This is a genomic window from Asticcacaulis aquaticus (genome assembly GCF_028550415.1).
Taxonomy (GTDB): domain Bacteria; phylum Pseudomonadota; class Alphaproteobacteria; order Caulobacterales; family Caulobacteraceae; genus Asticcacaulis; species Asticcacaulis aquaticus.
Genome location: NZ_JAQQKX010000015.1, coordinates 1 through 57,007 on the forward strand (window position 1 = coordinate 1; position 57,007 = coordinate 57,007).

53 protein-coding genes, 1 other RNA gene and 1 pseudogene are annotated in these 57,007 nt (G+C 62.0%); 22 read left to right on the top strand and 33 right to left on the bottom strand.

What is annotated here, in order from left to right:
- Positions 1-159 precede the first annotated feature (159 nt).
- Both PQU92_RS15655 and PQU92_RS15660 read left to right on the top strand, forming a co-directional pair.
- The gene (locus tag PQU92_RS15655) at positions 160-1,182 is read left to right on the top strand and encodes a class I SAM-dependent methyltransferase (protein WP_272749192.1); all 1,023 of its coding nucleotides are present in this window, start codon (positions 160-162) and stop codon (positions 1,180-1,182) included.
- Between the two features lie 192 nt (positions 1,183-1,374).
- Complete coding sequence (locus PQU92_RS15660) at positions 1,375-2,079, top strand: pseudouridine synthase (RefSeq protein ID WP_272749193.1); 705 nt, start codon at positions 1,375-1,377, stop codon at positions 2,077-2,079.
- Here PQU92_RS15660 and PQU92_RS15665 read toward each other — a convergent pair.
- Positions 2,072-2,512, bottom strand: a complete 441-nt coding sequence (locus PQU92_RS15665) for an EF-hand domain-containing protein (RefSeq protein ID WP_272749194.1) — start codon at positions 2,510-2,512, stop codon at positions 2,072-2,074. The genes PQU92_RS15660 and PQU92_RS15665 overlap by 8 nt on opposite strands.
- Before the next feature lie 210 nt (positions 2,513-2,722).
- Between PQU92_RS15665 and PQU92_RS15670 the strand changes: the two genes are divergently transcribed.
- The 8 genes from PQU92_RS15670 (at position 2,723) to PQU92_RS15705 (ending at position 11,346) form a co-directional block, all read left to right on the top strand.
- Positions 2,723-3,472 carry a response regulator gene (locus tag PQU92_RS15670; protein WP_272749195.1) on the top strand — a complete coding sequence of 250 codons (750 nt, stop codon included), beginning with the start codon at positions 2,723-2,725 and terminating at the stop codon, positions 3,470-3,472.
- 8 nt (positions 3,473-3,480) lie between these two features.
- Positions 3,481-5,193, top strand: a complete 1,713-nt coding sequence (locus PQU92_RS15675) for a sensor histidine kinase (RefSeq protein WP_272749196.1) — start codon at positions 3,481-3,483, stop codon at positions 5,191-5,193.
- A 120-nt stretch (positions 5,194-5,313) separates the two neighbouring features.
- Positions 5,314-6,612 (top strand): PQQ-dependent sugar dehydrogenase, encoded by a 1,299-nt coding sequence (locus tag PQU92_RS15680; RefSeq protein ID WP_272749197.1) that lies wholly within the window; start codon positions 5,314-5,316, stop codon positions 6,610-6,612.
- Between the two features lie 150 nt (positions 6,613-6,762).
- The gene (gene gap, locus PQU92_RS15685) at positions 6,763-7,785 is read left to right on the top strand and encodes a type I glyceraldehyde-3-phosphate dehydrogenase (protein WP_272749198.1); all 1,023 of its coding nucleotides are present in this window, start codon (positions 6,763-6,765) and stop codon (positions 7,783-7,785) included.
- A 93-nt stretch (positions 7,786-7,878) separates the two neighbouring features.
- Positions 7,879-8,238, top strand: coding sequence for a hypothetical protein (locus PQU92_RS15690; protein ID WP_272749199.1), 360 nt, complete (start codon positions 7,879-7,881; stop codon positions 8,236-8,238).
- Between the two features lie 18 nt (positions 8,239-8,256).
- Positions 8,257-9,450 (top strand): phosphoglycerate kinase, encoded by a 1,194-nt coding sequence (locus tag PQU92_RS15695; RefSeq protein ID WP_272749200.1) that lies wholly within the window; start codon positions 8,257-8,259, stop codon positions 9,448-9,450.
- Positions 9,451-9,557: 107 nt separating this feature from the next.
- The gene (gene fba, locus PQU92_RS15700) at positions 9,558-10,598 is read left to right on the top strand and encodes a class II fructose-bisphosphate aldolase (protein WP_272749201.1); all 1,041 of its coding nucleotides are present in this window, start codon (positions 9,558-9,560) and stop codon (positions 10,596-10,598) included.
- Between the two features lie 256 nt (positions 10,599-10,854).
- The gene (locus PQU92_RS15705) at positions 10,855-11,346 is read left to right on the top strand and encodes an Hsp20 family protein (RefSeq protein WP_272749202.1); all 492 of its coding nucleotides are present in this window, start codon (positions 10,855-10,857) and stop codon (positions 11,344-11,346) included.
- 266 nt (positions 11,347-11,612) lie between these two features.
- Here the strand turns inward: PQU92_RS15705 and PQU92_RS15710 are convergent, their stop codons facing one another.
- The 9 genes and pseudogenes from PQU92_RS15710 to PQU92_RS15745 all read right to left on the bottom strand — a co-directional run bounded on the left by PQU92_RS15710 (position 11,613) and on the right by PQU92_RS15745 (position 18,636).
- Entirely contained in the window at positions 11,613-11,948 is a 336-nt protein-coding gene (locus PQU92_RS15710; RefSeq protein WP_272749203.1) for a VOC family protein, read from the bottom strand.
- Between the two features lie 30 nt (positions 11,949-11,978).
- Positions 11,979-12,749, bottom strand: a complete 771-nt coding sequence (locus PQU92_RS15715) for a helix-turn-helix transcriptional regulator (protein WP_272749204.1) — start codon at positions 12,747-12,749, stop codon at positions 11,979-11,981.
- Between the two features lie 145 nt (positions 12,750-12,894).
- Positions 12,895-14,148, bottom strand: a complete 1,254-nt coding sequence (locus tag PQU92_RS15720) for a pentapeptide repeat-containing protein (RefSeq protein WP_272749205.1) — start codon at positions 14,146-14,148, stop codon at positions 12,895-12,897.
- A 55-nt stretch (positions 14,149-14,203) separates the two neighbouring features.
- Positions 14,204-14,659, bottom strand: a complete 456-nt coding sequence (locus PQU92_RS18945; RefSeq protein WP_272749206.1) for a bifunctional diaminohydroxyphosphoribosylaminopyrimidine deaminase/5-amino-6-(5-phosphoribosylamino)uracil reductase RibD — start codon at positions 14,657-14,659, stop codon at positions 14,204-14,206.
- Positions 14,660-14,845: 186 nt separating this feature from the next.
- Positions 14,846-15,166: pseudogene (locus PQU92_RS18950) on the bottom strand (endonuclease domain-containing protein); the annotation flags it as partial.
- 59 nt (positions 15,167-15,225) lie between these two features.
- Positions 15,226-15,963, bottom strand: a complete 738-nt coding sequence (gene gpmA / locus PQU92_RS15730) for a 2,3-diphosphoglycerate-dependent phosphoglycerate mutase (RefSeq protein WP_272749207.1) — start codon at positions 15,961-15,963, stop codon at positions 15,226-15,228.
- A 45-nt stretch (positions 15,964-16,008) separates the two neighbouring features.
- Positions 16,009-16,803, bottom strand: a complete 795-nt coding sequence (locus PQU92_RS15735; RefSeq protein WP_272749208.1) for an MOSC domain-containing protein — start codon at positions 16,801-16,803, stop codon at positions 16,009-16,011.
- 60 nt (positions 16,804-16,863) lie between these two features.
- A complete protein-coding gene (gene prfA / locus PQU92_RS15740) occupies positions 16,864-17,937 on the bottom strand; it encodes a peptide chain release factor 1 (protein WP_272749292.1) in 1,074 nt (357 codons plus the stop codon).
- A gap of 96 nt (positions 17,938-18,033) precedes the next feature.
- The gene (locus tag PQU92_RS15745; protein WP_272749209.1) at positions 18,034-18,636 is read right to left on the bottom strand and encodes a glutathione S-transferase family protein; all 603 of its coding nucleotides are present in this window, start codon (positions 18,634-18,636) and stop codon (positions 18,034-18,036) included.
- 226 nt (positions 18,637-18,862) lie between these two features.
- Here PQU92_RS15745 and PQU92_RS15750 point away from each other — a divergent pair, with 226 nt between their 5' ends.
- The 4 genes from PQU92_RS15750 (at position 18,863) to PQU92_RS15765 (ending at position 22,146) form a co-directional block, all read left to right on the top strand.
- Positions 18,863-21,052 carry a putative bifunctional diguanylate cyclase/phosphodiesterase gene (locus PQU92_RS15750; RefSeq protein ID WP_272749210.1) on the top strand — a complete coding sequence of 730 codons (2,190 nt, stop codon included), beginning with the start codon at positions 18,863-18,865 and terminating at the stop codon, positions 21,050-21,052.
- Positions 21,053-21,178: 126 nt separating this feature from the next.
- Positions 21,179-21,562, top strand: coding sequence for a hypothetical protein (locus PQU92_RS15755; protein ID WP_272749211.1), 384 nt, complete (start codon positions 21,179-21,181; stop codon positions 21,560-21,562).
- Between the two features lie 51 nt (positions 21,563-21,613).
- Positions 21,614-21,856 (top strand): type II toxin-antitoxin system ParD family antitoxin, encoded by a 243-nt coding sequence (locus PQU92_RS15760; protein ID WP_272749212.1) that lies wholly within the window; start codon positions 21,614-21,616, stop codon positions 21,854-21,856.
- A complete protein-coding gene (locus PQU92_RS15765; protein ID WP_272749213.1) occupies positions 21,853-22,146 on the top strand; it encodes a type II toxin-antitoxin system RelE/ParE family toxin in 294 nt (97 codons plus the stop codon). Before PQU92_RS15760 ends, PQU92_RS15765 begins: the two co-directional genes overlap by 4 nt.
- Here PQU92_RS15765 and ispG read toward each other — a convergent pair.
- Positions 22,143-23,258, bottom strand: coding sequence for a flavodoxin-dependent (E)-4-hydroxy-3-methylbut-2-enyl-diphosphate synthase (gene ispG, locus PQU92_RS15770; protein ID WP_272749214.1), 1,116 nt, complete (start codon positions 23,256-23,258; stop codon positions 22,143-22,145). The two genes, PQU92_RS15765 and ispG, sit on opposite strands and share 4 nt — an antisense overlap.
- Before the next feature lie 73 nt (positions 23,259-23,331).
- Complete coding sequence (locus PQU92_RS15775) at positions 23,332-24,621, bottom strand: helix-turn-helix domain-containing protein (RefSeq protein ID WP_272749215.1); 1,290 nt, start codon at positions 24,619-24,621, stop codon at positions 23,332-23,334.
- A 163-nt stretch (positions 24,622-24,784) separates the two neighbouring features.
- On the opposite strand from PQU92_RS15775, the gene PQU92_RS15780 reads away from it, so the two are divergent.
- The gene (locus PQU92_RS15780) at positions 24,785-25,201 is read left to right on the top strand and encodes an acyl dehydratase (RefSeq protein WP_272749216.1); all 417 of its coding nucleotides are present in this window, start codon (positions 24,785-24,787) and stop codon (positions 25,199-25,201) included.
- Between the two features lie 79 nt (positions 25,202-25,280).
- Here the strand turns inward: PQU92_RS15780 and PQU92_RS15785 are convergent, their stop codons facing one another.
- Positions 25,281-26,075, bottom strand: a complete 795-nt coding sequence (locus tag PQU92_RS15785) for a SapC family protein (RefSeq protein ID WP_272749217.1) — start codon at positions 26,073-26,075, stop codon at positions 25,281-25,283.
- A 269-nt stretch (positions 26,076-26,344) separates the two neighbouring features.
- A complete protein-coding gene (locus PQU92_RS15790) occupies positions 26,345-28,363 on the bottom strand; it encodes a TonB-dependent receptor (protein WP_272749218.1) in 2,019 nt (672 codons plus the stop codon).
- A 146-nt stretch (positions 28,364-28,509) separates the two neighbouring features.
- Here PQU92_RS15790 and PQU92_RS15795 point away from each other — a divergent pair, with 146 nt between their 5' ends.
- Together PQU92_RS15795 and PQU92_RS15800 are read left to right on the top strand one after the other, a co-directional pair.
- Positions 28,510-29,004 carry a Fur family transcriptional regulator gene (locus PQU92_RS15795; RefSeq protein ID WP_272749219.1) on the top strand — a complete coding sequence of 165 codons (495 nt, stop codon included), beginning with the start codon at positions 28,510-28,512 and terminating at the stop codon, positions 29,002-29,004.
- A gap of 176 nt (positions 29,005-29,180) precedes the next feature.
- Entirely contained in the window at positions 29,181-30,377 is a 1,197-nt protein-coding gene (locus tag PQU92_RS15800; protein ID WP_272749220.1) for a pentapeptide repeat-containing protein, read from the top strand.
- Between the two features lie 6 nt (positions 30,378-30,383).
- On the opposite strand, the gene PQU92_RS15805 is transcribed toward PQU92_RS15800, so the two are convergent.
- From PQU92_RS15805 to PQU92_RS15840, 8 genes are all read right to left on the bottom strand, one after another.
- Positions 30,384-32,276, bottom strand: a complete 1,893-nt coding sequence (locus tag PQU92_RS15805; protein WP_272749221.1) for an NPCBM/NEW2 domain-containing protein — start codon at positions 32,274-32,276, stop codon at positions 30,384-30,386.
- A gap of 65 nt (positions 32,277-32,341) precedes the next feature.
- Positions 32,342-33,349 (bottom strand): magnesium transporter CorA family protein, encoded by a 1,008-nt coding sequence (locus PQU92_RS15810; protein ID WP_272749222.1) that lies wholly within the window; start codon positions 33,347-33,349, stop codon positions 32,342-32,344.
- A gap of 122 nt (positions 33,350-33,471) precedes the next feature.
- A complete protein-coding gene (locus PQU92_RS15815) occupies positions 33,472-34,461 on the bottom strand; it encodes a CHAP domain-containing protein (protein WP_272749223.1) in 990 nt (329 codons plus the stop codon).
- A 359-nt stretch (positions 34,462-34,820) separates the two neighbouring features.
- Positions 34,821-35,942 (bottom strand): acyltransferase family protein, encoded by a 1,122-nt coding sequence (locus PQU92_RS15820; protein WP_272749224.1) that lies wholly within the window; start codon positions 35,940-35,942, stop codon positions 34,821-34,823.
- Between the two features lie 384 nt (positions 35,943-36,326).
- On the bottom strand, positions 36,327-36,704 hold the full coding sequence (locus PQU92_RS15825; RefSeq protein ID WP_272749225.1) for a YdbL family probable chaperone protein: 378 nt from the start codon (positions 36,702-36,704) through the stop codon (positions 36,327-36,329).
- A gap of 12 nt (positions 36,705-36,716) precedes the next feature.
- Entirely contained in the window at positions 36,717-36,914 is a 198-nt protein-coding gene (locus PQU92_RS15830; RefSeq protein ID WP_272749226.1) for a YnbE family lipoprotein, read from the bottom strand.
- Between the two features lie 116 nt (positions 36,915-37,030).
- Entirely contained in the window at positions 37,031-37,222 is a 192-nt protein-coding gene (locus PQU92_RS15835; RefSeq protein WP_272749227.1) for a hypothetical protein, read from the bottom strand.
- Positions 37,223-37,332: 110 nt separating this feature from the next.
- Positions 37,333-40,833 carry an intermembrane phospholipid transport protein YdbH family protein gene (locus PQU92_RS15840; RefSeq protein ID WP_272749228.1) on the bottom strand — a complete coding sequence of 1,167 codons (3,501 nt, stop codon included), beginning with the start codon at positions 40,831-40,833 and terminating at the stop codon, positions 37,333-37,335.
- Positions 40,834-41,439: 606 nt separating this feature from the next.
- On the opposite strand from PQU92_RS15840, the gene PQU92_RS15845 reads away from it, so the two are divergent.
- The gene (locus PQU92_RS15845) at positions 41,440-42,897 is read left to right on the top strand and encodes a M23 family metallopeptidase (RefSeq protein WP_272749229.1); all 1,458 of its coding nucleotides are present in this window, start codon (positions 41,440-41,442) and stop codon (positions 42,895-42,897) included.
- Between the two features lie 67 nt (positions 42,898-42,964).
- On the opposite strand, the gene PQU92_RS15850 is transcribed toward PQU92_RS15845, so the two are convergent.
- Positions 42,965-43,234 (bottom strand): hypothetical protein, encoded by a 270-nt coding sequence (locus PQU92_RS15850; RefSeq protein ID WP_272749230.1) that lies wholly within the window; start codon positions 43,232-43,234, stop codon positions 42,965-42,967.
- 2 nt (positions 43,235-43,236) lie between these two features.
- Positions 43,237-44,514: an MFS transporter gene (locus tag PQU92_RS15855; protein WP_272749231.1), complete on the bottom strand. Its 1,278-nt coding sequence runs from the start codon at positions 44,512-44,514 to the stop codon at positions 43,237-43,239.
- A 97-nt stretch (positions 44,515-44,611) separates the two neighbouring features.
- On the opposite strand from PQU92_RS15855, the gene dapE reads away from it, so the two are divergent.
- Positions 44,612-45,775, top strand: a complete 1,164-nt coding sequence (dapE, locus tag PQU92_RS15860) for a succinyl-diaminopimelate desuccinylase (protein ID WP_272749232.1) — start codon at positions 44,612-44,614, stop codon at positions 45,773-45,775.
- Between the two features lie 226 nt (positions 45,776-46,001).
- On the opposite strand, the gene truA is transcribed toward dapE, so the two are convergent.
- The 3 genes from truA to def all read right to left on the bottom strand — a co-directional run bounded on the left by truA (position 46,002) and on the right by def (position 48,306).
- Positions 46,002-46,775, bottom strand: coding sequence for a tRNA pseudouridine(38-40) synthase TruA (truA, locus tag PQU92_RS15865; protein ID WP_272749233.1), 774 nt, complete (start codon positions 46,773-46,775; stop codon positions 46,002-46,004).
- Complete coding sequence (gene fmt / locus PQU92_RS15870; RefSeq protein ID WP_272749234.1) at positions 46,775-47,698, bottom strand: methionyl-tRNA formyltransferase; 924 nt, start codon at positions 47,696-47,698, stop codon at positions 46,775-46,777. The genes truA and fmt overlap by 1 nt, the downstream gene beginning before the upstream one ends.
- 71 nt (positions 47,699-47,769) lie before the next feature.
- Entirely contained in the window at positions 47,770-48,306 is a 537-nt protein-coding gene (gene def / locus PQU92_RS15875; RefSeq protein ID WP_272749235.1) for a peptide deformylase, read from the bottom strand.
- Positions 48,307-48,526: 220 nt separating this feature from the next.
- On the opposite strand from def, the gene PQU92_RS15880 reads away from it, so the two are divergent.
- Together PQU92_RS15880 and PQU92_RS15885 are read left to right on the top strand one after the other, a co-directional pair.
- Entirely contained in the window at positions 48,527-48,931 is a 405-nt protein-coding gene (locus PQU92_RS15880; protein ID WP_272749236.1) for a DUF2141 domain-containing protein, read from the top strand.
- A 12-nt stretch (positions 48,932-48,943) separates the two neighbouring features.
- Complete coding sequence (locus PQU92_RS15885; RefSeq protein WP_272749237.1) at positions 48,944-50,443, top strand: carotenoid oxygenase family protein; 1,500 nt, start codon at positions 48,944-48,946, stop codon at positions 50,441-50,443.
- 193 nt (positions 50,444-50,636) lie between these two features.
- Here the strand turns inward: PQU92_RS15885 and PQU92_RS15890 are convergent, their stop codons facing one another.
- Complete coding sequence (locus PQU92_RS15890) at positions 50,637-51,905, bottom strand: DNA recombination protein RmuC (protein ID WP_272749238.1); 1,269 nt, start codon at positions 51,903-51,905, stop codon at positions 50,637-50,639.
- A 109-nt stretch (positions 51,906-52,014) separates the two neighbouring features.
- Here PQU92_RS15890 and PQU92_RS15895 point away from each other — a divergent pair, with 109 nt between their 5' ends.
- Positions 52,015-52,581: a VUT family protein gene (locus PQU92_RS15895; RefSeq protein ID WP_272749239.1), complete on the top strand. Its 567-nt coding sequence runs from the start codon at positions 52,015-52,017 to the stop codon at positions 52,579-52,581.
- Between the two features lie 3 nt (positions 52,582-52,584).
- Here PQU92_RS15895 and recR read toward each other — a convergent pair whose 3' ends face one another.
- The 5 genes from recR to PQU92_RS15920 form a co-directional block, all read right to left on the bottom strand.
- Positions 52,585-53,187, bottom strand: coding sequence for a recombination mediator RecR (recR, locus tag PQU92_RS15900; RefSeq protein ID WP_272749240.1), 603 nt, complete (start codon positions 53,185-53,187; stop codon positions 52,585-52,587).
- Positions 53,188-53,384: 197 nt separating this feature from the next.
- On the bottom strand, positions 53,385-53,708 hold the full coding sequence (locus tag PQU92_RS15905) for a YbaB/EbfC family nucleoid-associated protein (protein ID WP_272749293.1): 324 nt from the start codon (positions 53,706-53,708) through the stop codon (positions 53,385-53,387).
- On the bottom strand, positions 53,705-55,528 hold the full coding sequence (locus PQU92_RS15910; protein ID WP_272749241.1) for a DNA polymerase III subunit gamma/tau: 1,824 nt from the start codon (positions 55,526-55,528) through the stop codon (positions 53,705-53,707). Before PQU92_RS15910 ends, PQU92_RS15905 begins: the two co-directional genes overlap by 4 nt.
- Positions 55,529-55,616: 88 nt before the next feature.
- An RNA gene (gene ffs, locus PQU92_RS15915) (signal recognition particle sRNA small type) lies at positions 55,617-55,712 on the bottom strand.
- 40 nt (positions 55,713-55,752) lie between these two features.
- A complete protein-coding gene (locus tag PQU92_RS15920) occupies positions 55,753-56,817 on the bottom strand; it encodes a carbohydrate porin (RefSeq protein ID WP_272749242.1) in 1,065 nt (354 codons plus the stop codon).
- Between the last annotated feature and the right edge of the window lie 190 nt (positions 56,818-57,007).

A 57,007-nucleotide genomic window follows, 5' to 3' on the forward strand; every position in this document is an offset into this window, starting at 1 on the left:
TCGTCGCCGTCATGCGTAAGCTTATTGAAGCCGCAAACATCGTGCTTAAGCGACAATCACTCTGGATACAGCGCGCTTAACTCACATGGTTGCTCCCCATCAGAGATGGGGAGGAATGAGATATAGCCATACCCGCCCCTTTGTGTCATAGGCTCGCCCATGATCGATCCTGTATTAGACACCCTGCTCCTGCCGTTCGATGACGGCCTTATCGACTGGCCGCAAAGCCCCGCCCTGTTTCTGCGCGCGCGCTATGGCCACGCCCTGCAAAGCCTCGACAAGACGAAGCTGATCGCCGATCAGAGCTTCCGGCCCGATTTCGAGACCCTGAAACGCGCAGGCTTCACCGTGCGCGACCACGACGACGGCGCAACCTATCCCCTCGTCCTCGTCCTGCCGCCGCGTCAGCGCGAGGAATACCGCGCGCTTCTGGCCCGCGCGATCAAGGCGACGCAACCGGGCGGCATCGTGCTGGCCTGCGTGTCCAATCTCGAAGGCGCCAAGACCGTTGAGAACGACCTGAAAGCCCTCACCGGCAATATCGCCAGCCTGTCGAAGAACAAGTGCCGCGCCTTCTGGGCGACGGTCGATGAGGGCCGCGACACCGACCTGATCGAGGCCTGGTCGCAACTTGATGCCCCCCGCCCCGTGGTGGACGGTCGCTTCATAAGCCGCCCCGGCCTGTTCGCCTGGGACCGGCTGGACGACGGTTCGCAGTTTCTGGTTAAAAACCTGCCGGTGTTGTCGGGGGTCGGGGCCGATCTCGGCGGCGGCTTCGGCTATCTGACCGACGAGATGCTGCGCGCCTCGCCCGACGTCACCCGCATCGACCTGTACGAGGCCGAGCGCCGGGCGCTGGATAGCGCGGCGGAGAACCTCAAAACCTTCGGCGACCGCGTCACCCTGCACTGGGCCGATGTCACGAAAGGCATTACCGGAGGCCTCGATTTCATCGTCGCCAATCCGCCGTTCCACACCGGGCGCGCCGACCGCAACGAACTGGGTCAGGCCTTTATTCGCTCGGCGGCTGCCGCGCTGAAACCCGGCGGGGCGTTCTATATGGTCGCCAATCGCCACCTGCCCTACGAAGAGACGCTGAAGGCGGCATTCCGGACCGCCGTGCTGCTGGCCGAAAACACCCATTACAAGGTGTATAAGGCGATCAAGGGCAGCGCGAAGTAAACTTATAATCATACCTCCCCAACTTGTTGGGGAGGGGGACCGCACGACGCGCGAAGCGCTAGATGCGGTGGTGGGGGTTCTTGCTTAAAACCGCCCTCACTGTTTGTAAGAAAGTAAGACACCCCACCACCCCGCCTTTCAGGCGCGGTCCCCCTCCCCAGCAAGCTGGGGAGGTATAAGGTTGAATATCCCATGCGCCTGATCAAACTCCTGTCAAACCTCGGCTACGGTTCGCGCAAAGAGGTGCAGAAGTATATCCGCATGGGCATCGTCACCGACGCCGAGGGCACCGTCCTGAAAGACGACGCCAGGACCGCGCATGAGGATATCCGTTTCAACGAGCGCAGGCTCGATCCGGCGCATGGCGTGGTGCTGATGCTCAACAAACCGACAGGTTATGTCTGCTCGCTCAAGGATACCGGCAAGCTGGTCTATGAGCTTTTGCCGTCGCGCTTTGCCGAGCGTAAACCCGTCCTGTCGACCGTCGGGCGGCTGGATGCCGCCACGTCGGGCCTTTTGCTATTTACCGACGACGGCGATTACCTGCACCGGATCATCTCACCCAAAAACCACGTGGCTAAGATCTACGAGGTCACACTGGCCCGCCCCCTCGAAGGCCACGAAGCGGCGATCTTCGCCTCGGGGGAGCTGATACTGGACTCGGAAAAGACACCGCTCAAGCCGGCGCAGATGGAACAGACCGGCGAAAAAACGGCCCGTCTGACGCTATATGAGGGCCGCTACCATCAGGTGCGCCGCATGTTCGCCGCCGTCGGCAACCATGTCGAGGCCCTCCACCGGGCGCAGATGGGTGATCTGACGCTCGGGGGGCTTGAGCCCGGCAAATGGCGGTTGCTGACGGCAGACGAACGCGACGGTCTTCTAAAGACTACTTAGGGCCACAGGCGCCGGGCGGGGGGCCGCGATGCTCACCACCCGAACCTTTACCACCGGGGCCTTTGCCGCCCTGACGGCCCCGCATACCTTCACCGCGCGCAGGCTTTTCATCGCCATCGATAAAGCCGTTCTTATTGGCGTCGATCTCGGCGAAATGGGCCTTGGCCGGTGCAAGGAACTCATCCAGCGACACCTTACCGTCGGCATTGGCGTCGATCTTTGGCGGGCCGCAGTGGGTGTCGGCAAAAGCCTTGAACTCGTCCGGCGTCAGCTTGCCGTCCTTGTTCGTATCGATGTCCTCGAAGGCGGGCGGATGCGGCAGCCGATCCGGCTTCGGCGGGGCCGGTTGCGCCACAGCGGGCAGGACGAAAACCGGCACGGCCAGCACCGGCACGGCGACCGCCGCGGCGGCCATAAACAGACGTTTCAACATTGGGAACTTCCTCCTAAAGCGCATGTTGAATCCATGCGCGACACCCGAAGATGGGAGCGTTCACATTAGGCGCGGCACATTGCCGGGGCATTTCACAAAACGCTGTAATTTGTTCGAAATATGGCGCATTATGTCGGTACAGACATTCAAAAGTCGTTGTCATGGGGCATAAAGGCCACATCTGTAACCGCATTATCCGAGTTCTTGTCCATGCCGCTCGACGCTGCTCAGGTCGCCTCCGACCCTGCCACCCTGCCCTCCTCCCGTATCCTCGTCGTCGATGACGATCTCGACCTGCGCGAACTGATCAGCGGCTTCCTCAGCCAGAACGGGTTCGAAGTCCACACCGCCGCCTCTGGCCGCGACATGGACAAGGTGCTGATGCGCGGCGATATCGGCCTGATCGTGCTCGACTACATGATGCCGGGCGAAGACGGTCTGTCGATCTGCAAGCGCCTCAACCAGAAGAGCGGCCCGCCGGTCATCATGCTGTCGGCCAAGGGCGAGGAAGTCGATCGCATCGTCGGCCTCGAACTGGGGGCCGATGACTATCTGGCCAAGCCGTTCCACCCGCGTGAGCTTCTGGCCCGTATCCGCGCCGTGCTGCGCCGGGGCGAAGGTCGCGGCAACGGGGACAAATCGCCGCTGACCTCGTTCTTCGGCTGGCAACTGGACAATATCAAGCGCACCCTGATCCGTCCGGACGGCGTGCAGGTCGCCCTGTCCAACGCCGAATTCGAACTGCTGCGCGTTTTCCTCGACCGCCCGGGCCGCGCCCTGACCCGCGACCAGATTCTCGACTATCTGCACGGCCCGAATTCCGAGAATTTCGACCGGGCCATCGACGTGCAGATTTCGCGCCTGCGCCGCAAGCTGAACGACGACAGCGCCAATGCTGACGGTGAGGAAATCATCCGCACCATCCGCGGCATCGGCTACATGTTCCGGCCGCTCAAATAGTCGATTCCATGCCTTTGTCTCCGTCCCCGAAGCGTCTGTGGCCCCGCCTGCGCTTCCCCGGTTTTCTGCGTGGCCTGCCGGTCTTCTCGCACGTCATCGCCCTGTGCCTGTTCGTCCTGCTGGCCGCCATGACCATCAATACGCTGGTCGTCATCTTCATGCCGCAGCCCAAGCCCTCCGGGTTTACGGTCACGGAGGTAACTAAGGCGCTGAAGACCGGTTCGGAGAAACTGCCCAATGGTCGCATCCTGAAGGCCGAAACGCTTAAAACCGCACCGGCCTTCATCACGCGCAGTGAAACCGAGCAAAGGCAGGGCTGGGGCGGACCGGGAGCCAATTCGTTCGAAACCTTCTTCCGGCAGCGTCTGGCGCAATCGCTGGGCGTGAAGGAAGCCGATGTCTTCGTCGGGCGCCCGCCGGAATACCGCAACCGCTATCGTAACGGCCCTCGTCAGGACGATCGGCCGCCGGGTGCCGGGGAACCCCGTCAGGTCATTAGATTCAATCCGGAGATGATGGGCCCCGATACGAATCGGCCCGACGAACTCAGAGGGCCCGGCGATCGTTTTGGCCCGATGCCCAATTCCATGCCCGGGCCCCCGAACAGCCCTGTGAACGGCCCCATGCCCCCCGGAGATGGCCGCAAAGGTCCGGCCTTTGCGGGGGGGCCAATGGACCAACCTCGCGGTGGCCCGCAAGGCCCGGGGCAGCGTCAGGGGCCCTTTCCCCAATCTAATCTGCCCGCGAACTTTAACGATCAGGTGACCTTCCCCGCCTTCGAGGTTGCATGGAAGATGCCCGACGGCACCTATCGCAGCCTGATCCGGCACCACCGCTGGCTTGAACCGTGGCAGGTCAACCTGCTCACCGGGTTCGGTCTGACGGCGCTGCTGATCGCCCCGTTCGCGTGGCTTCTGTCGCGCCGCCTGAGCAAGCCGATCATCGCCCTGGCCGAAGGCGCCGAGGAACTGGGCTTCGACGCTCAGGCCCGTCCGATCAAGGAGCGCGGCCCCGCCGAGGTGCGTCAGGCGACCCACGTCCTCAACGCCATGCAGGTTCGCATCCGCAAGCATGTCGAAAGCCGCACCGCCGTCATCGCCGCCATCGCCCACGACCTGAAAACGCCGCTGGCGCGGTTGCGCCTGCGCATCGAGACCCTACCCGCCAAAGACCGTGAAAAGATCGCGCAGGACATCAACCACATGGACAGCCTGATCCGGTCGGCACTGAACTTCGCCACCGCCGATCGCATGGCCCAGCAGGTCGTGCGCCTCGACCTCAGTTCGCTGACCGAGTCGCTGGCCGAAGACATGGCCGGGCTTCACAACCTCACCCTCGGCCTCATCGAGCCCGGCGGCACCGTCATGGCCGACAGCGTGGCGATGAAACGCATCCTGTGCAACCTGTTCGAAAACGCGCACCGCTATGCGGGCGGGGCGCGGGTCGCCCTGCGCCACGAAGGCGACTGGGTCGTGGTGACCGTCAGCGACGATGGCCCCGGCGTGCCGGACGCCGATCTGGAAACCGTGTTCGAGCCCTTCCACCGGCTGGAATCCTCACGCAACCGCGATACCGGCGGCGCCGGTCTGGGGCTCAGCGTTGCCCGGGCTCTGGCCGAGGCGCACAAGGGAACGCTGACCCTGCGCAACCGCCATGCCGGCAATGCGCCGGACGGGGCCATAGAGGGGCTGACCGCCGTATTGAAACTGCCGGCGGCCTAAGCGATGCGCCAAAAGTGCGAAGCGGTTTTTGGCGACTGCATCGCGATCAAATCATCCTCTTTCCTCATTTTTTTCTTACGGGCGCATGACTACCCCTTAGCCGTCACCTGAGGAAATCCCATGCGCGCCGCCCCCGTACTGCTCATTGCGTCCCTGGCGCTCACCGCCTGTGGCGAGACCGCCCAGTTGAGTGTCGAAAAGGGTCAGGGCACCAATCCCGAGCTTCCCGCCCCGAAAAAGACGCTGATCCCCACCGTCAAGGTCGCCGACGCCACCGGCTGGAGCGCCGGAGACATGCCGACTGCGGCACAGGGCCTCACCGTCACGGCGTTTGCGTCCAATCTCGACCACCCGCGTTGGCTCTACGTCCTGCCCAACGGTGATGTGCTGGTGGCCGAAACCAATGCGCCGCCTAAGCCCGAAGACGGTAAGGGCATCAAGGGCTTCGTCATGGGACTGACCATGAAAAAGGCTGGGGCGATGACCAAATCCGCCAACCGCCTGACCCTGCTGCGCGATGCCGACGGCGATGGCATGGCCGAGGTGCGCACGGTCTTCGTCGACGGCCTGAGTTCGCCCTTCGGCATGGCGCTGGTCGGCGACCGGCTCTACATCGCCAACGCCGATGCGGTGGTCAGCGTCCCCTACGCAACGGGCGACCTGAAAGCGACCGGCGCGCCGCAGAAACTAACCGACCTGCCCGGCGGGCCGATCAACCACCACTGGACCAAGAGCCTTGTCGCTTCGAAGGACGGCAAATATCTCTATGCCGGGATCGGGTCGAACTCCAATGTCGGCGAAAACGGCATGGCGGCGGAAACAGACCGCGCCGCCATATTGCAGATCGATGTCGCGACCGGCGCGCGAACGGTCTATGCGTCGGGCCTGCGCAACCCCGTCGGCATGGACTGGAACCCGGTGTCGGGCGCGCTATGGGTATCGGTCAATGAGCGCGACGAGATCGGTTCGGACCTTGTGCCGGACTATATGACCTCGGTGAGACCGGGCGGCTTCTACGGCTGGCCCTATAGCTATTACGGCCCGCACGTCGATGTCCGCGTCAAACCGCAAAACCCGGCGCTGGTCGCGAAGGCGATCAAGCCCGACTACGCGCTGGGGCCGCACACCGCGTCGCTGGGCCTGTCGTTCTATACCGCTGACCTGCTGCCGCAATATAAGGGCGGTGCGCTGATCGGTCAGCACGGGTCATGGAACCGTAATCCGCCGTCGGGTTACAAGGTCGTCTTCGTGCCGTTCACCGGTGCGACGCCCGCCGGTCCGCCGCAGGACGTCCTGACGGGTTTCCTCAGCGCCGACGGCAAGGCCAAAGGCCGCCCGGTCGGCGTCACGGTGGATGCCAAAGGCGCGATTCTGGTCGCCGATGATGTCGGCAATATCGTCTGGCGCGTGACGAAATAAGTCGACATGAAGCCTGAAGGCGATACCGTTACCATATTCCGCATATTGGCATTTTGGGCTTGACTTGACGCCTTTTAGGCTCAAAACCGAAAGCGCAAAAATGCGATGACGCCGCCCCTTTTGGCGGCCCGGAATATAGGAAACTGGCACATGACGTTACGTGTGGCGATTAACGGATTTGGTCGTATCGGCCGTCTGGTTTTGCGTTCGATCATCGAGAACAACCGCTCGGATATCGAGGTGGTGGCAATCAACGATCTCGGTCCGGTCGAGACCAACGCGCACCTGCTCCGTTACGACTCCGTACACGGCAAGTTCCCCGCCGAGGTAAAGGTCGACGGCGATAACCTCGTCATCACCGCCAACGGCAAGACCTATACGCCCATCAAGGTCACCGCGATCAAAAACCCGGCGGAACTGCCGCACAAGGCGCTGAACGTCGATATCGCGTTCGAGTGCACGGGCATCTTCACCTCGAAGGAAAAGGCTTCGGCTCACCTTGAGGCCGGTGCGAAGAAGGTCATCATCTCGGCCCCCGGCGACAATGCCGACAAGACGATCGTCTACGGCGTCAACCACGACACCCTGTCGGCCGAAGACACCGTCATCTCGAACGCCTCGTGCACCACGAACTGCCTGTCGCCGGTCGCCAAGGTCCTCTCGGACCTGTGCGGCATCGAGCGCGGCTATATGACAACGATCCACTCCTATACGGGCGATCAGCCGACGCTCGACACCATGCACAAGGACCTCTACCGCGCCCGCGCAGCGGCCCTTTCCATGATCCCGACCTCGACCGGCGCCGCCAAGGCCGTCGGCCTCGTCCTGCCGCACCTCAAGGGCAAGCTGGACGGCTCGTCGATCCGCGTGCCGACTCCGAACGTCTCGGTGGTCGATCTCAAGATCGTGCCCTCACGCCCGGTGACCAAGGAAGAGATCAATGCCGCCATCATCGCCGCCGCCGACGGCCCGATGAAGGGCGTGCTGGCCTATACGGATGAGCCGCTGGTCTCGTCGGACTTCAACCACAACCCGGCGTCCTCGACCTTCGCGCTGAACCAGACTCAGGTCATCGACGGTCAGTTCGTGCGTATCCTGACCTGGTACGACAATGAATGGGGCTTCTCGACGCGCATGGCCGACACGGCTCTGGCGTTTGCCAAGTTCCTGTAAGACAACAAAACCCCGCTGGATTGCTCCGGCGGGGTTTTACACGCCAAACACCTCCTCTGATTTCAGGGGAGGTGCCATTGAGGACCAACTTGATTGGAAGTCGAAAAAGCAAAATTCAAACGCCAGCAAGAAGCGCTTGTACGAAGCTATATCTGGTGGTTTGTCGGTGCTTTAATCGCAGGCACACCGTTTTTAGCCTCACTTATTTCCATTCTGCTATTCACGCCTCTGGCTGCCTTGTTCGTTGCGACAGCGATCATCCCGGTCGTGTTTTTGATTGTGTTTCAGAAATACTTTGTCGATGGCAATGCGGTCCATTTGAAACAGGCGAATAATTGGCTTTCCAATACCACTGTCCTATATACGATCCTGATTTTGACCATGCTGGCCGGTAGTGTCATCGGCTTTGTGATTTATTCAAAAATCGTCGGTTCTTTCCTGATCCGCTTTTGACCTGAAAACGAGATTTCCATGACCTTCAAGACCCTCGACGATCTCTCCGACCTCAACGGTAAAACCGCGCTGGTGCGCGTCGATTTCAACGTGCCGGTCGAAGACGGCCGGATCACCGACGACACCCGCCTCAAGGTCGCGCTGCCGACGATCGAAAAGCTGCAAAAGCTGGGTGCAAAGGTCGCCCTGCTGGCCCACTTCGACCGCCCCAAGGGCAAGGTCGTCCCGGAAATGTCGCTGAAATTCGTGGCCCCCGCCCTGTCGGCTCTGCTCGGCACCACGGTCGCCTTCGCCGATGACTGCGTGGGTGACGATGCGGCTGACGTGATGAAACTGCTGCCCGCCGGGGGCGTGGCGCTCTTGGAAAACGTCCGCTTCCACGCGGGCGAAGAAAAGAACGATCCGGCCTTTGCGCAGCAGTTGGCCGATCTCGGCGATATCTATGTCAATGACGCCTTTTCCGCCGCGCACCGCGCCCACGCCTCGACCGAAGGCGTCGCGCGCCTGCTCCCGGCCTATGCCGGTGAGTCGATGCGCCGCGAACTCGACGCGCTGAACGCCGCGCTCGGTGCGCCGGTGAAGCCGACCATCGGCATCGTCGGCGGCTCAAAGGTCTCGACCAAGCTCGACCTGCTGAAAAACCTTGTCGGCAAGCTGGATGCGCTGGCCATCGGCGGCGGCATGGCCAACACCTTCCTCTACGCCCAGGGGCACGAGGTCGGCGGTAGCTTGTGCGAGAAAGATCTGAAAGACACCGCGCTCGACATCCTGAAAGAAGCCGAAGCGAAGGGGTGCAAAATCCTGCTGCCGGTCGATCTGGTCGTGGCGACAGAATTCAAGGCCCACGCCGCCAACCGTACCGTCGATCTGGGCGCGGACCTCAGCGCCGACGACAAGATTTTCGACGCGGGCCCCAAGACCGTCGCCATCCTGAAAGACGTGATCGCCAACTCGAAGACGCTCATCTGGAACGGTCCTCTGGGCGTGTTCGAACTGCCGCCCTTCGATACCGCTACCGTCGAAGCGGCCAAATTCGTTGCCGAACAAACTAAATCAGGTAAACTGGTTGCGGTTGCGGGCGGTGGTGATACGGTCGCCGCGCTCAACCATGCGGGAACCGCGGCCGACATGACCTTCGTGTCTACGGCGGGCGGCGCGTTCCTCGAATGGATGGAAGGCAAGGAATTACCGGGCGTGAAAGCGCTTGGCTGAAACATATAACAACACGATTTTTAAAGACATTTGCGGAAACCGGTCATAAAAAGCCGTTAATCGACCGAAGGCCGGTCTTCCGCGCAGACTATTAAAGGAAAATCTTCATGGCCCGCATCAGCTTGCGTCAGCTTCTCGACCACGCCGCCGAAAACGAATACGGCGTACCGGCGTTCAACATCAACAATATGGAACAGGGCCTCGCCGTCATGGACGCGGCCCGCAAGGCCGAGAGCCCCGTCATCATTCAGGCGTCGCGCGGCGCGCGCAACTATGCGCACGATACCATGCTGACCAAGATGATCGACGCTCTGGTCGAAATCTACCCGGAACTGCCGATCGTCATGCACCAGGACCACGGCAATTCGCCGGCGACCTGTGCCACGGCGATCCAGAACGGCTTCACCTCGGTCATGATGGACGGCTCGCTGATGGCCGACGCCAAGACCCCGGCCGACTTCGACTATAACGTCAACGTCACCAAAACCGTCGTCGACTTCGCCCACGCCTGCGGCGTCTCGGTCGAAGGCGAACTGGGCGTGCTGGGCTCGCTGGAAACCGGTATGGGCGAAGCCGAAGACGGTCACGGTGCCGAAGGCGTGCTCGACCACTCGCAACTGCTGACCGACCCGGATCAGGCCGTCGATTTCGTCGCCAAGACCGGCGTCGACGCCCTGGCCATCGCGATGGGCACCTCGCACGGCGCCTACAAGTTCTCGCGCAAGCCGGACGGCGAAGTGCTGGCCATGCACGTCATCGCCGAAATCCACAAGCGCCTGCCCGACACCCACCTCGTCATGCACGGCTCGTCCTCGGTGCCGCAGGAGCTTCAGGACCTGATCAACGCCTATGGCGGCGCGATGCCGCAAACCTACGGCGTTCCGGTCGAAGAGCTGCAAAAAGCCATCAAGATCGGCGTGCGCAAGATCAATATCGACACCGATTGCCGCATGGCCATCACCGGCACGATCCGCAAATACTTCCTTGAAAACCCGGAAGGCTTCGACCCACGCTCGTATCTGAAGCCCGCCAAGGAAGCCATGCAACAGGTCTGCTACGACCGCTTCGTGCAGTTCGGCACCGCCGGTAATGCCTCGAAGATCAAGGCCAAGCCGCTGGCCAGCATGGCGAAGTATTATCTGTCGTAATCCATCTTATACCTCCCCATCAGAGATGGGGAGGTATAATTTTCAAAAGAGCGCAAGGCCCCCGGCCCTGCGCTCTTTTTTTTCCACACCCCTCTTGAAGAGGCTTAACCTCTCCCCAAATCTATTCCTGTGAGGCGCCGATACCGGGCCTTGCCTGGACCGTTTCATCGCCCGTGACCGGGGATGCGAAAACGATCCAAACCTCAACCTAAGGCAGCTCACGCGTTGCCGATCTCGCTTAGCTAAGGAGACTTTCATGCGTACCCAAATCGATTTCTCGCCCCTGTACCGTAGCGCCGTCGGCTTCGACCGTCTGGTCAGCCTGCTCGACAGTGCCGCCGCGACCTCTCAGGCCCCGGGCTGGCCGCCGTACAATATCGAGCGCCTCCCCAAGGCCGATGAGGCCGCCAAAGACGGTGATGGCGATTCCTACCGCATCGAAGTGGCCGTCGCTGGCTTCCGTCCCGATCAGCTTAGCATCGAAGTCAAGGAAAACGTCCTGACCGTATCGGGCAAGAAGGACCCGGAAGACACCAGCCGTACGTTCCTGCATCGCGGTCTGGCCGAGCGCAGTTTTGAGCGCCGCTTCCAGCTGGCCGACCACATCCGCGTCACCGAAGCCGAACTGGCCAACGGGCTTCTGACGATCGACCTGACGATCGAAATCCCCGAAGCCAAGAAGCCGAAACAGATCGCGATCAAGTCCGCCTCGCCCGCCGCGCCGCAAATCCTTGAGGCCGCCGAGTAAGGACCAAGCGCAACCCAATACGTGGTTACCGGTTTTTGGATCAGTTGCGCGGCTCAAAATGTAAAGCGTTAGCTTAAGACGTACTGAATTCCCGCCACCCTTCGATCGGGGTGTTTCAGTGCCCACGGCGCCGGTTTCGGTGCCAACTCTCCGATCGGAAAGGGGCCGCGTCTGCGTAACTCTCTGACGCGGACGCGGCCCTCCCTGTCTCTCTTTCTCCCCTCCAAACTCACGCCGGATGCGCCTCCCCTCGCTTCCGGCGTTTTTTATGCGCAGAACACGTGCAGACGGTGACCGTCCGGGTCTTCGGCCCAGAAATCCATCTTGTAGTTCTGGCCATTCGCCCCGCGCGTCGGGATTTGCGTCAGGCGCACGCCCTTGTCCCACCAATGTTCGTAGGTCGAGATCACCGCCGCTTCGTGCCGCAGCCGGATGCCGACTTCGTTGCGGCTGCCCTCACCCGCGCACAGCCGCAGACGCTGCCCGCCGAAGCGAAAGGCCACCGCGCCATCATCGTTTTCGGCCTCGATGTTCAGCAGCCCCGCATAGAAGGCCGCGCTCTTTTGCGGATCGCGAACGTTCAGGATAATGGCGTCGGTCATAATCTATCCCCTTTTGGTGCGGGGACAGATTTACGCGGGTTGCCTGTCAGTTCCTGTCAGTACCGCGGCCTCCTCAGTCCCCCGTTCTTCCGCACGATGGCGGGCATAGATCGCGTCCTCAACCTCGCGCCACTGCTTGAGCAGGGTCAGCCGTCGCGTGGGATATCGCTCGTCGCAGACGCGCATGTCCCGGATGCGGTCCGAACGGAAATGACGGAAATCGCCGCGCAACTCGCACCAGCCGACCAGCAGCCGCGACCGCTCGTAAAAGCCCAGCGCAATCGGCCAGACGATGCGCGCCGTAACGACTTCATTGACATCGCCATAGTCCATTTCCAGCTTACGCTCGGATTTCATCGCCTGACGGATGAGGCGCAGATGACCGTCCTCGAACTCGCTGACGCGGGCGTCGCGCCATTGCGGCGGCACGATCAGGCCGGTCGTTTGCAGGCTGTCGCGCATATCGTCGGGCAGGACGGCGCTGATCTTGGCCAGGGCATTGAGCGCCGCCGAGGACAGGCTGGTGTCGGTGCGGCTGGCCACCCATTTGACACCCAGCGCGATGGCTTCGATCTCTTCGTGCGACAGCATCAGCGGCGGCAGCATGAACCCGGGCCGGAGCAGAAACCCGACCCCCGCCTCGGCTTCGATATCCGCACCCTGTCCCCGCAAGGCATCGATATCGCGGTATAATGTGCGCAGCGAAATATCGAGTTCCTGCGCCAGCGCTTCGCCCGTCACCGGATAGCGGTGCCGCCGCAGAATTTGCAAAAGATCGAGAAGGCGCGCCGCCCGCGACATGATATTTGTCCCCTATCCGGCACGAGTCCCTTCGCCACCGAATGTGTCCAGATATCGCAAATTTGAGAACTTTTCCAGAACAAAAGCAATTTTGTTATCGCGATATTGTAGCCGAAAACCGCAAAACACTTTTCGGCATATCGCTTTACGCGGCAATTTTGCCCTTCAGACCCACACACACCACGTTGAGCAGGCTTTCGAGGTTCATCTGCGCCCGGTCGAGGTTCGAGCGCGACAGGTCCGCCCCGTCCAGCTTGACCATGCGCATGTTCGCCTCTTGCAGATTGACACCGCGCACACGGGCCTCGCTCAGATCGGCCGGGAACAGGCGGTCATTGCCGAGGTTCAGCGGCCCCAGATTGGCACCTTCGAGGTTCGAGCCGTCCAGCCGCGCCCCCTTCATCTGCACGCCGCGCAGGTCGGCGCCGCGCAGATCGCAGTTGCGCAGATCGGCGCCCTGAAGCTGCGCCCCCTGAAGCTGAACGCCGCGCATATCGAGGCCGTAAAACACCGCGCCCTTCGCCGACAAGGCCGTGAGGTTCAGGCCCTTGATCGATTTCAACGCGCGCAAATCGGCCTTGTCGAAGGTCGAGGGCTTGCCCTCTTTCCCCACGCTGTCGACCCATATGGCGTGGTCCTGGATCATCTGGTCATAGGGCAGGCTGGTGATATCGGTGCCGGCGGCCTTGTCGGTCAGGATGCCGCTGAGATCGGCCTTGCTGGCGTTCCAGCCCTCGTTCTTGGTGCCGATCATCACCGCGTCCTTGAGCGAGGCCCCGGTGACGTCGGCCCCGGACATATCCGCGCCTGACAGGTCGCAGTTTTCCATGATCGCCTGTTTCAGATTGGCCCGGACCAGCTTGCACGACTTCATGATGGCGTCGGTGAAGTCAGCCTTCATGGCCTGAATGCCCGACAGTTTCGAGCGCTCCAGATTAGCCCCGCGCAGATTGGTGAACCCGGCGTCCGATATCCGCGCCGAGACCTCGACATAGGCCAGACCCGACGCCTTGTCGGGCAGGGCCAGCGCCCCTTCGCGCAGGTCGGCCTCGAACAGATCGACGTCCGACAGGTTGGCCCCGCGCAGACACGCCCCGCGCAAGTCCGTCCGCCGCAGAGAGGCGCGGCTGAGATTGGCCATCTGCATATCGACGCAGTAGAGGTTGGACTGATCGAGTTTCGCCCCGCTGAGGTCGGTGCCCACCATGATCGCGGCAGTGAAATCGGCGTCGCTGAGATCGCGGTTCCTGAGGTCGAGGCCGGAAATATCCGACCACGCGAAAACGGCCCGCGCGCCCCCCGGCTTCATGGCCTTGAGACGCTCGTGCTTCTGGCAAATCTGATCGACCTGGGCCTGGGTCAGCTTGGCGTAGCGTGACTGGCCGGACGTTGCACTCATGGCACTGAACGGTTTCGCGTTAAAACAGAGGCTTAGATTAAACGTAAAATGTAACTCAGCGCTTAACCGGCAGGTTTTTCACGAAATCGGCGATGAGCGCCGCGCATTCGTCGGCCATCAGGCCCGTTTCGACCTCTATCCCGGCAGCTTTCAGCCGCTCGGTGCCGATGTGCGAGGCATAGGGCGACGGGTCTTCGCAGGCGAACACGACCCGTTTGACCTTGGCCTCGACCAGACGCTGCGAGCAGGAACAGGCACCATTCGAGCGCTCGCCACACGGTTCCAGCGTGACATAGGCAGTCGCACCTTCGGCCTCACCGCCCAACGCCGCCAATGCGGCCTCTTCGGCATGAGGCCGCCCGCCGTCACCGGTCGCGCCCTCGGCGATGACCACGCCATCACGGACGATGACGCAGCCGACCGAAGGGTTGGGCACGGTTTTGCCCAGTTGAGAGAGACCGAGGCCAAGAGCGCGCTGCATGAACGTCGAGTCCGTGGTCCTCCCCCTCACCCGGCCCGTTGGGCCACCCTCTCCCTCAAGGGAGAGGGATAAATAGACATTCCCTCTCCCTTGAGGGAGAGGGTGGCGTCCAATCCGTGAGGATTGGATGACGGGTGAGGGGGACGCCGGATGAAATTGAAACTCACGCGAGTCAACGCGCTCGAAAATTCGCCCGTCGATAATCGCTGATAAGGTCTCCAGAACAGTATCCAGCCCGTTCAACACATCTGCATACCAGAACCGTGCAATGGACCAGCCTTCGCTCACCATGAAAGCATCGCGAACAACGTCATGCGCGGAATCGATATGCTGGCTGCCATCGACCTCAACGACAAGTCGTTTATCCCAGCAGGCAAAATCCGCGAAGTAGGGCCCAATCGGTTGCTGACGGCGAAATTTCAGATCCTGAAACTGACGGTTACGCAGACACCACCACAGTCGCTCTTCAGCCGTGTTGTCGACCTGCCGCAAAGATCGTGCACGCTTAACATGCGAAGGTGTCGGTGTGTCTGACATATCCCCCTCACCCGGCCCGTTGGGCCACCCTCTCCCTCAGGGAGAGGAAATTTTAAGCGTTACGCCTCTTTCGGGACGCCGTGTTCGGCCAGGACCGGCACCGGATTGGCACGGCCCTCGTCGAGATACTTCGCCGCCAGAGGCTTCAACGCCGCGTCCAGTTCGATGACCAGCGGGTTCGAGGTCGGCACCTCGATCTCAAGAATCTCCGCCTCACCCAGATTGAACAAAAGCTTGATAATAGCGCGGATCGAATTGCCGTGCGCCGCCACCAGCACCGTATCCCCCGACTTCAGGGCCGGCGCGATATCGCTTTCCCAGAACGGCAGGACGCGGTCGAGTGTCGTCTTCAGGCTTTCGGTCACCGGCAGGGTCGCGCCCGTATAGCGGCGGTCCTTGGCGAAGGCGTATTCGCTTTCGGCGCTCAGATCGGGCGGCGGCACGTCGTAGGACCGACGCCAGATCTTGACCTGATCCTCACCATGCAGGGCCGCCGTCTCGGCCTTGTCGAGGCCCGTCAGACCGCCATAGTGCCGCTCATTCAGACGCCAGTCCTTGATCACCGGCACATAGGATTGACCCGCCGCATCGAGCGCCAGATTGCAGGTGCGGATAGCGCGCGTCAGGACCGAGGTGAAGGCGCGCGAAATCTCAAGCCCTTCGGCCTTGATCAGTTCGCCGCCCTTGATCGCCTGCTGCTCGCCCTCGGCGGTCAGGTTGACATCGACCCAGCCGGTAAAACGGTTTTCGAGGTTCCACTGGCTCTGGCCGTGGCGAAGCAGAATGAGTTTGGGCATCCGGACACCTGTAAATATCTGAGGAATATCCTCAAACCTATAGGATCACTCGACCAGAGGGTCAACCGGATCACCCGTGCTAATCCGCCCGCCCTCGATAATCCGGCAATAGATACCGCAATCACGATGGCCGTAGTGTTCCCACAGCGCGGTAACGATCTCCGCGTCGCGCTCAGCGGTGTCCGGGTTCACATGCGTCGCCACGCAGCGCACGATGGGCTTGAGCACCTCCAGCAACGGGCCGTCATCACCGAGGCGTATCTGCTTACCGACCCACTGATGATCTTCGAACGCGGCCCAGCCCTCGACCCAGATATTGGCGCGCAACCGTTGCGGGTCCAAGTCTCGGCCCATCCGTTGCGATAGGTCGCGCAAGGAATTCAAGTTGAGGATAGACACGAAGCCTTTTGCCGAATCCGTGAAGCGATAATGGTCGATCGCGCCTTCGCGGATATCGAGAAAGCGCAGGGGCTGGGCGACCGGGTCGTAATCCTCGTGCGCCGCCAGCACGGTCTCGACGTGACGCTCCAGCGCATGCCGCCCGGCGTCGGTGGTCAGGTCGAAGGCGCGATCCTCTATATAGAGCCGCTCGGTAACCTCATCATAGTGGGTGCGCAGCCGCGCCACGGCGGGATAGCGCGCCAGCACGGCGTATTTCATCTTGGACAGGAACTTCGGCTCGGCCTTGTCGTAGCCGGAATGCCCGACCTCCAGCGCGAAGATGCGGTCGAACGGAAAGAAATGATCGCTGACCAGACAGGTGTCCTCGATCCGTTCGGGCGTAAAGCCCTTGATCGGATACCGCCACAGGGAATCGATGGTGCCATTGGTAGGGTGCATCCGTTCCGCTCCAACATCCGGGTGCAGGGGCCGAGCCCCTGCATCTAATTTCTACCGGGCTTAGCCCAGTTCTTCCGCCAGCATGGCCAGACGCGCGGCCTGATCGTCGGCAATCAGGGCATTGATCATCTGGTCCATATCGCCTTCCATGAACAACGACAGATTATAGAGCGTCAGATTGATGCGGTGGTCCGACACGCGGCCCTGCGGATAGTTATAGGTGCGAATGCGCTCCGAGCGGTCGCCGGAGCCGACCTGCGACTTGCGGGCGTCCGAGCGCGCCGTGTCGAGCGCCTGACGCTGGATGTCGTAAAGCCGCGCCTTCAGGTTGCGCATGGCGATCTGACGGTTCATGTGCTGCGACTTTTCCGAAGAGGTCGCGACGATCCCCGACGGCAGGTGGGTGATGCGCACCGCCGAGTCGGTCTTGTTGACGTGCTGCCCGCCGGAGCCCGAGGCGCGGTAGGTGTCGATGCGGATATCCTTGTCGAGGATTTCGATTTCGACGTCCTCGGCTTCGGGCAGGACGGCGACGGTGGCGGCCGAGGTATGGATACGGCCGCCCGCTTCGGTGGCGGGGACACGCTGGACGCGATGGACGCCGGATTCGAACTTCAACTTGCCGAACACGCCTTCGCCGGTCACCGAGGCGATGATTTCCTTGTAGCCACCGGCGTCGCCCTCAGAGATCGAGTCGATCTCGACGCGCCAGCCTTGCGCCGCCGCATAGCGCGAATACATGCGGAACAGGTCGCCCGCAAAGATCGCGGCCTCGTCGCCACCGGTCCCGGCGCGCACTTCGAGGATGGCCGAGGCGTTCTCGTCCTTGTCCTTGGGCGCCAGCAGGAGCGCCACGCCGTGTTCCAGTTCGGGCAGCTTTTCCTTCAGTTCCTGAAACTCTTCCTGCGCCAGCGGCGACAGTTCGGGATCGTTGAGCGCGATCAGTTCCTCAAGCTCGGGGCCCGAGGCGCGCGCCTTGAGCAACGCCGTCACCGCATTGACCACGGGCTTAAGCTCGGCGTGTTCCTTCGACAGCTTGACGATCTCGGTGCCGTCGGTCGCCGATTCCATGCGCGCCTCGATCATTTTGAAGCGATCGACGACCTGATCGAGTTTGGCCTGCGGCAGATGTATCAACGGAAAAACCTCAACAAAGCACCAGGGGATACATTTCCCCCTCACCCCAGCCCTCTCCCTCAGGGAGAGGGGGTAAAGAGGCGCTTATTACCCCTAAGACGGATAGGTGTCGATAAAGGATTGCCGTTTTTCCAGCGTCGCGGTCAGGGCCGCGATTTTCGGTGCGTTAGCCAGCCAGTCGATATCGGGAAACCGAAACGCCGCATAGGTCGCGGCGATGGCCACCGACATCTCGGCCAGACCGTATTCGGCGGCCCCGGTCACCTCCGGGCAAACCGCTTCGATGGCCGCAAAACCACGGTGTATCCCGTCTTCCCACCGTTTCAGCCAGAAGGCCGAGCGCTCGCTTTCCGGGCGGCGGGTCTCGATGACGCGCTTGACGCTGGCCTCCAGCACGCCCTGCGTCAGGGCCATGAGTTGCCGCGCGGCCCAGTAGGCCTCGCCCTCCGGATAGAGCGCAAACCCACCATAATGCGCCGCCAGCCACTCGCAGATCAGGGTCGAGTCGATGAAAGTCTCACCTGTATCGGTGATCAATGCCGGAATCTGGGCGAAAGGGTTAACGGCGACGTGGTCGGGCGCGCTGTCGGTGGTCACCACCGACACCATGTCCACCCGGTCGGTCAGGCCCAGTTCATGGACCACGATGCGGCACTTTCGCGCGAACGGTGATCCGGAATTGATAAACAGCTTCATGGCAGCCTCCGTGGCAATCAAGGCGTAAATGCGGCGCAACCCTTTGCACGTCAAGGGAAAGCTTTTGCCCCCACCCTGTCCATAACTCCGCAAACCCTTCAAAATTAAATGTTTTTCATTTGTCATAATTTTAAGAGTTTGCCGGTACAGTGGCGTATCAGTTCCCGTAACTCAGAATGAGATCCTCGTGAAACGAGACCGGAGTGAATTAAGACTTTTGACCCCCATGGCTATCGTGGTGGTCGCGGCGGTGTGCGCCCTGATCGGCTCCCTGTGGATGTGGGCCGTGCAAACCGACAAGGCCAGTCTGGCGCGTGAGGAAAACCTCGTGCGGGTCGGCCTGTCGGTCTATGCCGAGAACAATGCCCGTCTCATGGCACCGATGACGATCTGGAGCACGGCGGTCGAGAACACCGCCGTCAATTTCAACCATACCTGGGTCGCCGACAATTACGGCAGCTATTTCGAGGAATATCTGGCCTATGAGCGCACCTTCGTGCTCGATGCCGCCAACCGGCCGGTCTTCGTCTGGCACGAAAAGGCCGAGCTGAGCCCCGAACACTATGGCGAATTCCAGGGTCCGGTTCAGGCCATGGCCACGGCTCTGCGCCAGAAGTACAAACAGCAGCGCGCCGCGGGCCAGCCGTTCAAGTCGCGCAGCAATTCCATGTCCAGTCTGGCCGTCGCCGACGGGCAGATCTACATGCTCGGTGCCAGCCTCGTCCTGCCGGACGAGCACGACGCCCGCCTGAGCCGCTATACCCCCTATATGGTGGTGGGCGTACACATGATCACGCCGGCCGAGCTGGTCGAGCTGTCGCATCAGCACATGCTGTCCGAGATTTCGATGGTCCGCAAAGGCCAGGTGCTCGACCCGTCGGCCGCCAAGCTTATGCTGGTCAACGACAATGACGAGGCCAGGGCCGAACTGACCTGGATGCCCGACCGCCCGGGTCAGGCCATGTTCGTCCGGGCGCTGGCCCCGGTGCTGTTCGTCGGCTTCAGCCTCGGCGCCATCGCCTTGCTTCTGCTCTATCAGACCAACAAGACCGCCCGCAGCCTGATCGCGTCGGAAGCGCGCGCCAAGCACATGGCGCTGCACGACGCCCTCACCGGCCTGCCGAACCGCACCCTGTTCGCCGACCGTCTGACGCAGGCGACCGAGCGTCTGCGCCGTCAGGGCGGTCACGTCGCGGTCTTCTGCATCGGCCTCGACCGCTTCAAGGACGTCAACGACACGCTGGGCCATTCGGCGGGCGACGAACTGATCCGGGTCAGCGCCAACCGCATCGCCGGCATGATCCGCACGGGCGACACGCTGGCGCGTCTGGGCGGCGACGAATTCGTCATCATCCAGACCGATACCGAACCGCATTCCGCCGCGGCCCTGGCCAAGCGCGTGCTGGAAAACCTCAGCGGCAATGTCGCGCTGGAAAGCGGACAGGTCTATTCGTCGTGCTCGATCGGCGTGACCCTGCTGCACGAAGCCGATATCGATGCCGCCGAAGCCCTACGTCAGGCCGATCTGGCCCTTTACCGCGCCAAGGAGCTGGGCCGCGCGCAGTTCGCCTTCTTCGAAGTCGAGATGGACGCCACGATCAAGCTGCGCAAGCAACTGGAGACCGGGCTTCGCGAAGCGCTTCACGTCGAGGCCATCGAGGTCGTCTATCAGCCGCAGGTCGATCATTACGGTCACATCGTCGGCGTCGAGGCGCTGGCCCGCTGGACGCACCCGACGCGCGGTCCGATCAGCCCGGCCTATTTCGTGCCGCTGGCCGAAGAGTGCGGTTTGATGATGGAGTTGGGTACGCTGATCATGAAGCGCGCCATGCTCGATTCGAAGCGCTGGCCGGGGCTCAAGGTCGCCATCAACGTTTCGGCCACCCAACTGCGGTCACCGCGCTTCCTGCCGGAGCTGAAGGCGCTGCTGGCGGAAACCCATGTCGAGCCGCGTCACATCGAGATCGAGATCACCGAAGGCGTCCTGCTCAACGACGATACCTCGACCCAGCACACCCTGAACGCCCTGCGCCATATGGGCTTCTCGATCGCGCTGGACGATTTCGGCACCGGCTATTCGTCGCTGGGTTACCTCAGCCGCTATCCGGTCGACAAGATCAAGATCGACCGCTCCTTCGTGTCGAATCTGGGGGTCGATCCGGACGCCGAAGCCGTGATCCGCGCCATCATCAAGCTGGCCAAGGCGCTCAATCTCAATATTGTCGCCGAGGGCGTGGAAACCAAGGCCCAGCGCAATATCCTACGTCAGGCGGGCTGCGCCATCATTCAGGGCTATCTGTTCTCCAAGCCCGTCCCGGTCGGCGAGATCGACCTGATGCGCGACGCCCAGCCTCAGGCCCAGGTGACGCACATCAACCGCGCCCGCGCCCGTCATGTGGGGGTGCTGCGGGGGTAACAAGCGCATCCCAAAAAGTGTGCAGCGGTTTTTGGAATCAGATGCGCGCCAGATAACTGCCTTTGTAACACGACGTTATGCGAAAAGCGGATATGCTCAGGGTCATTCCAATAAGAGGAAACACCCATGCGCAAATCCGCTTTTTCCGTCTGTATGCTCGGCCTTGCCCTTCTGTCGGGTTGTTCCAGCTATATTCAGGGCGGCGACCTGATCCGCCCCAACGAGCCGACCGGCACGCTGCGCCTGAGTAACGATACCGGTGCGCCCATCGGGGTCGTGCTGGTCTCGAACTGCAACCATTCGACCTATGGCCTTAACCGCCTGCCCAAGGGATATGAAATCCCCACCGGCGGCCATTACGACTTCAAGGTTTCGGCCGGGTGCTGGGACGTCAGCGCCGGGCGCGTACTGGGCCACAACAGCTGGTCCGAAGGCCGCAAGCGCGTGACGGTCAATGCCAACAGCGTCACCAACCTGACCTCGCAGACCATGTCTGAAAAGCGGAATTGATTGACGTTCTCCGATATTCATATATATTCATTATGAATATCGGAGAACGTCATGGCCTCAACCAGTCTGTCACTCGGCGATCATTGGGAAGCTTTTATCAAGACCGAAGTAAACAGCGGTCGTTATGGCTCGGCCAGTGAAGTGGTGCGCGACGGTTTACGAGCGCTGGAAGATCGAAAAACGAAACTGGAGGCTTTGCGCGCCCATCTTGCCGAAGGGGCAGAACAAGCGCGACGCGGTGAGTTTGTCGATTACGACCTCGACAGCTTTATTGCCGAGATGGATGACGAATGAGCGGCTTTCGACTGACCGCCCGCGCCAAGACCGACTTACGTCATATCAGCCGTTATACCGAAATACAGTGGGGCAAGAGTCAGAGAAACATCTACTTGGCGGCGTTGGATACACGTTTCAGGTGGCTGGCGGAAAATCCCGATCACGGGCGTCCGCGAGAAGATATCGCTTCGGGTTACCGCAGTTTCCGACATCAAAACCACATCATCTTTTACATGGTTCAGGAAGATCTGATTACCATTATCGGCATACCCCACGCTCGCATGGATGCGGCTGAGTACTTTAGTTAAACCACCGCTGCCTTGGCGGCATGGGCTTCGACCAGCTCGACGATGTGCTCGATCATATCGTCATTGCCGATCTTGTGATCCGGCTTACCCGCCATATAGACCATGCCCGCCCCGGCCCCGCCGCCGGTGAAGCCGACATCGGTATAGAGCGCCTCGCCCGGGCCGTTGACGACGCAGCCGATAATCGACAGCGACATCGGCGTCGAGATATGGGCCAGCCGCTCCTCCAGCTTCGCCACCGTGTCGATGACGTTGAACCCCTGACGGGCGCAGGACGGACAGGCGATGATATTGACGCCGCGGTGACGCAGGCCCAGGCTTTTCAGGATATCGAAGCCGACCTTGATCTCCTCAACCGGATCGGCGGCCAGAGAGACGCGGATCGTGTCGCCGATCCCGGCCCACAGCAGGTTGCCGAGCCCGATGGCCGACTTGATCGTGCCGGTTCGCAGCGGCCCGGCCTCGGTCACGCCGATATGCAGCGGGCAGTCGATAGCGTCGGCCAGCGCCTGATAGGCGGCGACGGTCAGGAAGACGTCCGACGCCTTGACCGAAATCTTGAACTCGTGGAAGTCGTTGTCGCGCAGGATATTGGCGTGGAACAGGGCGCTGTCGACCATGGCGTCCGGGCACGGCTCGCCGTACTTTTCCAGCAGGTCCTTTTCCAGCGAACCGGCATTGACGCCGATGCGCATCGAACAACCGTAGTCCTTGGCCGCCTTGATCACTTCGCGCACACGGTCGGCCGAGCCGATATTGCCGGGATTGATGCGCAGGCACGCGGCACCGGCCATGGCCGCCTCGATGCCGCGTTTGTAGTGGAAGTGGATATCGGCGACGATCGGTACATTGACCTGACGGACGATCTCTTTCAGCGCGACCGTCGATTCGACATCCGGGCACGAGACGCGGACGATATCGGCCCCGGCCTCTTCCAAAGCATGGATCTGACGCACCGTCGCATCGACATCGTGCGTCCGCGTGTTGGTCATCGACTGCACGGTGATCGGGGCATCGCCGCCGACCAGCACCTTGCCCACCCGGATCTGACGGCTCTTGCGGCGCTCGATCATGCGCCAGGGGCGGACGTGCGTATGGTCGTGGGCACTCATGCAGATACATTTCAGCTATAGGACGATGGGCCCTATTTAGGCGTTAATACACGCCTGCGCCACTATTAGTTCGTTAATTTTGCGGCGGCGTCTGGGCCGGGCTTTCCGGCGCGGGCTGGATCACGATGGGCTTTTGCGCCGGGACGTAGGGTAACGGCCCGTCGCGCTGTTCGGGCTGAGGCGTCTGGATCGGTGCCGGTGCGGCCTCGCTGGACGATGCCGCGCCTGCCGGTTTGAGGGGCTGACGCGTCCCGCCGGCAACATTACCGGGCTGGGCATCCATCAGTTTGGCGGTGGCCGCAGCCTTGGCGTTGAGCTTCGAGATCGGGGTGGCGTTCAGACTGCCTGCTCCGCCGGAATAGGCATCCATGGTCCCGGCGAATTCGCCATTATAATAGACTTCGAAGGCCTTGGGGTCGCCGACATCGACGATCAGGGCCACGCTGGACACCTGAGGAATGCGGTAGGCCTCCCCCGCCCCCAGCTGACGCGCGAAATAGACGGTGCCGTCGGGTCCGCGCATGACGAGGTTGACGCTTTTCGAGGCCTGAATCGTCACGGCGGAGTCCGCCGGGGTCGCGCCATAGACCGCACCGCGCGGGTTGAAGGCCTTACGCATCTGAAGCGCTTCGGCGGCGGGGGCGGCCTGATTGTTCTGGGCCGCGCGCTCGGCGTCGATGGCGGCAAAGCCTTCCTCAAGCCCCGGCGTATAGTAGGGCACCGGCACGTCCTGATCCTTGGGCGCCGCCGCCGACTGCGTCAGTTGCAGGGCGTCGCGCACCAATGGCACCCCCGGCGACCACTGGCGCGACGTCAGGTCGTTCGCCGCTGCCGGGCCCGTCCCGCCTTCGGGCGTGCGCTGAAACAGGTTCCACGCCACGACCGCCACAATAACCGCCAGCGCGATGCCGCCATAGGTCTTGTAATTGGGTTTCAGATCCTCGAACGCGGAGCCCACCGGGGCGCGCAGCTTGTCCGACTGAGGGTCGGCGAAGGCGCGCTTGAACATGTCGGCCAGCATTTCCTCGTCCAGCCCCAGCGCCTTGGCATAGGCCTTGACGTAGCCGATGGAAAAGGCCCGCGACGGCAACTGATCGTAGGCGGTTTCTTCGAGCGCTTCGAGATAGGCGCGGCGCACGCGGGTGATGTCGGCGACCTGCGCCAGCGAATAACCCTGTGCTTCGCGCGTATAACGTAAAATGTGCGCCAGGGCGTGCGGATCGGCGCTCAGGTCTTCGGCGCGGGCGCGACCACCGGCCATGGCCTGACCCTGCGCGGCCGCGGCGGCGTCGCGTTCGGCGGTCAGGAACAGGCCCGTATAGGCCTCGTCCTCAAGCACCGTGATGTTGTCCTGCGTCGCCATTGAATCCGTCAAAAACTCATATTGCACTGCCGCGACCAAATCACAGCCCATGCCCCAAATCAATACGCCAGACTCCTATTCGCACAGCGTGTGCAAAACCATTGCCGAATGTTCCAACTCGGCCTAGAAGAATCGAACTCAAATCCCTGCGTAAGGATGTTTCATGCCCGCTGCTTTCGACGATTTGTGGATCGGTCAGGTCGCCTCCATCGGCGCCGGCGTCGTCTCTCAGGAGGAACTGGACCGCTTCTGCGGCACCTATGCGCCCGGCTGGAACACGCAGGACGGCCTGCCCGACGCCCTGATCTTTACCCTTTGGTCGCGACTGGAAACCGAAGCCGCCTCGACCTGGCCGCAGACCAAGCGTCTGGCGGTCGATGCCCTACGCTGGTCACGCAATCCCCCGGCGGGCGAACTGCTGCGCGGGCGGCTGACCATCATGGGCAAGGACGCGGTCGGCGACACCAAGGGCGTCGTCATCGCCCAGCACGATCTGCTTGATGAAGCGGGCCGTCTGGTCTTTTCGTGCCTGACGCGGACGGTGTTCCAGCGCAATCCGATGGCCCCCGAGGCCGATTGAGCTTTAAGATTTGACCACGAAAAACAAAACCCCGGAAGCGACCGCCTCCGGGGTTTGTTATTTAGAACTGAAATCAGCCTTAGTTGACGGTCGCGTTGCCGAGGCCCTGGTTGCGCTCGATCGTCAGGGCGATCAGCTTGTCCCAGGCCAGCAGCGAGATCAGGTGCGCATAGATGTGCATCAGCGCACCGTTGTCGCGCAGCTCGACCAGCTTTTCCGCCGGCAGCTTGTTCAGCTTTTCCTCATCGACCGCGAAATATTCGGCGATCTTTTGGGGCTCGCCCGGCGTACCGTCCGGATTGGCGGGACGGTAGATGGTTTCACGCGGCGCGAACAGGTCCAGTTCCTTCAGCAGGCCGACAAAGGACTCGGTGCGGCGGCGCTCGTTCTCGAAGTCCGAGCAGAACTGCATGGCGTTCTCGACGAAGGCCGACGGCTTGCCGCCTTCGAAGAAGGGGACGTCCGGATTGTTGGCGGTGACGACCGGCGATTGCGTGTCGACGCAGAGGATCAGGCGCTCGGCCTGCTCATCGTTGGCAAAAACGAACGGATAGCGGCGGGCAAATGCCGGCAGATAAGCGTCCGAACGGAAGACACCTTCGGCCGAGACGAACATGTTCTGACCGGCGGCCAGACCCATGGCCGCAACCGGCATCATCGATTCACCGATGAAGACGATCGGATAGCTCAGCGAGGCGGCCGGGAATTCGGCAACCGTCAGCGGCACGACATTGGTTTCCGCCACGAAGGCGTGCGGCGTGGCCGAGGCGCTGATGCCGAGCGAACCGTGGGCTTCCACGCTCAGGGGTTCGGGGTTCTTGTAAAACAGCACGTTCCCTGTGAGGAGGTTTTGTTCAGACGGAGCTTGTTCCATGGTCGCTCTTTATCGGTAAGGTTTAAAAACTGAAGGAACATCGCTTCTAGCCCATGCCCGCGGGGGGACGCAAGCGGCACATCGGTTTGAGAGAAGGCAAAATGCGAGATTCGCCTGCTCTCCTCCCTGTGCCGGAGGCATGGGGAGGTGGATTTTGGCGCGAAGCGACAAAAGACGGAGGGGGCGAAGCTTACGGCGTCATCCCCCTCCACCACTCGCTAACGCTCGCGGTCCCCCTCGCCATGCTTACGCACAGGGAGGAGAAGCCATCAGAACCGATACGTCAGGCCCGCGCGCAGGTTGCGGGCCGCGCCGACCATGATGTCCTTCTGCACCGAGGTATGTTCGCGCACCTCTTCGTCGGTGGCGTTGCGCAGTTCGGCAAACAGCGACACATGCCTGTTGACCCAGTACGAACCGAACAGGTTGACCGTCGTATAGGCATCGGTCGGCCGTTCGAATTCGGCCAGGTCCTTATCGGCGGCCTGCACGTGGCGGACCTCGATGTGGTTCTTCCAGCGCTCGCCCTCATAGCCCAGCGTCGCCGTCAGGGCCGAGGGCGACAGGCGGGCGATATTGCCCAGATCGCTTTCGCCTTTCACATAGTCATAGGCCATATCCAACCGCACAGCGCGCGCGCCCTCGCTCCACAGATTGACGCCGCCCTCAAGTTCGAAACCGTAGAACTCGGCATCGGTCTGAACGTAGCGATAGACCGGCAGACCATCCTCTTCGGCACCGGTCGGGCGCAGGTCGATAAAGCCGTCGAATTTCGAGGTATAGAGGTGCGCGTCGAAGGTGAAGGCCGAGTGCTGATCCATCAGCCAGTGGCCGGTAGCCTCAAGGCTGTAGCCGACTTCGGAATCCAACGTCCGGCTCCCGATCTCATAGGCGCCTGTCCCGGCGTGCGGTCCGTCGGCCAGCAGTTCGACATCCGACGGCGCGCGCTCGGACCGCGTCAGGCTGAGGCCGAAAAAGGCGTGATCCGAGGGCTTGTAAAACCCGCCCAGCGAGGCGGAGACGTTATCGAAGTCCTTCGAGAACCCGGCAGCGCTGATCTCCTTACGGTCGAAGCGCGCCCCGCCCTCGACACCCCAACCGCCCTTGTCGAGGCGGTATTGCGCATAGAGCCCGGCCTCGTCGGTGGTGGTCGAGGGCACGAAGGCCTCGGCCCCCACGGCCTCGAAATCGCGCGACAACAGGTTGAAGCCGATGGCGCCCGACACGTCGCCCATCTTCGCGCGCAGCAGGTTGACGCGGACTTCATGCCCCGTCGAAAAGAATTGCGTGCCGGTATCGCTGCCTTCGAATTCGGTGTGGTGATAGTCGGTATAGCCCGCGTCGGCGGTCAGCTTGTTGAACCCTGCAAAGGCGACGTTGAACGACGAACGGAGATCGTAGCGCGTCTGTTTCAGGCCGATGGTGACTGGACCTTCTTCGTCTTCCCCCTCGTGTTCATGGCCCGGCACGCCGTAAAGTGTATCGGTCTGCTTGACGCCGAAGCCGACAAAGCCGAAATCGCTGATATAGGACAGGCCCGCGCCGTAGGTTTTCAGATCGACGGCGGAGTTTGCCTGATGATCCGAGGTATCCGGCGCTTCGCCTTCGGCATCGGTCAGGCGGCGCGATTCCGGCCCGACCGGGGTTTCATAGTCGTCGCTCTTGCGCTTCACGGCATCGACCGCGAAAACCCACGGCCCCTGCCCCAGTTTCGCATTCAGCCCCAGTTGCTTGCCGTTATCGACGCTGGAGGCCTGAGCGGTGAAACGGCCTTCGACGCCCTCTTTCGCTGGCGTGGTCGGAATGCGGTCGTCGATGATATTGACGATGCCGCCGATGGCGTTACCGCCGTAGATCAGGGCCGACGGACCGCGCAGGACCTCGATGCGCTGGGCCTCCATCGGGTCGGTCGCCGTGGCGTGGTCGGGCGACACCGCCGAGGCGTCCACCGCCCCCATGCCGTTGTTGAGCACCAGCACGCGGAAGCCATCGAGGCCGCGGATGACCGGGCGGCTGGCGCCCGGCGCAAAGGCCGACGACCGCACACCCGGCAAGGTCGCCAGCATGTCGCCCAGGCCCTGCGCCGGTTTTTGATCGATCGCCGCGCGGTTCAGCACATCGACATTGCTCATCAGGGCGTCCTTCGACACCCCATAGGCCGTACCGGTGACGATGACTTCGGTGATGTCGTCATCTTTCTGAGGCGTCGTCTGCGCAGCGGCAGCGGTCGCAAAGCCAAGGACAGTCAGGCTGGCCGTCAGTGTCAGCAGCGCACGGGAGGTAGGCATGAGGGAGGCTCCAGAAACAGCAGAAACGACGCAAACACACAGATACGCCGTAGATTTGCGCAACTGTTATGTAATAACATAATTCATGTCAAGCCACCTTTCGCCTGAATATTGCTTATGGGCGCGAGTCTCCCTACATTGGGCTCATGAGCACGGCCTGCGATCACGATCATGACCACCACGACCACCATCTCGATGCCCACGGCGTCGAGGCGCGGCTGGCTGAGGCGCGTAAGCTGTGCGAGGCGCAGGGCGAGCGCATGACCGCGCCGCGTCAACGGACGCTGGAACTGATCCTCAGTCAGAACGCGCCGATGAAGGCCTATGACGTCATCGACCGCTTCCATCCCGACGGCGCGGCCAAACCGCCGACGGTCTATCGTGCGCTGGGTTTCCTTGAGCAGATGGGCCTGATCCACCGCATCGAAAGCCTCAACGCCTTCGTCGCCTGCCAAGGGCATGAACACGACCACGATCACCCGGAACCCCACTCGGCGGCGTTTCTTCTGTGCGAATGCTGCGGTCAGAGCGAGGAAGTCATGCTCGATCTCGGCAGCATCGACCGCAAGGCCGCCGCGAGCGGGTTCAAAGTCCGGCGCATCACGCTGGAAGCCAAGGGCCTGTGCAAGGCCTGCCAGTAGGTTTCATAGAAACTGGCGACGGATTTTCGCTTCTCAGGCGAATAAATCTCATTAGAGGCCTATCTTTTCTCATTATTTTCGGCGCAGTTGTGCGTGTAACGATCGATTTGTGCACTGCGTAAGAAAACCGTTCATCTATTTGAGCCTAAACTGCGATCACAGTCACGAAGGTGAATATGTCGGCCGCCACCCTGCAAACCCTGGATTCCGGTTCCTTGCGGACCATTCTGGACCTGCACGCCAAGTACAAGGCGGCGCGGGCGGGCGGGCAACTGGCCAATTTCGCCTATATCGACCTGACCGGCGTCAATCTCGAAGGCGTCGACCTCAGCGATGCGATCCTGACGGGGGCCTGCCTCAACGGGGCCTCGCTGAAGGACGTCAACTTCACCCGCGCCAACCTGTTCGGCTGCGACCTGCGCAATGCCGACCTGCGCTTTGCCACGCTCGACCGGGCGGATCTGCGCGGGGCGTGCCTGCGCGGGGCCAATCTGACGGGCGCCAGCCTGATCCGCTGCGACCTGCGCGAAGGCCAGATCGCGTTCAAGGACGAAAAGCACGGCCTGCGCCTGATGAAGCACGAAAAGCGCGCGGGAGAACTCGACTACGCCATCCTGTCGGGGGCCGACCTGTCCGGGGCGCGGATGACGGGCACCGCCGCCGTCTCGACCGATTTCCGCGACGCCCAGATGTCCGGCGCCATCCTCAGCCACGCCAAGCTGCGTAACGCTTCGCTCGACGGGGCCAACCTGACCGGGGCCAACATGTCTTCGGCCGACATTTCCGGGGCCTCGCTCAAGGGGGCGGTGATGGTCGACACCGACACCGCCGGGATGATGACGAAGGACGCCGACCTCAGCGACGTCCTCACCGCGCCGGTCAGCGTCTATATCGACAACGCGCCGCTCGACGACCTGCTCGACGCCTACGAACTGTGGTGCAAGACCGGTGGCGCGAAAGGCGCGACCCAGACCTTCGGCGGTATCGATTTCCGCGCCACCAAAACCCTGACCGGGCGCAACCTGACGGCGGCGCAGATGGCCGGGGCCATTCTCTACGGCATGGATATGCGCGGCATTCAGCTTCAGGGGGCCAACCTGTCGAACGCCGATCTGCGCGGGGCGAACCTCAGCGGGGCCGATCTGCGCGGCGCGCGGCTGACCGGGGCGAAACTGACCAAGGCCAATCTCGACGGCGCGGACCTGTCGCCGCTCAATCTGGGCGGCGACCGCCTGATGCGCACGGATATGACCGGCGCGATCCTGACCCACGCCAATCTGAGAAATGCCGACCTGACGCGGGCGCGGCTGCTCGAAGCCCGCCTCGACGAGGTCCGCGATCAGGGGTGCAACTATACCCTGGCCGAGCGCTAACTCACCCTATTTCTCGAACCGCGCATCGCCCCATGCGGTAGCCACCGCCGCGTCCTTATTGGCCCGCACGATCAGTTCGACGACCCTGACGCCGCTCACATCCGCCGTCAGGTCTGCCGCCGCGTCGCCATAGGTCACCGGCTTCGATTCCGTAAGCAAGCGCCCGTCACCATAGATTTGAAACGTCACCGCGGCCTTGCGGTTGCGCGTCGCTGCATCGACGCCGACTGACGCCACAAAGCGCCGATATTCGCCGTTGGCCTGTACTTCCATCCGCGAGCCGGACAGGACACCGATCCCATAGGCAAAAGCCTTTTCGCCGACCGTCAGCTCCGTGCCGTACGGGCTGGCGTCGGCCTGCGCCCCGCCCCAGCCCGCATACATCGGCGTGTCGCCGCCGCGTCCGGCGCTGGCGCGGGTCGCCTGATAGATGTGCGGATCGCCTTCCGGGAACGGAATGCCGTCGGCGGCCACATTGATACGGCCCGGGATTTCCGACAGATAGGTCCCCTGCCCCAGCCGATGCGTGCCCTCGGCCTCGAAGACCAGAGTCTCATGCGCGCCCAGCGTAAATCTCTGGCTGCCGGTAAAGGCGGGCAGCGTTTCCTTGCTCCACAGGTTGCGCAAGCCGATGGGTTTGGCGGCATCGAATTTCAGGTCACGCGCCGTCAGGGACACGGTTTTTGCCGCCTCGCTGCGATTGAACAGGGCGACGGCTTTTTTGCCATTACTCAGGGTCTTGACCAGAATCTGCACGTCATTAGACCGATAGGCTAGGACGGCCTGATGCCCGCCCTTGTCCTGATTGACGGCGACCAGATCGGCATTGCCCCAGATATCGATCAGATCCTTCGGTGCACCGCGCAGGTCGTAACCGATCAGCAGCGGCGCATTGAGCATGGCCCACAGGGCGAAGTGGCTTTTCGCCTCGGTCAGGTGATTGACGTCGAAATCGCCCTTGCCGACGAACAGCATGTCCGGATCGTTCCAGCGGCCCGGCCCGGCATATAGGGGCCGCGTCACGGCGCTGTCGAAGGAATGCAGCATCGAGCCCCAGGTCGGGTTGATATCGTAGCTGGTTCGCCACAGATTGCCGACGTCCTTGCCCCAGGTCCGCACATCGGCGCGGCCCCACGAACAGATCGACAGGACGTAATCGTTGTCGGGATTGTATTTGCGTAAGCTATCGGCGACCTCGACATACATGGCCTTAAGGTCTTCGGCCTTGTCCAGCGCCGGGCGGTCGCGCGCGATCAGCGGTTCGCGGACGCGGTAACCCGGTGTCGTTATGACCTTGGCATTGGCCGTATAGTCGGCCACGCCGCAGGCATCGATCTTGATATAGTCGAAGCCCCAGTCGGTGAAGAACAGCTTCAGGTCCTGATCGACGTGGCCTTCGAGGCCAACCTCGCGTTCGGCCACCGTGCCTTCGGGCAGGTTCGGCGATTTCAGATCCCACGCCTGCGAACAGGCATTGCGACCGATCTCGGAATAGATCCCGGCCTTGAGACCCATCCTATGCAGGCGGTCGGTGAACGGCTTGAAACTGGTGTCTTTTCCCTTGATCGCCGCGCTGGGGAAGATCGAGGTGCGGATTTCCAGCCGCCCGTCCGTTTGTCGACGCTTGAGCCACCAGCCGTCGTCGATATTGACATAGACGTAGCCGAGTTTGGCCAGCCCGGTATCGACTAGCGCTTCGGCGGCGCCCATCACCTTGTCTTCGCTGACCTCGATGCGAAAGGCGTTGAACGAGTTCCAGCCCATCGGCGGCGTCTGGGCCTGACCGGTCTGGTGAGCGGTCCATTTCCCCGTAGGCGTCAGCGGATCGGTTTGGGCATGGGCCGCCGCCATAAGGCTCAACCCCACCAGCATTGACGTCGTGAACCAACGCAGCTTCATATCTCGCTCCCTTATCTTTTATCGTTGATAGATATTTATCATACAATAAATGGGAGTCGAGTCGATTATAGCCAACCCTTGATGCGGAACCAGACCAGCGGCCCGACCGCCGAGGCGATCATCGCGCCGACCACCACCGGATAGGCCCAGGGCTGATGCAGTTCGGGCATATATTCAAAGTTCATCCCGTACAGCGATGCGATCAGGGTCGGCGGCAGGAAGGCCACCGAGGCCACCGAGACGATCTTGATCGTCGTGTTCTGCTCCAGATTGATCATGCCCAGCGCCGCCTCGTGCAGATAGGCGATATTGCCCGACACGAAACCGGCATGGTCGTTGAGCGAAGCCACGTCCTTTTCCAGCGTACGCAGATGTTCGTGGAAAGCATCGTAGGCGTCCTTCGTGCCGATCAGGTCGAGCGGCAAACCGCGCGCATAGAGCAGCAACCGCCCCAGCGAGACGAGGCTGTCGCGGATGCGCGCCGTGTCGCTCTGGCAACCGCCCAGTTCGCGCAGGACCTTTTCGAGGTTGCGGCCCTTCTTGGGGGCGAAGATGCGCGAGGAAATGCCCTCGACCATGCCCGACGCACGCTCCAGCAGATCGGCCGTGCGATCGATCAGCACATCAAGCAGATTGCCGAAGGCTTCGGCGGGATAGCTGCACAGGTCGGGCTGACGCACGACGCGGTCGGCGAAGATGGAGAAGGATTTCGGGTCGATATAGCGGATGGTGATCAGATGGTCTTCGTGCAGGACGAAGGTCACCGGCCCGGATTGCAGATTGTCCTGCCCGCCGTGGAAGGCCAGCAGCGCCGTCATGAAGGCCGCGCCCTTGTCGATATAAAGGCGCGACGAGAACTCGATCTCCTCCATATCCTCGCGCGTCGGCAGGTTGAGGTCCACCACGCCCTCGACATAGTGCTCCTCTTCGCGGTCGGGATTATACAGATCGATCCACACCATTTCCGGTGTGATGTCGCACCAGCCGGATTCGCCGCCCTCATCGGGCTCGATCGGATGCACGGCGGACATCGCACCTTCGGCAGCGTCGCTGCGGCTGTAGATATTGAGCATGGAACGCCCCCTGAATTACGCCTCAAGCCCTACAGGGAATCGATTGCCCCGCCAATGTAAATTGATCAATGCAAAACGCCGCCCGGAGACCGGACGGCGTTTGAAAGCTTATACGCCTGAACTCAGGCCTTTTTCTTGGTCGAGGCCTTCTCGTCCGCCTCGGCGACCTTCTTGGTCGCGGTCTTCGTTTTAGTCTGGGACTTGGCGGAGGTCTTCTCGGTCTTTTCCGAAGCGTCAGCGACCTTAGTGGCCTTCTTCGACGATTTCGGTTCGGACTTTTCAGCGACCTTGGTCTTGCTGGACGTCTTTTTAGCCGGGGCCTTTTCGGCCACTTCGGTCTTGGTGCCCTTTTTGGAAGACGTCTTTTCCGTCTTGGCCTCGGCCTTAACCGGGGTTTTCGCGGCGACGGCCTTTTCGGTGGTCTTCACCGGCGCGGCGGGCGCGTCTTCACTCAGCTTCTGCGCCGCCAGTTCCTGGCCGCGCGGGGCGTCGGCATCGGCGATCAGCGCGGTGGCGAGCGGTTTGCTGGTGGTTTTGGCCGAGGTCTTGATGACGCTCTTTGAGGTCTTGTCGATCTTGCTGACGGCGGGCTTATCCAGCACCTGCGTCACCAGATTCTGGCCCATTTCCTGGCCCTTTTGCGCGGCCTGATAGATGAAGCCGTAGGTCGGATAGACCGTGGTGCCGAGGTCGGCGATCGGGCCATACCACACCTTGACCTTGGACCAGTCGCCCTTGTCCGAAACGTCGACGACGGTGACGTCCTTTTCGACCTGACCGCGCGACCCGTTGATCGGCGACCAGTTGGCGTGGGTGATCTGGATAACGCGTTCGGTAACCACTTGCGAAACGACGGCCACGTGGCCCAGTTTCATCTTGCCTTGGGGGCGGAAGACCAGAACCGCGCCGGCCTTAGGCGAAAAACCCTTGTCGTATTTGCCCGAAGCGCCTTCCCACCAGGTCCACGCGTCACCGAAGATATTCATGCCCGTGATCGAACGGGCGAAGGTGACACATTGCCAGTAGGGAGACTTCTTTTCGGCGGCCTGAGTGCCCGTGGCACCGAAAGCCAGAACCGCCGATAACGCCAATACGCTTAGTTTTTTCAGCACGCACGCACTCCATTTGGGGCCTGATCGAGTCCGTGCGCTGACAGCGTCTTCGGAGCTCTTAGGGGTCTTACAGGGGGTGGCTGCGGGTGGAAAAGTTAAGACGTAAACGCCCGCAACAGTTTTACTACGAGACTTTGATACATAACATGGACAAGTTTACAAAGTCTTTATTTTGGTTAACGTGGTAAAATTCCCACATTTACCCTCACCTCGCGGCCATATGTGGCGAAAATGTTGTTAAACATCAGTTAACTATAAATGCGGGTGCGTTGCGAAAAAATTTGGGGGCAATTTCACCGTTTTGGCGAAATCACCCCCTCAAACTATGAAATTTTTATTTTTTCAGTGATCCCGCTTATTTACCGGGCCAGCTGATAGGCGAGTCTGTAGCGGACCTTGTCGCCGATATGGCGGATGACCTTGCGGAACGGCAGTTCGACCAGATGGTGCCCCAGCATGGCGACCGGCACGATGGCGACAAGACCCGCGAACCACCACATGAACGGCAGCGGCGCGTCCCCTGTCCCCAGCACCATGCCGGCGACATTGAGGTAGATCCACTTCCACGGCACATAGACCATGTACATGGCGAACGACACCTCGCCCAGATAGACCATGACGCGGTTGCCCATGATCCCGTCATTGCCGAGCCCGCCAACGCACAGCAGCATCAGGCCCAGCGCCACGACGATCAGGGCGTCGAACGGCAGCCACGTCGCCGCCACCAGCGCCGTCAGCGAAGCCGCTGCCGCGCCGATCATGGCGATGGTACGCGACGTGACCGCGCCCGACCGCCACAGGAGATAGAGCGAACAGCCGAGCATGAAGGCCGGAACGATACGCAGCGCCCCCCAGAAGACGGTCGCGCGCGTCAGCGGAAAGCCCATGAAGACTTCGAAAATGATATAGAGGCTGGTCAGGAAGGCGACGCTGAGCCCCAGAGCCAGCCACGGACGGCGCCGCATCGACCACGCCACGGTGCCGAAGACCGGGAACAGCAGATAGGCGAACCATTCCGCCGAGATCGACCACGAGGGGTGGTTGAAGGCGGCTTCCGGTGCCAGCCCCCAGGCCTGAACGAGGAACAGGTGCGCGGGCAAGGCTTCCCAGTTGACGAGGTTCTTGTCGACGCTCATGCCTTTGACGGTTGCCGCCGCCCACAGCAAGATGGCGAACAGCAGCGTCGCGATATGCAGCGGATAGATGCGCGCCAGCCGGTTGACGATAAACGGCCCATACTGAAACCGCCCGTCACCGAGGCTCCCCAGATAAACGTGGCTCAGAATGAAACCGGACAGGACGAAGAACAGATCGACCCCCAGATAGCCCTTGTCGATGATACCGAGCGGGATCGCCCCTTGCAGGGCGGGCCAGTAACTGAACAGGATCACCCAAACGGCGGCGAAAAAGCGCAGCGAGGTCAGGGGCTTGATGTCGGTCGCCGCGGCTTGGGCGACAGTGGCGCGGATCGAAGAGGTCATGGTGCGGGGGCCTCAGGTGGTGCCCGTTCCGGGCGGGTGACTGTTCCAAAATGCGCCGGTCAGGCGAATTTCAGTCGATACGTGCAGGTTTCATGCCCTTTTCAGGGGTAACGGACACGAAAACGCCCTGTGCCGGACCATGGCACAGGGCGCTTAAGATCGGATGAACCGGGGAGAACCTTACTTATACCTCCCCAGTTTACTGGGGAGGGGGACCGCGCCCGGAGGGCGTGGTGGTGGGGGTTCTTGCTTTCTTACAGCAATGGACGTTGAACCTCCGCAAGACACCCCACCACCGCTCGCTCTGCTCACGGTCCCCCTCCCCGCGTAAGCACAGGGAGGCATAAAAGGAGCGGCTCCTCACTTTTGGGAGATGGATACCGCTTACTTCTGCTTCCAGCTACCGGAGTCGTCCTTGTAGAACTCACCGGCCTTGACCTTGGGCAGGATGATGTTGGTGAAGGCCGACGCCCCGGCCGCCGCCGGCGACACGCCGTTCTTGGCGGCGGCTTCGGCATAGACCTTGGCGCGACCGGCATTGATTTCATCGACCGCGTCCTTGGTCGCGCCGTCGGCCGAGCCCTTGACGAGGCCGAGATAGCCGTCCGACTGCTCACCGACGGTGCCCGCCGCCTTGGCGGCATCGACGGTCGCCTTGGCGGCGGATTGCGCATAGGCCGGGGTGTTCAACACCACAGCGCTGGTCAGAACGGCGGAAGAGACGACAACCGCGCTCAGAATAGAGAAGAGAGTCTTTTTCATCGTCTTATGTCCTTAGAACAGGTCGGGATTTTGCTTGACCAGCGTCTTGACGTCCTCATCGAGGCTGATGCGCACATTGTGGTCGAGCTTGGCATAGATGGTGATCGGCTCCACCTGGAGACGGATCGTAGGCGTGCACGCGGCGAGCATGGCCGCTCCGGCCAGAACGATGGCCGCCGCGCCCGCCCGCGCGGGGAACAATTTGGACATGTAAAACTCCGTCTCAGGAAATGGCGTGAACATACATCTATAAGATATAGGCTGAACGCAGTCTGAATGGAAATTACATTTTCAGACATGCCTCGTAGGCATCATTATGATCAGTTTTACAGATTAGCTTTATCGATTATCCAACCTACAGCCAGCATCAGCAGTACAAAAACACCATAAACCAGCACCTTGTACATAAACCGCTTTTCTGCCGAGTCGCTAAAAGACGTAGGCATAAAATTTTGCACCACTCCGTTAGCTGCAAAGATCAAAGCAACAAAAACGCCTAATAAAACAATTTGAATCATTCCCCGATCCCCCAGCTTCTAAACCGGTAGGCTGACAGCGATTTTAATTTGGCGCAACCACCATCAAATTAGGCAATTTTCCCGCAAGGAAAAATGTCGTCGCCTACTATTTACTTCTTCGGACTCCAGTCGAAGCCGCCGCGTTTCTGAACCGCGATGACGTCGCTGAGGATCTGACCCAGATTATAGTTGACGTCGAGGTTCAGATTGACCGGCGTATCCGACGGCAGGTCGATCGGCTGCTGGGCGATACGCCCGCGCAGGAATTCGAACAGCGGAATCTTCGCTTCCTTGCGTTCAGGCGGATCGTACTTGCCCTGAATGTGGAAGTTGAAGCCCAGAATGCCCTTGTCGTTGGTGCCGATATAGGCGTCTAGGTTCGAATAGGCGAGGTGTTCCATCGCCTGATAGGCGAAGTTTTCCAGCGTATTGGACGGGGCCGCCGTGGTGGTTTTCGCCCCCCCGGCCCCTTCGACGGTTTGGGTCACCTTGCCATCGGGCGTCACGTCCTGAAGACCCGCGCGCTTGATCGAGACGCGGCCCGGCCCGTCGCCCTTAAGGAAGCCCTTGGCGACCGTGATCTTGTTATCCTTGAATTCGAACGGCACGCGGCCCGAGACGCGGCCCACGAAATCGACATCCTTGCCGAACGCACTGGCCTCGACCACCTTGCCGAAGTCGACCTTCTCGAAATAGAGCGCGCCTTTAAGGCCTTTGGCGATGTCGAACGGCACGTCCATCGGCTCCAGCGCGAAGACACCGCCGGGGCTGGTCACATCGGCGCGTTCCAGCTTCAGCGTCTCGCCCGCGAACTGCATCACCGCGGTAACGTCGGTGATCGGCACGAAGCTGGTCACCTTGTTGACCGTAATCGTCTGGCCCGGTGCGGAATTGAGCGGCGACAGGTTGTCGAAGACGATGCGCCCGTTCAGCCCTTCGGCCAGACCGGCGGGGCTGGTGAAGGTCAGATTCTGCAGCAGGACCGTGCCGCCGCTGACCGAGCCGTCCTTCGACCAGCCGACGAAGCCCGTGAAGTCGATATGACCGGTGGTGTCGCGCGCCATGACCCCGGCCACCAGCGGCGTCAGGTCGAGCGGTTGCAGCTTGTCCGGATTGAAGGTCAGGGTCGGGGTGGTGATATCCAGCCGCCCGGTCCCCGTCGCGAGGTCGGAGGTGAGGACCACATCGGCGACCGGGTCCGGCGCGCGTTTGCGCACGGCCGGATCGGCGGCATAGACCTTGAGCGTGCCATCCAACGTCTTGCGGCCCTGCGCGACGTCGCCGGTCACGACGACCGGGTGGAAGCGCGGAATCTCCAGCGCATCGGCGGCGGCGAGATTGTCCAGCGCGACTTTAAACCCGACGCCCTGAGTGTCAGAAAAGGTAAAGGCGTCGAAACGGCCCTTGCCGCCATTGAGCTTGACCTGAAAGTCGGGAGCGTCGGCGATCAGGCTATCGAACTGCCCCTGCGCCCGCCACTGGCTGCCGGACATGCTGAACAGGGGGGCCGCGACCGGGCACAGGCGCGTCGTGACATGGGTCATCCGCCCGCCGATATCGGCGCGGTCGGCGGTGACGTCGGTGCACTGATCCAGTCGCACGTCGAGGCCGGTCGGCGTGGTGATAAAGCGCCCGTCGGCCTTCAGCTTCACGCCATAGGCCGGGGCGAAGTTGAACGCCGTCTCGACGTTCAGTTTTCCGGACACCGCGCCTTCGGAGCCTATGCCCATATCGGTCACGCGCGCCGTCAGGGCCGGCAGGTCGCCGCCCGCCATCGTCAGGATCAGGCCGCCACGCCCGCGCGACGAGATCAGCACTTGATTACCACCCAAAACAGAAATGGGTGCGACGCGGATTTCGCCTCCGCTTTTCGGGCGGATGATCGCCGTTTTGGTCAGCTTCACGTCGAAGTCGTTATTGACCAGCGTGACGCGGACGCCTTCGGCCCTGAGGCTGAAACGGTCGACCGCCCGCACCATGGCCACCATAATATCCGGCCCTTCCGGCGCGGCAGGCACCGGCGGCGTACCCGGCGGCAGACGCGTATTCGACAGTTCGGCGGCACGGCGCCCTTCGGCCAAAGCCTTGACGCGGTCGTCGGCCAGCGCGCCAAGCCCCTGATATCGACCGTCGGCGCTGTTGATGTCGGTATCGAGCGCCAGTTCAAAGCCCTGCGTGTTCGAACGCCCCTGCCCGTCCAGCCGTGCGGTCACCGTATCGAGAATCAGATCGTTCTGAGCGATGCGTGCGGCCTTGGCCTGACCGTGGAAATTGAACTCCAGCCCCTGCTCACCCTGCGCCAGCGAAAACTCCGGCAGGGTCACCGCCGCGTCTTTCAGGAACAAGGCATCTTGACGCAGCGCCCCGACCGTCCCATGCAGAGGGCCTTTGAGCGTCACCACCGCCGTCTCGTTGAGGTTCAGATCGGCCTTGAGCGCCAGATTTTGCCCTTCGAAGCTCAGAGCCCGGCTGTCGATGGTGCCGGTTTGCAGACTATCGGCGCGCGACAATAGGCGTGTCGTCCCGTCGAAGGTCAGGCGCGTGTTTTCAACGTCCATGCGGCCTTCGATCGCCGTATTGGCTTCGAACACCGCCACATCGGCGGCGGCCCCCTGTATCCCGGCGGCGCGGACGGCAAAGCTTCCGCTGACCAGACCATCAAATCCCGACAACGGCGATTTACGCGCGGCCTCGTCCGACAATTGCCGATAGGGGACGCGCAGATTGAGGTCGGTGTGGACGCCCTGCATGTGGGTGTCAGGATCGCCTTCGACGTCGGCGGTCTTGAGCACCAGATCTTCCGCCGACAACCGTGCCTCGATGCGCAGGGCCTCGCCCGCCTCAGCGTCCTTTTCAGCGCGGATACGGACATAGCCCGCCGACAGGTGGCCCTGCGCCATCTGTCCGTCGAGATCCGCCGGTTTCAGATTGAGGTCGAGCGCCGTCAGCCGCCCCCTGACCAGGTTGAGCCCGCCCGTCGCGCCGATCATGCCGTAGTCGGTGCGCACCCGGATGCGGGCGTCTTCGACCAGTATGTTTTCGGGCGGCGCGCCGCCGGGCCCGGCGCTGCCCTTGAGAAGTTTGTCCAGCGTGCCGAAGCCGAAACCCGACTTGTCGTAGGCGAAGGTCAGGTCGGGCTTGACCAGATGCACCGACCGCAGCCGCGTCAGGGGCTGGCCGAAATTGAAGAAATTGAGATCGTAATCGACGTCGAAGCGCTCGATGACCAGATCGGGCTTGCCTGCCGCACCCAGCACCGCACGCCCCGAGACGTTTTCCAGGCTTAGGCTATCGATGCGCAGTTCCGCCGGGATACCCTGCGCCTTGAGCCAGTTCTGCGCGACTTCGCGGGCGATGTCCTTGCGCGCCGCGTAGGATATGACGCCGACCGCCGCCGCACTCCAAAGGGTCAGCAGCAGCCAGCCACCGGCGCGCAGACGGCGCTTGCGGCGTTTGGGGCTGTTACCGGACGGGGGCGGGTTCGATCCGTCACCGCCCTCACCACCATTGCCACCGGATGCACCGCCCCCTCGCCTTTTGGACACGCTTTTCTTCCCCTGACCGACCACACGGGTGAAGCTGGAATGCGACGGCAGCCGGACGGGGAACATCAGTTCATTCCCGTCTGTCGGCGAGTCGTATGGCAGGTCCAGAGTGCGCAAACAGGTGGTCTTCGTCTGTAAAAATAGCGGAAGGAAGGGTCACTATGCCACGCATGTCTTAAAAATTCCGGCCTTTTTCGATTCTTTTTTAACCCTGATGTCGCGTCGCTGACACTTACAATGACGTTAAGGCACCGAATCTGTTCCGTCATCGGATGGCCCGCACGCAAAACCTTAACGAATAGTGACTGGTTTTCGTCACTTAGAATGAATACCGCGATTATAAAAAACCCATAAAGGGGACATCAAAGCGCCGCGATTAAGGGCGATATTAACCTTCTCGGCCTATTGAGGATACCGGAATACCTGTATCCGGCTGCGGTTTTGCCGGCATAACGCCGCTGTGATTGCCTTATTCTCGCCTTATTTTGGCGTAAGCAGGGCCTTTAACACTTTCGGGACTCAGCCCATACCTGTCCACAGGTTTATTTGGCTGCGTCGTGTTTCCCCGAAATGGGGAATACCAGGAATACCTTTTGGGCGGTGGAGAAAACGGCTCCGCTTCGAGTAACAGCCCGCGTTGATGTAACCCTTGTATCCCGTTTACGGAATTAGATGGCTCAACTCGATCCCCGCCGACAACCTGTTCGTCTGACGCCGATGGTCTTTGTCACCGCGGCGGCCCTGACGGTCGGCACGCTTATCTGGCGCGTTTTCCAGCCCTTGCCCTCGACCCTGCCGGCGATGGACCCGTCCGCCGTGCTGGCGCTTGAGACCCGCGCCCTGGCCGAAGCCGCCGCGCGCCCCGGTTTCGCGCAGCCGACCAATGTCCAGATCATGCTCCGCGCCGGTGAAACCCTGTCTCAGGCCCTGACGCGGTCGGGCGTTTCCAGCAAGGAGGCGCAGGACGCCGTGGCGCTTCTGTCGCAGGCCTTCGACGTCGTCAATCTCAACAAGGGCATGAGCGTTCAGGCCGCCATCGCGCGCCCCGAAGAAGGCCGCAAGCCCGCGCAGCTTCTGGGCCTCACCGTCCGCACCGGCCCCGCCAAGCAATTGACCCTGACCACCAGCCACGACGGCACCATGCGCCTGCGGGCCCTTGAGGAATCCGTTCGTGACGAGCGCCGCGTGGCCATCGGCACGATCGACGGCTCGCTGATCACCTCGGCGACCGCGCTGGGGGCGACCCCGAACGTGACCGGTCAGGTGCTCAAGCTGTTTGCGCACAAGATCGACTTCGAACGCGATATTAAGGCGGGCGACACCTTCAAGCTGGTCTTCGACCGCAAGGTGACCGAAAGCGGCCGCGTGGTCGAATCCGGCAATCTGCTCTATGCCGAAATCAACGCCAAGGGCGGGGTGACGCGCTTCTATTCCTACAAGCGCAAGGGCGACAAGGACGCGCAGTTCTTCGACGAAGCGGGCAAGAATATCAAGGGCTTCCTGCTGGCCACCCCGGTCGCCGCTGCCCGCACCTCGTCGGGCTTCGGGATGCGCCGCCACCCGATTCAGGGCTTCATGAAGATGCACACCGGCATCGACTTCGCCGCCGGAACGGGGACGCCGATCTATGCCGCCGGTGACGGCGTGGTCGCCGACGCCAAGTGGTGGGGCGGCTATGGCCGCTGGGTCCGCATCGCCCACAACAAGGATTGGGCGACGGGCTATGCCCACATGTCGCAGATCCGCGTCCGTCCGGGCCAGATGGTGCGTCAGGGCGATCTGATCGGCTATGTCGGCTCGACCGGCAATTCGACCGGCCCGCACCTGCATTTCGAGGTGTGGTACAAGAACCACCCGATGAACCCGAAGGACGCCAAGGTGCCGCAGGGCACGATCCTTGCCGGGAACGATCTGGTGGTGTTCAACGCGCGCAAGCACGAAATCGACTCGATGATCGCCATGGCCGATCAGAAGCGCACGCAGGATAATGCCGCGTCGCAAACCCTCGCCATGAAGGCCAGCCCCTATCAGTACGAAGAGACCGGGGCGGCCAACAAGCTGGTCGCCAAGACCGAGCGCAAGAACATCCCACTGCGCCCGGCCCTGTCCTCGACGCGCGGCAGCAATTAGGCTGGTCCATCCTGATTTTCCCTCTCCCTCAGTGAGAGGGAAATGAAGGCAAGTTCATATTCCGTGCTTACGCCCTGACTTTCAGATAATGGTCTTGCTCGGTTTTTTCCTCCTCGGTGTAAACGACATCCTCATCGTCCTCTATCGGCTGGTAATCACCATAACCAAGGCGTTCATTGCGCAATTGCATAGCCTGGTTCCACGACGAGGCGTAAAGACTAAAGACAAGGCGTGCGTCCGGATTCATTCTTAGCCGAAATTGATCTGAGCCTTCTCTGACAGGCCCAAAGCTCCCACTCCCGTCGTCCTGCCAATATTCGTGCAGCAAGTCAGGCATGGCTACTCCAGCTTGTCGACGCGATACAGCGCCGGGAACAGCTTGATCCATGCGCCGGTGACGAGGATCGCCCCTACCCCGCCGAACAGCGCCGCACCGACCGGGCCGAGCAGACGCGTTGCGACGCCGCTTTCGAACTCGCCCAGTTCGTTCGACGCGCCGATAAACAGGTAGGACACCGCCGCCACCCGCCCACGCATGGGGTCGGGCGTGACGATCTGCACCAGAGTCCCGCGCACAAAGACGCTGACCATGTCCGCGGCACCCAGTACCGCGAGCGCCGCCACCGACACCGCGATATTGGTCGATAGCCCGAAAATGACGGTCATCAGGCCGAACACGGCCACGCCGCCATACATCCACTTGCCCGCCTGATATTTCAGCGGTCTGCGCGCCAGCCAGATGGCGGTGAGCATGGCCCCGGCTGCGGGCGCCGCGCGCAAGGCTCCATAGCCGATTTCCCCTGCATGCAGCACGTCGCGCGCAAAGATCGGCAAAAGCGCCGTCGCCCCGCCCAGCAGCACCGCCGCCAGATCAAGCGACAAAGCGCCGAAGACGATCTTATTGGTCCAGATATAGATCAGCCCCTCCTTGACCATCTCCATCTTGGAGCCGGTCGGCGCATTGACGGGCCGCGTATCGACCTTCAGCGTGGCGATCAGTGCGCCGCCGATAACGAACAGCGCCGCTGACACCCCATAGGCGAACAGGGCCGAGACGCTGAGCAGGATACCGCTGACCGCGGCGCCGGAAATGCCGCCGATCTGAAAGGCCAGCGCGTTCGACGCAATGGCGCGCGGCAGGACCGATTTCGGGACCAGCATCGGGCCGATGGCGCTGGACGCCGGGGCGATGAAGGCCCGCGTCGCCCCAAGGAAGAACGAAAGGGCGATCAGACCGACGACCGGCGGATGGTCGAGCGCCGACAAACTCATATAGCCCAAGGCGATCAGGGCTTGCACCCCGATGGTATAGCCCATGATCTTTTTGCGATCGTAGCGGTCGGCCACGATCCCCGCCGGGAGCGTAAAGGCGAACATGGCAAGGAACTGGGTCAGGCCCATAATGCCGATATAGAGGGCCGCTTCGCCGATGCCGGAATCCTTGCGCGCGGTCTCGTATATCTGCCAGGCGATCACCGCGCTTTGCGAGGAATAACCGAACACGGAACACAGGCGCGCGATCCAGAAATTGCGGTAGGCCGGTATTTTAAACGGGTTCTGCGGCTCCGGTTCGACCGGCGGTTCGGAAACGATTTCAGGCGAGACAGGGTTGGTCAAGGCACGGCATCCGCTACACAAAGTTCAGCTATCGTAAATCACGGCCCGTGTTCGTTTTTGCTTTTGTTTGGGCCCTATTGGTCTTACACCACGCCGCATGGCGAATATACAAAATCCTTATGAAAATTCCTTAGACCCTGTTGAGCTTACGCAGGCCCTGATCAACCACGCCTCGGTGACCCCGGTCGATGCCGGGGCGATGGACCGCGTGCAACGGACGCTGGAAGGGCTGGGCTTTGGCTGCGAGCGGCTGAAGTTCGGTGAGATCGAGAACCTCTATGCCCGTCGCGGCACCGCCGCGCCGAACCTGTGCTTCGCCGGTCATACCGACGTGGTGCCCGAAGGCGCTGCCGAGGGCTGGCGTTCCGATCCCTTCGCCGCGACGATCGTCGATGGCGTCCTGACCGGGCGCGGGGCGGTGGACATGAAAGGTGGCATCGCCGCGTGGATCGCCGCCGTATCGCGTTTCAAGACCGTGCCGGGGTCTTTGTCGTTCCTGATCACCGGCGACGAGGAAGGCGAGGCCATCGACGGCACCAAGAAGGTCGTCGACCACCTGCAACAGACCGGCGAGGTCATCGACCACTGCATCGTGGGCGAGCCGACCTCTTCGGCGGTGCTGGGCGATATGATCAAGGTCGGCCGCCGCGGCTCGATCAACGTCACCATCACCGTCACCGGCAAGCAGGGCCACGTCGCCTATCCGCAGCGCGCCTTGAACCCCGTCCCGGTGCTGGTCGCCATCATGGCCGAGCTGGACGCGCGGGTGCTGGATGAAGGTTACGAGCGCTTCCTGCCGTCGAACCTTGAGATCACCACGTTTGACGTGGCTAATAAGACGACCAATCTGATCCCGCAATCAGCGTCAGGCCGCATCAATATCCGCTTCAATCCGGCGCACACGGGTGCGTCTTTACAGGCGTGGATCGAAGGCGTCTGCGCCCGTCATGCCGAGCGCACCGGGGCCAAGGTCGAGGCCAAGACCGCCATTTCCGGCGAGGCCTTCCTGACCGAAGCCGGGCCGTTCGTTGACGTCATTCAGGACGCCATCCGCGACGTGTTGAAGGTTGAGGCCGATCCGTCGACGACCGGCGGTACGTCGGATGCGCGCTTCATCCGCGCTTTGTGCCCGGTGGTCGAATTCGGTCTCGTGGGGCAAACCATGCACCAGGTCAACGAATCGACCCCGGTGCAGGATCTGCACGACCTGACGGATGCTTATGCGGCATTGATCGAACGGTATTTCAAGGTGTTTGCCTGATTCATCCTTCCCCGTTTACGGGGAAGCGGGGCTGCCCGTGCCGTGGCAGGGCAGCCGTCAGGCTGAACTGACGGAAGGGGGCCCCCCAAGTTTCTACACGCACCGTCATAGTTCTCATCTTCTACTGTCTCCCCCTTCCGTCTCGTAATCTTCGATTACGATCCACCTTCCCCGTAAACAGGGAAGGATATTTAGAGATTTAGCCCCGCTTGCGGGGAGAAGGAAATCAGATCGAACTCCGGCCCTCGAAATCCGGATTTGCCTCGTATGTGACATGCGTCAGGTACAGCCCCTCCGGCGGGGCGACCGGCCCGCAGGCCTGACGGTCGCGCGCTTCCAAAGCCTCTTTCACGCGCCCGACCTCCCAGCGTCCGATACCGACCTCGGCCAGAGTCCCCGTCAGGGACCGCACCTGCCGATGCAGGAAGGAGCGCGACGCAAAAACCAGATGGATTTCGTCGCCGATGCGCTTGACGCGGGCGATATCCAGCGTCTTGACCGGCGAATTCGACTGACAACGTAGGTCGCGGAAGGTCGTGAAATCGTGCTTTCCGATCAGGCACTTCGCCGCCTCGATCATGGCGTCGGCATCGAGCGGTTTCTTGACGTGCCACACCCGGCCCTGATCGATGGCGGGCGGGGCACGGCGGTTGAGGATGCGAAACAGGTACATCCGCCCGGTCGCCGAAAAGCGTGCCGAAAAGTCCGGATCGACCTGGGCCGCGTCAAGCACCGACACCGGTTCCGGCAACAGATAGGCGTTCATGGCATCGCGCACGACCCCGGCCTTGAAGGTCTTTTCCAGATCGAAGGTCACCACCTGACCGGTCGCGTGAACGCCGGTATCGGTGCGCCCCGCCGTCGTCACGCGCACGGCTTCACCCGAAAAGCGCAGGATGGCGCGCTCCAGCGACGCCTGAACGGTCGGCAGGTCGCCCTGAGCCTGAAAGCCGCAATAGGGCCGGCCATCATATTCGACAAGAAGGCTATAGCGGGGCATCAGCCCAACACGTCCCCGGCGCTCAGACCTGCGCCATTGAGGAATTCGGTCGCGTCCTGCGCGCCCTTGCCTTCGCGCTGAACGCGGAGCAGTTCGATCACGCCGTCACCGGTGGCAACGGTCAGACCGTCAAGCAGCGTTCCCGGCGCCTTGTCCGTAGCACCGCCGACGCGCGACATCAGCACCTTCAGCCGTTGTTCGCCCTTCGGTGTGTGAATCGTCGTCCATGCGCCTGGAAACGGCGACAGGCCGCGGATATGCCAGTCGAGTTCGCGCGCCGGACGGCTCCAGTCGATGTGCGCCTCTTCGGACGTAATTTTCTTGGCGTAGGTCACCTCGCCGACCTGTTCTTGCCCGTCCGGCTGGCTGCGTTCGATGGCCGCCAGCGCCACCGGCAAGAGCGACGCACCCAAGGCCGCCAGCTTGTCGTGCAGGGTCGCCGCCGTGTCGGTGGCGGTGATCTCGGTGCGACCAGACAGGATGATCGGGCCTTCATCGAGGCCTTCGGACATACGCATGACCTGCACACCGGTATGGGTATCACCCGCCATGATCGCGCGCTGGATCGGCGCGGCCCCGCGCCAGCGCGGCAGCAGCGACGCGTGCAGATTGAAACAGCCAAGCGGCGGATGGTCCAGCACCTCGCGCTTCAGAATCTGGCCATAGGCGACGACGATCGCCGCGTCGATATCGAGCGCGGTGAAGTCGGCAATCGCCTCAGCCGCCTTCATCGATTTCGGCGTGCGCACCTCGATGCCGAGGCTTTCGGCAAACGCCTGCACCGGTGACGGCGTCAGCACCTGACCGCGGCCCTTGGGTGCGGGCGGCTGCGAATAGACGCAGACGACCTCATGCCCGGAAGCAACCAGTTCGGCCAGGGCCTTCACGGCAAATTCGGGCGTACCCATAAAGGCAAGACGCATGGAAACCTCAAAAACAACAAAAGCGCATCCGACAGGACGCGCTTTTGGCTCAATTCAACAGGGGATGCAAGTTACGCCGCGCGTTTGATCTTCTTGACCTTGGTCACGGCGCGATCGCGTTTCAGCTTCGACAGGTGATCGATGAACAGCACGCCGTTCAGGTGATCCATCTCATGCTGAATGCAGGTCGCATACAAACCGTCGCAATCCTCTTCGACAGTGTCGCCCTGATAGTTCAGATAACGGATGCGCACGCGCGCCGGACGCTTCACCTCGTCATAGACTTCCGGCACCGACAGGCAGCCTTCGTCATAGACGGACAGTTCCTCGGACGCCGAAACGATTTCAGGATTGACGAAGAAGCGCGGATTTTTCACGCCTTCCGCATCTTCCGGGGCATCTTCCGGCTTCTCTTGCAGATCCATGACGATGATGCGGACCGGTTCGCCGATCTGGATCGCCGCCAGACCGATGCCCGGCGCGTCGTACATGGTCTCCAGCATGTCGTCCATCAGCGCGCGCAGTTCATCGGTCACGCCCCCTTCGACGGGTTTGGACACTTGCTTCAACAGCGGGTTCGGAACGGTAATGATTTCACGTATGGCCATGCCGCTAAAATAAGAGCCGCGGGCCACGGGGTCAAGGCATCGGCGCTTCGCGGCTGACGATTGCCGTCAAAACAATCACTTACCCCCTGCCATTCGCGAAGCGCGAACGGTTACGACGGTCATTCACGAAGAAACCGGCGCTTTCGGCGCATCGATCCGCCCCGGATCGGACCGGCGTTCTACATCGGGGTCAACACCCACCCCAATCCCTGAGGTTCACATGTTCAAGCCGCTTCTGATCGCCGCCCTGTTGTCCGCCGCCGCCCTGCCCGTCGCCGCCGAAACCCTGACCGTCACCTTTACGAAAGCTCAGCCGAAAGGCGCGATCATGGTAGCGCTGTACAAGGGCGAAGACACCTATAATGGCGGCAAGCCGGTCAAGGCCGAAACCGTCACGGTCACCGGCGACACGGCCACCGTGACCTTCGAAGTCGAACCCGGTCAGTACGGCATCAAGGCTTTCCACGACCTCAACGGCAACGGCAAGATGGACTTCAACCCTTTCGGCATGCCGACCGAGCCCTTTGCCTTCTCGAACAATGCCGTCGGCCGCATGGGCCCGGCCAAGTGGCCCGACGCGGCGTTTGACGTGTCTGGCCCGACCGTTCAGAACATCGCTTTCTAAGGAACCGCGACCATGACCGATCTGTCCCGTCGTTCGTTCTTGTCCGCCGTCACCGGTGCCGGCCTGATGGCCGCCGCGCCGAAATCCTGGGCCGCCGCCGCACCCTCAGCCTTATCTAAATTTGGGGGCGACTGGCGACTCGGCGTCGCCAATGCCCCTGCGGGAGGTTATGCGCCGTCCGCCCTCACCCGCCTGCACGGTCAGATGCCCAAGGGCCTGAGCGGCACCTTGTACCGCAACGGCCCCGGCTGGTTCCGCTATGGCGACGACGTTACCGGCCACTGGTTCGACGGCGACGGCATGATCCAGAAATACGACCTGACCGCCGCGGGCGTCTGCCATACGGGCCGTTTCGTCGACACCGTGAAACACCGCGTCGAACAAAAAGCGCAGGCGATCGTCATGCCGGGCTTCGGCACCAAGGGCCGCGCCGACACCCCGGTCACCAGCAATGATGACGTCAATGCCGCCAATACCTCGGTCCTGCGCGTCGGTGACGAACTGTGGGCCCTGTGGGAAGGTGGCTCGCCCTATCGGTTGGACGCACAGACCCTGCTGACGCGTGGGCCGAAGACCTTCCGCGACGACCTGAAAGGCATGGCGTTCCTCGCCCACCCCAAGGTGGAGCCCTCAGGACGCATCTGGAGCGCCGGTTTCATGGGCGCCAGGGCGTGGATCTGGCAATTGTCGCCCAGCGGCGAGATGGAACAGGGCGCGATCATCGACCTCCCGGCTGCCGGTTATGCGCACGACTGGGTGGTGTCGGAGCGTTACCTGATCCTGCCCATGCAGCCGTGGGTCGCCAAAACCCGCACGCCACCGTTTGTCGACACGCTCGTCTGGGAAGCCGATCAGCCGATCCGTATTCTGGTGGTCGACAAGACGGACTTCTCCAAGCGCCGCCTGTATGAACTGCCTGCCGCCACCTATTTCCACACCGGCGATGCGTGGGAGGACCGCGACGGCACGATCCGCTTCGACGTCTGTCTGGCGAAATCGCCTCAGTTCGGGGCGACCGGCGCACGCGACCTGGTCAAGGGGATTTACAAAGGCGACGAACATACCGAGGCGCATCTGGCCCTGATCACCCTGCGTCCGAACGGCAAGGCCGAGATGGAGCTGACCACCGCCTCAGCCGAGTTCCCGCAGACCGATCACCGCGTTCAGGGCTTGCGTCACGATCTGGTGGCTCACGTCGGCGGTTATCTGAAAGACCGTCCCGGCGCGCATATGTTGTCGACGCACAACTGGCGCACGGGTAAGTCCGACACGCACGATTTCGGCCACGACGCGATTGTCGAGGAAGCCCTGTTCGTGCCGCGTCCGGCCACGGCAGGCGGCACCGGCAAGGAAGCCGACGGCTGGTTTGTCGGGACAGTATTGAACCTGAAAGCCAAGGCGACCGAACTGCATGTGTTCGATGCGGGGAATCTCAGGGACGGCCCGGTGGCATCGTGGCGCTCGCACCACGCAACACCGCTGGGGTTCCACGGCACGTTCGCGCAAACCTAAAATCATACCTCCCCACATAGTGGGGAGGGGGACCGCACGACGCGCGAAGCGCTAGCTGCGGTGGTGGGGGCCTGCGCTGTCGAAGCCTCACACTCATCGGGCCAGTCGATTTGTTTGCGTCATCGACGCAAGGCCCCCCTCCGTCTCGTCGCTTCGCGCCGATCCACCTCCCCCAGTAAACTGGGGGAGTAGGTTATTCGGTTCGGCTCCCCTCAACCACCGTCAACTTCGCCAAAGGTCGCGCCTGCACATCCAGTGGTGCCAGTTCCGGAATATCCTTGCCTTCGTGATTGACCTTGAGGTCCTCGAACCGCCGCGCTTGGGTCAGGACCTGCGATTCCAGCGACCCGACAAACTGATTATACTTGTCCACCGCGCTGCCAAGGTTTTTGCCGAGGCTGGCGACGTGGCCGCCCATGACCGACAGGCGGCTGTACAGTTCACGGCCTACCGTGGCCACCTCATGCGCATTGTGGATCTGCTCCTCGGCGCGCCAGCCATAGGCGACCGCCTTGCACAGGGCAAACAGGGTCGTCGGGGTGACGATGATTACCTTGCGGTCCATGGCCTCGGTCATCAGGTTCGGCATCCGCTCAAGCGCCATGCTCAGGATACCGTCGCCGGGGACGAACATGGCGACGAAGTCCGGCGACTGTTCGCGAAACTGATCCCAGTAGGCCTTGTTCGACAGGTCGCGCACGTGCTGCTGCAAGGCGCGGGCATGGCGCTGGAAAATCTCTTCGCGCAGCACGTCGTCTGTCGCTTCGATGGCCTCCAGATAGGCGGTCAGATTGACCTTGGCATCGATGACGAACACCCCGCCGGGCAGCTTCACCGTCACGTCCGGACGACGGCGTCCAGCTTCGGTTTCAAGGTTCAACTGCTCGACGAAATCGAAGCGCGTCAGACCCGCGGCCTCCAGCACATTGCGCAGAGTTTCCTCGCCCCAGCGGCCCTGTACGCCAGCCCCTCGGCGCAAGGCGTTGGCCAGTTTCTGCGTCACGTCGCGCGTCGCCGTCGACGCCGTCATCAGGCTGGCGATCTGTTCCTTGAGGCCGCCCGTATCCTTGGCGCGCGCCTCTTCCATGTCCTTCACCTGCGCCTCAAACCGCGTCAGGGTTTCGGCGACGGGTTTCAGCGTATGGCCCATCCGTTCCAGCGCCAACTTTTCCCGCGCCACGAAATTCTCCTCGGCGCGTTTCAGCAGCGCCTCGGTCGATTGCGCCAAGGCTTCCTGCGACGCCGCCTGAAAATGGGCGCTCATGGCGGACCGCGCGTCCTCAAGGTTTCGCGCTCGCTCACGCAGTTGCGACACCTCGGCGGCAGCGGCCAGAAGCTTATCCCCCAGTTCCTCGTTACGTCCACGCAGACGGCGGCTTTCCTGAAAGGCCAGATAGTAGCCACCGGCCAGCACCAGCGCGGTCAGGAACACGACGATAAGGGCGATCGATTCAAGGTTCATGAAATGTTCTTGCCACGACGAAGCGGATATGGCAAGCCTTGTGTCACGATTCATGCGGCTTGTCAGGTCGGCGCGGCGGCGTATAGTGCGGATGAAAACGGGGGCCGTCATGGATTTCAAAAGCTTCGGCACAAAATTTATCACCGGCCGCACGCCGTGGACCTATCTCTACCTGGCGCTCATCCCGTTCATCAACTGGTGCTTCGCCGCCGTCCCGCAAATCCCCCTGCCCGACCACGGCTCGTGGACGCCGATGTCGATTGTGACCGGCTTTGTGCTGGTCGTGCGTGACTTCGCCCAGCGCGAGATAAAACACTGGGTCATCGCGGCCCTGGGCGTCGGTCTGGCTCTGTCGTTCCTGACCTCCGACCCGGCGGTGGCATTGGGTTCGACCTGCGCCTTTGCGGTATCCGAGCTGATCGACTGGGCGATTTTCACCTTCATGAAGCGGCCCCTGTCGCAGCGTGTGGCCATTTCCACCGCGATCAGTTCGCCGGTCGATTCCGCCGTCTTCTACATGATCGCCTCGATCAGCATCCCCGGCATTTTCAACATCTGGTCGCTGACGACCTCGGTGTTGAGCAAGCTGGCCGGGGTATTGGTGGTCTATCTGGTCCTGCGGCAACATGAGACCAGACCTATCAATGAGCGGCAGGCTGCCAACACGTTCGACTAAGGCTTATCTTCTGCTCTTAAATGCGTGGGCGATGGTCCCGTCGTCCAGCCAGTCGAGTTCGCCCCCAACCGGCACGCCGCGCGCCAGATAGGTCACCTGCACACCCTGAGCGATTTGTCGGACGCGGTCGGCGATATAGTGCGCGGTCGTCTGGCCTTCGACCGTGGCGGGCAGCGCCATGATCAGTTCCTCCACCTCGCCATCCAGCACACGCTGCATCAGACCCGTCAGGCGCAAATCTTCGGGGCGCACGCCGTCCAGCGCCGACAGCAGTCCGCCCAGCACGTGATAGCGGCCTTTGAACGCGCCAACGCGTTCCATGGCCCACAGGGCGGAGTCTTCCTCGACGACGCAGATCATCGTCCGGTCGCGCGCCGGATCGGCGCAGGTGGCGCACGGATCCTGAGTCGAAAGCGCCCCGCAGATATGGCACGAGGTCACCCGGTCGGCGGCGTCCTGCATGGCCGAGGTCAGGGGCAGCAGCAATTGCTCGCGCTTTTTTAGCAAGGCGAGCGCGGCCCGGCGCGCCGAACGCGGCCCCAGCCCCGGCAGCTTCGACAACAGCGCCATCAGACGTTCGATTTCAGGTCCGGCACCAGAGGCCATCAAACATTCTCACATGAGCGATGTGTCGAAAAATGGACACCGGTTTTCGACAATACGATCGCGATCAATGGCAACCAACAATTCGCTGTGAGACGGCGAAAAGCCTTAGCTGGCGAGAAACGCAGCGCAGCGTACTTGAGTACGTGAGCAGCGTATCGCAGACAGATGAGGTTTTGCAGCCTCTCACAGTAGAATTGTCAGAAGAACTTCGGCATGTTCGGCATATTACCGAACGGCCCCGCGGCTTCCTTCATCAGGGTCGACGAGGCTTCGTCCAGCTTTTTGCGGGCGTCGGCATGGGCGGCGACGATCAGATCGATCAGCACCTCGCCCTCGTCCGGCGTCAGCAGGCTGGGGTCGATGCGCAGACCCGCCAGAATGCCCGTGCCTCTCAACTCGACCGAGACGAGGCCCGCCCCGGCTTCACCGGTCACCGCCACGTCGTTCAGCTTGTCCTGCGCCTCGGCCAGCTTTTGCTGCATGGCCTGGGCCTGCTTCATCAGGGCATTCAAGTCCATCAGTCGTCGTCCTTATCGCTTATTTCATCAAGGTTTTCAGGTGCCGGCGCGTCCGGCACCGTCGCCACTACCGGCTTCGGTTTGGCGCGATAGCTGAGGATTTCCGTGCCCGGAAACGCCTTCATCAATCCTGAGATAAATGGATCGCCCTGCAGTTTTTGCAAGGCTTCGCGGCGTTCGCGCTCATCACGTTCGCGGATGGTCTCGGCCCCACCGCCGCCTTCGGTCGCAATCAGCCAGCGCTGACCGGTCCATTCCTTGAGGCGGCTCGACAGCTTGCGCACCAGATCGATCGGCGCGTGCGGCGCGGGCTCAAACGTGATCGCGCCTTGCCGGAACGAGATCAGCTTCACATAGCGTTCGACATCGACGCGCAGACCGATATCGCGCTTGTCCGAGATCAGGGCCAGCACATCGTCGAAGGTATTCAACTGAATCTGCGGCTCCTGCGCCAGCGCCTGAGGCCGCATCATCACGCCCTGCGCCGACACACCGCCGCCCCCGGCAGAACCGCCGCCGCCCATGCCGCCGCCCGGAGGACCGCCGCCGAGCAGGTCTTCGCCGTTTTGCAGACGCTTGAGCAGCGCTTCCGGCCCCGGCAGGTCCGAGGCATAGCAGAAACGGACCAGCGCCATTTCGGTCGCCGCCGCCGGATCGGGCGCACGACGGATTTCCTCGAACGCCTTGAGCATCAGGGTCCACAGCCGCGACAGGGTGCCCGCCGACAATTGCGCGCCGAGTGCCGCCACGCGACCAGCGGGCTCCTTGGGCAGGCGCGTGGCCTCGGCCCCCAGCACCTTGGCGACCGACGTCGCGTGGCAATATTCGAGCAGGTCGCCCATGATCTGCGACGGATCGGCGCCGAAACCGTACAAGGTCCGGAACGCCAGAAGCGCCTCGGATATCTGGCCCGAGATGATATTTTCGAACAGGCCGAGCGTCGCCGAACGGTCAGCAAGGCCCAGCATATCGCGCACGACCTCGGCGGAAACGCTCTGCCCTTCTTCAGACTGCACCAATGCCTGATCGAGCAGGGACAGCGAGTCGCGCACCGAGCCTTCGGCGGCGCGCGCAATCAGGGCGATGGCGTCCGGCTCGATCCGCGCCCCTTCAAGACGGCAGATCTTCTCAAGGTGCGGCGTCAGGGTTTCCGGTTCGACGCGGCGCAGGTCGAAGCGCTGGCAACGCGACAGGATGGTCACCGGCACCTTGCGGATTTCGGTGGTGGCGAAGATGAACTTGGCGTGCGGCGGCGGCTCTTCCAGCGTCTTGAGGAGCGCATTGAACGCGCCGGTCGACAGCATGTGGACTTCGTCGATGACATAGACCTTGTAGCGCGCCTCGACCGGGGCGTAGCGCACGCTCTCCAGCAGTTCGCGCATGGCGTCGACGCCCGTCCGCGAGGCGGCATCAAGCTCCAGCACGTCGATATGGCGGCCTTCGATGATCGCCTGACAATGGGCCCCGAAGGTTTTCAGATCGACGCTGGGGCCCCCTTTTTTCTCAGAAGAATTGGGAGTCTCGGATTCGTAGTTCAGCGCCCGCGCCAGAAGCCGCGCCGTTGTCGTCTTTCCCACACCGCGGACGCCGGTCAGCATGAAGGCGTGGGCGATGCGCCCGGTCGCAAAGGCGTTCGACAGGGTGCGCACCATCGCCTCCTGACCGATCAGGTCCTCGAAGGTGCGCGGGCGGTATTTACGCGCCAGAACGGTATAGGCCGCATCCTTCTTGACCGGCGCAGGGACGCTGCCGCCGAACATATCGTCGGTATTGTCGTCGCGCTCGGTCGCGAACGGATCATCAAGGTCGGAAGGATCGGACATGGGGCGATTTTATAACCGTAAACGCACAGGTTTGCAGCCATAAAGCGCGATTCGCCCACAGCGTGCCAACAGGTTCTGTTTTAAGGGAAACGGTGAGACCGCGCGACCCGAAGGTGAATTCGTTGTGGCTGCTGCCTTCCGGCCCTGACCAGATTGGCGAGGCCTTCGCCCGCGCGATCTCACGGGCTATATGCGTAGTTTGCCGGACGATTGCAAGAGGGAATCTAAAGCGCTTCCAGCCCCACGCGCAGACGCAGTCCGACGACCAGCGCATCCTCGGTCATCGGATCGCCCGCGGGATGGCGGATATATTGCACATCCGGCTGCACGCTCAGGCCGCTTCTGATCTCGTAGCGGTAGGTCACTTCGATCGTGGTTTCCGGCACCAGACGCGTACCCAGACTTTCGGCATAGAGCCTGCCGAAACGCGCCTGAGCGACGGCCAGCCCCACGGCATCGGACTCCCGGCCGGGGAACGGTCCCGTATAGACCAGCCCGCCACCGACATAGGCTTCCACTGGCTGGAGCTCGCTATTGGCGACACCGGCGCGCAGCCAGCCGGCCAACCCCTGATCATCGGTTCCTTCGCGGTAAAGGTCATACTTCACCTGAGCATAGTAACCGGAATTGTTCTGTTCCGGCCCCTGCCCGTCCAGCCGTTCGGCCTTCGCCGTATAGGTCCACGCCCCCAGCTTGACATAGCCGCGCGGAAAATTGTGCTCGGCCTCGGCCACCAGATGCGCGCCTTCGTCACGGCTCAGATGCAGGCCGACAAAGCTGCTGGCACTGTCCGGATCGCCCGGCACGGCATCGAACACCCCGGCGCGCAACCGCGTTTCGTCGCTGAGCCGCCATTCGCCGACCGCCCCCAGACCGGCAATCGGAAAGATCGACGGCCCCGTCTGGGCGTATTCTGGCCCGATACCGTGCGACGCGTTGAGAAACAGCCCGCCGGTCTCCTGAATATCGAAAACGCCGTTGAGGTTGATGATCCCCGCGGTCAGGCTCAGATGCTCATCGGCCGTGCTGCGCTTCACCCAGGCCTCGAACAGACGCACGCCTTTCGGCGCGTCGATGTTCGACACCACCTGGGCGTCGCCGCTATAGGTCTCGGAAAAGCCGCCCCCGGCATCGACCAGTCCATAGGCGAAGGCTTCCCAGCCGTTGTCGCCGGACCACGCCGCCGACAGGTCGAGATTGCCCATGAGACGGGTGCCCTGACGCACGCCGCCGTGCGTATTGGACAAAAGATCGGCGGTCAGGACGGCATCGAAGCGGGTTTCGGCCATGGCAGGCGCCGCGATCGCCAGACCACAAAAGGCCATTATTTTCACAGGTGTATTTTTACCGCTCACGCCACGCATACCGTATATTCCGAAAATTGTCAGTTCCCGAAACCTAGCAGAACATCGCTATATTAAGGTTTACATACAGGGTTAACCGCTTTTAAGGATGGCGCGGTTCTTGCCGGTTGGGCGT

Coding starts and splice junctions, on each gene's coding strand:
- gap (WP_272749198.1), top strand. CDS start 6,763: ATGACGTTACGTGTGGCGATTAACGGATTTGGTCGTATCGGCCGTCTG.
- PQU92_RS15810 (WP_272749222.1), bottom strand. CDS start 33,349: ATGCTCAATATCTACAGCCGCAGCGACGCTGCCGAAGGTGCGATGTCC.
- PQU92_RS15820 (WP_272749224.1), bottom strand. CDS start 35,942: ATGACCTCTTCGATCCGCGCCACTGTCGCCCAAGCCGCGGCGACCGAC.
- PQU92_RS15895 (WP_272749239.1), top strand. CDS start 52,015: ATGGATTTCAAAAGCTTCGGCACAAAATTTATCACCGGCCGCACGCCG.
- PQU92_RS15670 (WP_272749195.1), top strand. CDS start 2,723: ATGCCGCTCGACGCTGCTCAGGTCGCCTCCGACCCTGCCACCCTGCCC.
- PQU92_RS15790 (WP_272749218.1), bottom strand. CDS start 28,363: ATGCCTACCTCCCGTGCGCTGCTGACACTGACGGCCAGCCTGACTGTC.
- PQU92_RS15830 (WP_272749226.1), bottom strand. CDS start 36,914: ATGTCCAAATTGTTCCCCGCGCGGGCGGGCGCGGCGGCCATCGTTCTG.
- PQU92_RS15880 (WP_272749236.1), top strand. CDS start 48,527: ATGTTCAAGCCGCTTCTGATCGCCGCCCTGTTGTCCGCCGCCGCCCTG.
- PQU92_RS15780 (WP_272749216.1), top strand. CDS start 24,785: ATGCCCGCTGCTTTCGACGATTTGTGGATCGGTCAGGTCGCCTCCATC.
- PQU92_RS15720 (WP_272749205.1), bottom strand. CDS start 14,148: ATGAGTGCAACGTCCGGCCAGTCACGCTACGCCAAGCTGACCCAGGCC.
- PQU92_RS15660 (WP_272749193.1), top strand. CDS start 1,375: ATGCGCCTGATCAAACTCCTGTCAAACCTCGGCTACGGTTCGCGCAAA.
- ispG (WP_272749214.1), bottom strand. CDS start 23,258: ATGAGTGCCCACGACCATACGCACGTCCGCCCCTGGCGCATGATCGAG.
- PQU92_RS15675 (WP_272749196.1), top strand. CDS start 3,481: ATGCCTTTGTCTCCGTCCCCGAAGCGTCTGTGGCCCCGCCTGCGCTTC.
- PQU92_RS15665 (WP_272749194.1), bottom strand. CDS start 2,512: ATGTTGAAACGTCTGTTTATGGCCGCCGCGGCGGTCGCCGTGCCGGTG.
- def (WP_272749235.1), bottom strand. CDS start 48,306: ATGGCCATACGTGAAATCATTACCGTTCCGAACCCGCTGTTGAAGCAA.
- PQU92_RS15840 (WP_272749228.1), bottom strand. CDS start 40,833: ATGTTCCCCGTCCGGCTGCCGTCGCATTCCAGCTTCACCCGTGTGGTC.
- gpmA (WP_272749207.1), bottom strand. CDS start 15,963: ATGCCCAAACTCATTCTGCTTCGCCACGGCCAGAGCCAGTGGAACCTC.
- dapE (WP_272749232.1), top strand. CDS start 44,612: ATGGCGAATATACAAAATCCTTATGAAAATTCCTTAGACCCTGTTGAG.
- PQU92_RS15885 (WP_272749237.1), top strand. CDS start 48,944: ATGACCGATCTGTCCCGTCGTTCGTTCTTGTCCGCCGTCACCGGTGCC.
- PQU92_RS15835 (WP_272749227.1), bottom strand. CDS start 37,222: ATGATTCAAATTGTTTTATTAGGCGTTTTTGTTGCTTTGATCTTTGCA.
- PQU92_RS15775 (WP_272749215.1), bottom strand. CDS start 24,621: ATGGCGACGCAGGACAACATCACGGTGCTTGAGGACGAGGCCTATACG.
- PQU92_RS15705 (WP_272749202.1), top strand. CDS start 10,855: ATGCGTACCCAAATCGATTTCTCGCCCCTGTACCGTAGCGCCGTCGGC.
- fmt (WP_272749234.1), bottom strand. CDS start 47,698: ATGCGTCTTGCCTTTATGGGTACGCCCGAATTTGCCGTGAAGGCCCTG.
- PQU92_RS15845 (WP_272749229.1), top strand. CDS start 41,440: ATGGCTCAACTCGATCCCCGCCGACAACCTGTTCGTCTGACGCCGATG.
- PQU92_RS15680 (WP_272749197.1), top strand. CDS start 5,314: ATGCGCGCCGCCCCCGTACTGCTCATTGCGTCCCTGGCGCTCACCGCC.
- PQU92_RS15750 (WP_272749210.1), top strand. CDS start 18,863: ATGGCTATCGTGGTGGTCGCGGCGGTGTGCGCCCTGATCGGCTCCCTG.
- truA (WP_272749233.1), bottom strand. CDS start 46,775: ATGCCCCGCTATAGCCTTCTTGTCGAATATGATGGCCGGCCCTATTGC.
- PQU92_RS15695 (WP_272749200.1), top strand. CDS start 8,257: ATGACCTTCAAGACCCTCGACGATCTCTCCGACCTCAACGGTAAAACC.
- PQU92_RS15805 (WP_272749221.1), bottom strand. CDS start 32,276: ATGAAGCTGCGTTGGTTCACGACGTCAATGCTGGTGGGGTTGAGCCTT.
- PQU92_RS15735 (WP_272749208.1), bottom strand. CDS start 16,803: ATGCACCCTACCAATGGCACCATCGATTCCCTGTGGCGGTATCCGATC.
- recR (WP_272749240.1), bottom strand. CDS start 53,187: ATGGCCTCTGGTGCCGGACCTGAAATCGAACGTCTGATGGCGCTGTTG.
- PQU92_RS15765 (WP_272749213.1), top strand. CDS start 21,853: ATGAGCGGCTTTCGACTGACCGCCCGCGCCAAGACCGACTTACGTCAT.
- PQU92_RS15745 (WP_272749209.1), bottom strand. CDS start 18,636: ATGAAGCTGTTTATCAATTCCGGATCACCGTTCGCGCGAAAGTGCCGC.
- PQU92_RS15920 (WP_272749242.1), bottom strand. CDS start 56,817: ATGGCCGAAACCCGCTTCGATGCCGTCCTGACCGCCGATCTTTTGTCC.
- PQU92_RS15795 (WP_272749219.1), top strand. CDS start 28,510: ATGAGCACGGCCTGCGATCACGATCATGACCACCACGACCACCATCTC.
- PQU92_RS15850 (WP_272749230.1), bottom strand. CDS start 43,234: ATGCCTGACTTGCTGCACGAATATTGGCAGGACGACGGGAGTGGGAGC.
- PQU92_RS15800 (WP_272749220.1), top strand. CDS start 29,181: ATGTCGGCCGCCACCCTGCAAACCCTGGATTCCGGTTCCTTGCGGACC.
- PQU92_RS15655 (WP_272749192.1), top strand. CDS start 160: ATGATCGATCCTGTATTAGACACCCTGCTCCTGCCGTTCGATGACGGC.
- PQU92_RS15755 (WP_272749211.1), top strand. CDS start 21,179: ATGCGCAAATCCGCTTTTTCCGTCTGTATGCTCGGCCTTGCCCTTCTG.
- PQU92_RS15890 (WP_272749238.1), bottom strand. CDS start 51,905: ATGAACCTTGAATCGATCGCCCTTATCGTCGTGTTCCTGACCGCGCTG.
- PQU92_RS15715 (WP_272749204.1), bottom strand. CDS start 12,749: ATGTCGCGGGCGGCGCGCCTTCTCGATCTTTTGCAAATTCTGCGGCGG.
- PQU92_RS15910 (WP_272749241.1), bottom strand. CDS start 55,528: ATGTCCGATCCTTCCGACCTTGATGATCCGTTCGCGACCGAGCGCGAC.
- PQU92_RS15785 (WP_272749217.1), bottom strand. CDS start 26,075: ATGGAACAAGCTCCGTCTGAACAAAACCTCCTCACAGGGAACGTGCTG.
- PQU92_RS15825 (WP_272749225.1), bottom strand. CDS start 36,704: ATGAAAAAGACTCTCTTCTCTATTCTGAGCGCGGTTGTCGTCTCTTCC.
- PQU92_RS15710 (WP_272749203.1), bottom strand. CDS start 11,948: ATGACCGACGCCATTATCCTGAACGTTCGCGATCCGCAAAAGAGCGCG.
- fba (WP_272749201.1), top strand. CDS start 9,558: ATGGCCCGCATCAGCTTGCGTCAGCTTCTCGACCACGCCGCCGAAAAC.
- PQU92_RS15760 (WP_272749212.1), top strand. CDS start 21,614: ATGGCCTCAACCAGTCTGTCACTCGGCGATCATTGGGAAGCTTTTATC.